Annotated in this window: 29 protein-coding genes (1 of these 29 running past the window's edge); 7 read left to right on the top strand and 22 right to left on the bottom strand. The window is 33.5% G+C overall.

Features of this window, described 5'->3' with window-relative positions; genetic code table 11:
* From ACXAFS_RS10870 to ACXAFS_RS10805, 14 genes are all read right to left on the bottom strand, one after another.
* Nucleotides 1–59: the 5' portion of a T9SS type A sorting domain-containing protein gene (locus ACXAFS_RS10870; protein ID WP_475306933.1), read on the bottom strand. Its footprint begins 1,237 nt before the window's first position; the window shows 59 of its 1,296 coding nt (coding positions 1–59); the start codon lies at nucleotides 57–59; its stop codon lies off the left edge, out of view.
* Between the two features lie 146 nt (nucleotides 60–205).
* Complete coding sequence (locus ACXAFS_RS10865) at nucleotides 206–2,197, bottom strand: T9SS type A sorting domain-containing protein (protein ID WP_475306932.1); 1,992 nt, start codon at nucleotides 2,195–2,197, stop codon at nucleotides 206–208.
* 284 nt (nucleotides 2,198–2,481) lie between these two features.
* Entirely contained in the window at nucleotides 2,482–3,372 is an 891-nt protein-coding gene (locus ACXAFS_RS10860) for a glycoside hydrolase family 17 protein (protein WP_475306931.1), read from the bottom strand.
* 20 nt (nucleotides 3,373–3,392) lie between these two features.
* The gene (locus ACXAFS_RS10855; protein ID WP_475306929.1) at nucleotides 3,393–4,826 is read right to left on the bottom strand and encodes an MFS transporter; all 1,434 of its coding nucleotides are present in this window, start codon (nucleotides 4,824–4,826) and stop codon (nucleotides 3,393–3,395) included.
* A 24-nt stretch (nucleotides 4,827–4,850) separates the two neighbouring features.
* On the bottom strand, nucleotides 4,851–6,338 hold the full coding sequence (locus ACXAFS_RS10850) for a glycoside hydrolase family 30 protein (protein ID WP_475306928.1): 1,488 nt from the start codon (nucleotides 6,336–6,338) through the stop codon (nucleotides 4,851–4,853).
* 3 nt (nucleotides 6,339–6,341) lie between these two features.
* Nucleotides 6,342–7,631, bottom strand: coding sequence for a glycosyl hydrolase family 17 protein (locus ACXAFS_RS10845; RefSeq protein ID WP_475306927.1), 1,290 nt, complete (start codon nucleotides 7,629–7,631; stop codon nucleotides 6,342–6,344).
* 12 nt (nucleotides 7,632–7,643) lie between these two features.
* Entirely contained in the window at nucleotides 7,644–11,090 is a 3,447-nt protein-coding gene (locus tag ACXAFS_RS10840; RefSeq protein WP_475306925.1) for a hypothetical protein, read from the bottom strand.
* An 86-nt stretch (nucleotides 11,091–11,176) separates the two neighbouring features.
* The gene (locus ACXAFS_RS10835) at nucleotides 11,177–12,019 is read right to left on the bottom strand and encodes a glycoside hydrolase family 16 protein (protein ID WP_475306924.1); all 843 of its coding nucleotides are present in this window, start codon (nucleotides 12,017–12,019) and stop codon (nucleotides 11,177–11,179) included.
* 12 nt (nucleotides 12,020–12,031) lie between these two features.
* Complete coding sequence (locus tag ACXAFS_RS10830) at nucleotides 12,032–13,447, bottom strand: carbohydrate-binding protein (protein WP_475306923.1); 1,416 nt, start codon at nucleotides 13,445–13,447, stop codon at nucleotides 12,032–12,034.
* Nucleotides 13,448–13,459: 12 nt separating this feature from the next.
* Nucleotides 13,460–16,648, bottom strand: a complete 3,189-nt coding sequence (locus tag ACXAFS_RS10825; protein ID WP_475306922.1) for a glycoside hydrolase family 2 TIM barrel-domain containing protein — start codon at nucleotides 16,646–16,648, stop codon at nucleotides 13,460–13,462.
* 132 nt (nucleotides 16,649–16,780) lie between these two features.
* Complete coding sequence (locus ACXAFS_RS10820; protein WP_475306920.1) at nucleotides 16,781–18,640, bottom strand: hypothetical protein; 1,860 nt, start codon at nucleotides 18,638–18,640, stop codon at nucleotides 16,781–16,783.
* 28 nt (nucleotides 18,641–18,668) lie between these two features.
* Nucleotides 18,669–20,180 (bottom strand): RagB/SusD family nutrient uptake outer membrane protein, encoded by a 1,512-nt coding sequence (locus ACXAFS_RS10815; protein WP_475306919.1) that lies wholly within the window; start codon nucleotides 20,178–20,180, stop codon nucleotides 18,669–18,671.
* A 5-nt stretch (nucleotides 20,181–20,185) separates the two neighbouring features.
* Complete coding sequence (locus tag ACXAFS_RS10810; RefSeq protein WP_475306918.1) at nucleotides 20,186–23,395, bottom strand: SusC/RagA family TonB-linked outer membrane protein; 3,210 nt, start codon at nucleotides 23,393–23,395, stop codon at nucleotides 20,186–20,188.
* A gap of 236 nt (nucleotides 23,396–23,631) precedes the next feature.
* Entirely contained in the window at nucleotides 23,632–26,451 is a 2,820-nt protein-coding gene (locus ACXAFS_RS10805) for a triple tyrosine motif-containing protein (RefSeq protein ID WP_475306917.1), read from the bottom strand.
* 348 nt (nucleotides 26,452–26,799) lie between these two features.
* Between ACXAFS_RS10805 and ACXAFS_RS10800 the strand changes: the two genes are divergently transcribed.
* Genes ACXAFS_RS10800 through ACXAFS_RS10770 form a run of 7 tightly spaced genes read left to right on the top strand, consistent with a single transcriptional unit; the run spans nucleotide 26,800 to nucleotide 36,519 of the window.
* On the top strand, nucleotides 26,800–29,082 hold the full coding sequence (locus ACXAFS_RS10800) for a beta-glucosidase (RefSeq protein ID WP_475306916.1): 2,283 nt from the start codon (nucleotides 26,800–26,802) through the stop codon (nucleotides 29,080–29,082).
* 17 nt (nucleotides 29,083–29,099) lie between these two features.
* The gene (locus tag ACXAFS_RS10795) at nucleotides 29,100–29,975 is read left to right on the top strand and encodes a carboxylesterase family protein (RefSeq protein ID WP_475306914.1); all 876 of its coding nucleotides are present in this window, start codon (nucleotides 29,100–29,102) and stop codon (nucleotides 29,973–29,975) included.
* A gap of 12 nt (nucleotides 29,976–29,987) precedes the next feature.
* Entirely contained in the window at nucleotides 29,988–30,953 is a 966-nt protein-coding gene (locus ACXAFS_RS10790) for an SMP-30/gluconolactonase/LRE family protein (RefSeq protein ID WP_475306913.1), read from the top strand.
* A gap of 28 nt (nucleotides 30,954–30,981) precedes the next feature.
* Entirely contained in the window at nucleotides 30,982–33,276 is a 2,295-nt protein-coding gene (locus ACXAFS_RS10785) for a glycoside hydrolase family 3 N-terminal domain-containing protein (RefSeq protein ID WP_475306912.1), read from the top strand.
* A gap of 1 nt (nucleotide 33,277) precedes the next feature.
* Nucleotides 33,278–33,760: a gluconokinase gene (locus ACXAFS_RS10780; RefSeq protein WP_475306911.1), complete on the top strand. Its 483-nt coding sequence runs from the start codon at nucleotides 33,278–33,280 to the stop codon at nucleotides 33,758–33,760.
* A 3-nt stretch (nucleotides 33,761–33,763) separates the two neighbouring features.
* Complete coding sequence (gndA, locus tag ACXAFS_RS10775; RefSeq protein WP_475306909.1) at nucleotides 33,764–35,170, top strand: NADP-dependent phosphogluconate dehydrogenase; 1,407 nt, start codon at nucleotides 33,764–33,766, stop codon at nucleotides 35,168–35,170.
* Nucleotides 35,170–36,519 carry a GntP family permease gene (locus ACXAFS_RS10770; RefSeq protein WP_475306908.1) on the top strand — a complete coding sequence of 450 codons (1,350 nt, stop codon included), beginning with the start codon at nucleotides 35,170–35,172 and terminating at the stop codon, nucleotides 36,517–36,519. Before gndA ends, ACXAFS_RS10770 begins: the two co-directional genes overlap by 1 nt.
* Here ACXAFS_RS10770 and ACXAFS_RS10765 read toward each other — a convergent pair.
* The 8 genes from ACXAFS_RS10765 to ACXAFS_RS10730 all read right to left on the bottom strand — a co-directional run bounded on the left by ACXAFS_RS10765 (nucleotide 36,516) and on the right by ACXAFS_RS10730 (nucleotide 57,216).
* Entirely contained in the window at nucleotides 36,516–39,809 is a 3,294-nt protein-coding gene (locus tag ACXAFS_RS10765) for a CRTAC1 family protein (RefSeq protein ID WP_475306907.1), read from the bottom strand. The two genes, ACXAFS_RS10770 and ACXAFS_RS10765, sit on opposite strands and share 4 nt — an antisense overlap.
* A gap of 108 nt (nucleotides 39,810–39,917) precedes the next feature.
* Nucleotides 39,918–41,459, bottom strand: a complete 1,542-nt coding sequence (locus tag ACXAFS_RS10760; protein ID WP_475306906.1) for a RagB/SusD family nutrient uptake outer membrane protein — start codon at nucleotides 41,457–41,459, stop codon at nucleotides 39,918–39,920.
* A gap of 12 nt (nucleotides 41,460–41,471) precedes the next feature.
* A complete protein-coding gene (locus ACXAFS_RS10755; RefSeq protein WP_475306904.1) occupies nucleotides 41,472–44,504 on the bottom strand; it encodes a SusC/RagA family TonB-linked outer membrane protein in 3,033 nt (1,010 codons plus the stop codon).
* A 351-nt stretch (nucleotides 44,505–44,855) separates the two neighbouring features.
* Nucleotides 44,856–48,989 (bottom strand): two-component regulator propeller domain-containing protein, encoded by a 4,134-nt coding sequence (locus ACXAFS_RS10750; protein WP_475306903.1) that lies wholly within the window; start codon nucleotides 48,987–48,989, stop codon nucleotides 44,856–44,858.
* A gap of 91 nt (nucleotides 48,990–49,080) precedes the next feature.
* Nucleotides 49,081–50,463 carry a sugar porter family MFS transporter gene (locus ACXAFS_RS10745; protein ID WP_475306902.1) on the bottom strand — a complete coding sequence of 461 codons (1,383 nt, stop codon included), beginning with the start codon at nucleotides 50,461–50,463 and terminating at the stop codon, nucleotides 49,081–49,083.
* A 187-nt stretch (nucleotides 50,464–50,650) separates the two neighbouring features.
* Nucleotides 50,651–52,903 carry a hypothetical protein gene (locus ACXAFS_RS10740; protein ID WP_475306900.1) on the bottom strand — a complete coding sequence of 751 codons (2,253 nt, stop codon included), beginning with the start codon at nucleotides 52,901–52,903 and terminating at the stop codon, nucleotides 50,651–50,653.
* A 403-nt stretch (nucleotides 52,904–53,306) separates the two neighbouring features.
* The gene (locus tag ACXAFS_RS10735) at nucleotides 53,307–56,705 is read right to left on the bottom strand and encodes a RagB/SusD family nutrient uptake outer membrane protein (protein WP_475306899.1); all 3,399 of its coding nucleotides are present in this window, start codon (nucleotides 56,703–56,705) and stop codon (nucleotides 53,307–53,309) included.
* A gap of 7 nt (nucleotides 56,706–56,712) precedes the next feature.
* Nucleotides 56,713–57,216, bottom strand: coding sequence for a T9SS type A sorting domain-containing protein (locus tag ACXAFS_RS10730; protein WP_475306898.1), 504 nt, complete (start codon nucleotides 57,214–57,216; stop codon nucleotides 56,713–56,715).
* Nucleotides 57,217–57,671 lie beyond the last annotated feature (455 nt).

The following is a 57,671-nucleotide window of genomic DNA, read 5'->3' as shown; positions in this document are numbered from 1 at the left end:
TGAGCCATAATAACAAATGGTAGTAACAAGGCTAAACTTAAAAAAGTATTTTTTTTCATAATTATTTAATTTTAATGTGTCACACATAACTTTAGCCTCAAAACCTCGTTTGACCAACTATAATTTAGTGAATAATCCGTGTTATAAAAAAAGCGTGCTTACTTACTAAACACGCTTTTTATTAATAATGTGTTATAAATTATTTTTATTCTTTTACTAGCTTAATAGTTTTAGAACCATTATCTCCTTCAATTTTTGCTATATAAATACCTGTTCTTAATGAAGAAGCATCTAAGACAACTTCGTTAGAATTTGGTTTTAAAGAAAGTACCTGCTTACCTAAAATATCGTAAACAACTACATAATTTATGATATCTGTACTTGTAAGATTCCAATCATTATTCGTAGGATTAGGGAATACTTTAAAATCTAAAGATTCAAAATCATTAGAACTTAGAGTTCCTGCTTTATATAAAATAACATTATCAATATATAAATCTCCCCAAGGCGAAGTACCACCAGCACCAACTATTTGCACTAAACTAATAGCGTTAGTAGGATCTGTACCTCCATTATTCATACTAGCAATTTCTACATTAATAGTTTGCCATCCGTCACTAGATCTTCCTGTTGGCTCAAGAAACATTTGCCCAAAGATATTTGCACCTCCTCCTTGTAAGTGATAGTTAAATAATTTACCTATTTCTTCTGTTCCATCATAGTAAAAATTAAGGTATAGATGTGTAAATCCTTCTGCTGCCAAATCTTGTGGTGCAAACGCTAAGTTCATCCCTCCTCCAGGATTTGGAATTGTAAGTTGTTTTACATCGTCACCTTCTATGCTCACAGTTTCCTCAGATGCTCCTGCAAAGGCAGATGGTACTAACCCTACAGCTTCACCATATGAAGAATAAATTGTTGAATAATCAGATGCCATATTAAAAGTAGGTGCTGCAGGAGGTGCAGGAATTTCTATAGGTTCTGGACATGCCTCACAAGAATTAAAACATACTGTATCTAGTATGGTGTCCGCAGAAAAAGTTAACACTCTGTTAGTAAATCCACCATCTGTTATAGTACAAGACTCTCCGCCAACGAATTCTTCTTGAGCAGTCCAACCATCTAAAGTAAATTTATACTGAATTGTACCTTCAGTTATAGGAAGTGTAATTTCCCAGATATCATTACCCATATCTGTCATTGCATTACACGAACCACACCAACCATTAAAAGAACCGTTTAGATTAACTTCTGTATAAGAACCTGAATAATCACTCATATCTACGCTAAACGTTACGTTGTAATCTGAAGGTTGAACACCACAAGCTAAACAAGAATTAAAACATACTGTATCTAAAGTAATATCTTCAGATATTGCTAGGGCTCTATTTGTAAATCCTCCATTCGTTACTGTACATGGCTCTCCTCCTGCAAAGTTTTCTTGATCTGTCCATCCATCAACGGTAAACTTATATTCAATATCACCGTTTGGTAATGGTAAAGTTACTTCCCAGATACCATTACCCATATCAGTCATTGGATTACACGAACCACACCAACCATTAAATGTTCCGTTAACATTAACCTCTGTAAAAGAGCCTGTATATTCACTCATATCTACACTAAATGTAACATTGCTTTGAGTAGATGATGGTATCTCAGAACCTTGAGTAGCAGTTACATTGTCTATGTAAGCGGTCATTACAGTAGGTGCTCCATCAATAAAAGCACCTGTAGCATCTACATTAGCATACATTACAAATTCATAGTACTCATCATTTGCCGCAGGAAATGAAAATGTTAAAGTTTCCCATCCAGAACCTGTATGCTGAACAGCCGAAGAACTATTCTCATCAGAAGTTCCATTTTGATTTATTTGTATTCTACCCAAGAAATAAACAGCTGATGTAGAATACACATCTACTGAAACATCTTTGTTTGTAGTTAAATCAAAATAATGTGTTTGAGGTCTAACAAAAATTCCTCGCCAAACATCACCGCCTGCAGTTGTTTCAATTCTACCTACTTGATTAGAAGCATTTGTTGGATCAACATCTAGTGCTGCCGTTAAACCTCCACCAAATCCTCCATAGATTTCTTCTGATGCAGCGTTTGTTCCAGCCTCAAAATCTTGAAGGTTTACCTGTGAGTAAACAATACTAGATAAAAGAAAAAGCAAAAAAGTAATTTTTTTCATAATCATCGTTTATTTTAGTTATTTATCAATTTGAAGCAATTTTTTAGATTAATAATTGCTTATTTCGTAAATCTATATATTTAAAATTGAATATTTCTAAATCTCACCTTTACAAAAATCATACAACGAAATCGATTTAGTAAACAAATACTTATACGCCTAAAGTCACCGTAAATATTGGGCTTACATATTACTCAAGTCATTCCTGTTCAATGATATTTTTATAATTGTAGTGGTAATGTTGTGTATGTTTTTACCAAGAATCAAAGTTTACAAAACAAACTTTAGTACTTGAGTTTTTCATTTTTGTCCCAAATGCCCCAAAAAGCACCAACATCTCCTTCACCTCCAACTTTCCAAGATTCATCAAAGGATGAGAAATAGAATATTTCAATTCCTTCTTCTTTAGACCATTTTTGTGTGTTAATAAAATACTTAATTGCATTTTCTTCTGATGGAAATGCACCTTGCAGGTTTGTACCTTCACTTGGCCATCCTGTTTCGGTAATGATAACTTTTTTACCGTTTCCTGCTCTTAGAGCTTTTTGGTACATATCTTTCATATACAATAGAGAGTAATCTAAATCACACCCTTCCCAAAACGGATAGCAATTTGCAAGAATAATATCACATGCCTCTGTGATAGCAGGCCTTTCTTCAAACTCGTAATAGGCATCTACATAACCTATAGGGATTTCTGTATTATTTAAAGCACTCTTAACATGGTAAATTTTGTTCAGCAATTCTTCTTCTGTTAAATCTCCTCTATACATTACCTCATTACCAACTGCTGCAATATCAACTACTCCTTCTTGACATAACTTTATTAATCCTTCTATTTCGTTTTTGTTTATCTCGGCATCATCACCAAGCCATGCGCCAACCAGAGTCTTCATTCCCATTTCTTTTGCTATTTTGGGAATAAGCTCATTACCTTCTGTACATGAAAAAGATCGTATCCACTTAGTATATGGTTTCATTATTTCTAAACGGCGACGTATTTGGCTTTCTGTTAATTGATCGCCAGGCTCTTGACCTTCTTCATAAGGACTAGAACACAAACCATGCATACCAGATTTTAGAGTTTTTCTAAACAACTTTCTTAAGTCTTCAATTGACATTCCTTCATAATCAATAGATGCCAATGCTAAAAATTTCTCTTTTCTTAAAGACATGTTCTTCTTTCTTCTAAGTTTTATAATTCGCCTCTACGCTCAACAAGCTCAGCTTTAATTTCTCTTGCTCGCTCTTCTGACAGGCTATATTTCCACATTACCCAGATTGCTAAAGCAGCAGTAATCACAGGAAGTGCAATATCTGTAATACGCATTCCCATAATTGCACTAGCGGTTTGAGTGCTTGCTTCTGAATCATATCCCAGACCTTTCAGGATAAAACCTGATGTTACTAAAGCTATACCTTGCCCAACTTTAATCATCCACCAATAGATGGCTCCAAAAGTACCTTCTTTACGAGGCATTCCATTCTCTAATTCGTCAAGGTCGCAAACATCTGCTGTCATCGACATCATTAATGTGAATAAACATCCCATACCAAAAGCCATTAAAGGGATTGGTAAGAAAATCATGTAAACATTGTCTGGATCAAATCCCCACCACTTTAAAGTATAACCAATTATCGAAATAGCTGTTGCATAAATAAAAGCATTCTTTTTGCCCCATTTATTTGCCATCCAATTAATAATCGGAATGGCAATAAATGCTGTAAATGCAGCTGTGACTGCAGGAAATAAAGTCATCCAAAGGCCAGCCTCACCAAAATCTCCATTGAACAAGTAAAAAGCAATTATAAATAATCCGAATTCAGCAACTATCTGATAACCATTAAAAACCAAGAATGTAGCAACACATAATTTAACAAATGGCTTGTTCTTAAGAACTAATTTTATTCCTTTAAAGATTTTTCCCATACTATTTATTACACTCTTGAATGTAATATCTTCTCTACCTTCCATATTACTAGAGTCTATTCCTCTACAGAAAAAAGCAGGGAGTATACCTAATAAAATTATCACTGCACCAGCAATTAAAGCTATTGTTCTTACTGCAGCAGGAGTGTCACTAAATAACTCTTTATTAGGAAGTAATAAGTAAAGAAATGGAACAAGCATCCATGCTAACTGTCCTATTGTATTAGCAAAACTCATAAGACGTGTTCTTTCTTTATAGTCTGATGTCATTTCGTAACCCAAGGCAATTAATGGAGTAGAGAAAATTGTATTTCCAAAAATTAACAGGATTGAAAAAATTAATAAATACCAAAAATTGAACATTTCTGTATTATTTTCATTAACCTGCCACAATATGGCAAAGACAATTCCTGTAAATATTGCGCCTATAAAAATATAAGGTCTACGTCTTCCATATTTAGAACTTGTGTTGTCGGAGACATAACCCATAACAGGATCTGTTATTGCATCAAACAACCTTGGTATTCCTACAATTAAACCTGCTAAAGCAGGATCCATACCAAAAGCTTCAGTTTTTAATATAAAAACAAATACGCCTAAAAGCCCTGGAATTAAATTATTAATTAAATGACCAGCACCAAAAGCTGCTTTTTGTCCTAATGGTACTTTATTTCTAGATGCTGTTTTAACTTCTGCCATAATATTATGCGTTTGTTAATTATTCTACATTACTATAGTTTGAATGGCTTGTCCATTTATACTTATGGTAGTTCTTTTTCCATTAAGCCATAGGTAAAATTTCTTAGCTTCCTTTCCTTCATTAAATACTACAAGAATTGTAGAGCCATCAGGATTTTCTACTGCTGTGGCCATAATGTCATTATCCGTTTTGTCTAAACCTAAAACCTTAGCTTCTGGCCTTATATATTTACTAAAATGCGTCATTATGTAATACAATGGAGTAAAATATACCTCATCATTTACCTCATCTACAATTACTGGAGCAATACACCAGTTTTTAAACCAATTTGGACCACCTTGCTTGTTGAGTACCATATTCCAATCTACCCAACCATCTACCCAATTGTTAAGACAACCTATGATATCTCTTGCATAGCGATTAGCTGGTGCATATTTAGGATGCAGATATTTATCTTTTTCCGAAGCCCATTTCCAGCCCCAATCAGTCGCTTCTTTTTTCCAATACCAAGCATCGTCTTTCCAAACAGGCACTTCATCATCTATACAACCTTCGGTTTCTATAAGATATTTACCTGGTGCTTTATTGTGGGCATATTGAAGATCTTCTGGAAAGACCTCATAAGTACTTTCATACCAATGAATTGCCGTTCCGTCATAATATTTTGAGGATTCCTCCGTAGCATACATTACATCTACCCATTCTTTTATACCTGCTCTATTTTGATCGTAACCTAAAATGATTTTATCACCATAGCCATCAGCCTCTAATTTTGGCCCTAAATGATGCTGAACAAAATCAGTCATTTCTTCTGGTGTAAAGTGCATACTTTCCCAATTGTTTCCGTTACCGTGAGGTTCATTTTCTACAGTAAAACCCCAAAGTTCTATACCTTGGTCTTTATAGGCTTCTATATATTTTGAAAAGAACAATGCCCAACTTGGGTAATACTCTGGCAATAACTTACCACCTACCCATTCTTTATTGTCTTTCATCCATGGTGGCGCTGTCCATGGTGAAGCAAATAATTTAAACCCATCTTTTGAAATAGCTTGAGCATCTTTAATCATTGGGATTAAATCGTCCATATCTTCCTTAACGGAAAAATCATTTAACTCTTTATCTTCTGTTGGTGTGTAAGAATAATGATCTAGCGAAAAATCACAAGAGTTCATATGTGTTCTACATAATGAATAATTAGCTCCTTCTTCACTGAAATAAGCTTTTAAAATAAGATCTCTATTTTTTTGGCTTAATTTATTGAGCAAATATGCTGACGACTCTGTAAACGCTCCTCCAAATCCCGTAATAGTTTGAAATTTTAGGTCTGGCAGAATTCTTATAACTGGCAATACATCAACTTCCTCATCTACAGCAAAAGGCTCAACTTTAGTTAATTGGTTTCCACTTGCTGAAGTTTCGAAAATCTCAACTTTTAATTCTTCGGGTTGGGTATTACAACTCATAGCTGCTATTAAAAGACAATAAACACTAATTCTTAACGCTTTCATTTGTTACCTATTTGCCATTATTTCTTCTTCAGATGGCGGCACTAAAGCATCTTTAAGAAGTGCTTTTTTATCGCCATTGTAAGTCTTAGTTATGGTATTACCATTCCTTGTTAATCTATCAAAAATTCCCTTGTCAACTAAATCCCAAATTGGGTATTTGGCTTTTCCTTCTATCGTAAATAATCCAAAATGATTTTCTGATCCATTTGGGTTGTGGGCATCCTTCCATTGCTCATTAAAAGCTTCAAAATAAAAACAAGAAATACCAGCTCTATTGGTCCATCTCCGCATTAATTTATAATACAAACCTTGTTTATATTCGTCTGTTGCTTTTGAACCATTAGGACCATAATGTCCTGTAGATGTTGTAGCCCAACCTGTCTCACCTATATGAATTGGTTTATTTACACCTAAGCTTTTCATGTAATTGGTAACACTGTCGTATTGCTTTTGAGCAAATTTTAAAGCACGCTCCATAGCCATTTCTATTTTAGTTGTATCTGGCATATTGGTATGTGCTTCTGGCACTCCCCAAAACTCTGGGTTATAGTGGGTATTGTGATAAGGATAGGTATGCATAGAGATAAAATCTACTGACTTTATCAATTCATTTAAATCCTCTACATGATACTTATCTTCACCGCCTCCCCAAGACGCAAAATCATCTGAGCTTGTTATCCAAAGATCTTTAGGTAATTTTTCTTGTTTTTTTAGCTCCTGAAGATGTTTTACCCATTTTAAGATAACTTCTGGCTGTACATAATAAGATGTTGCCCATTTTACCATAGCCTCATTGCCAACAGCTATTATTTTCACAATGTCTGGATATTGATTTGCCAGTGCCACAGCTCTTTTAATCTCACCAGCATTATTTGGACTTTCTATATTATGATTTGGCTCTTTACCTGTCCATGCATTTAGACAGTCAATCCAAGCACCAAGCATAACGTACATCTCAAAATTTTCATCTTCAATTTTTAATTCTGAAATAGCCTTTAAAACATTTGATGCATGAGGCAGTTTTGACTGAACATTATATGTTCTAAGTAATTTAACACCCATAGCAGAAAGAATTTTTAAATCTTCTTTTAATTCTGCAATTGTAGGCTGGCTGTCTCTGGTCTTTTCTCTATATCCTCCATAAGAAATAGCCAAATAATCTGGATTTCCTAATATATCTTTTGCTGTCACTTCTTTTTTAATTTGAGTTAAAGACTCTTCCTTCTTTTCATTTTTACAAGACATCATGAATATTACAGATAAAACACATACTATTATTTTTCTTTTTTTCATGATTGTTACCTTTTATTTTAAATGATCTTCTTTTACATGAACCGTTATAGACACTACATCTCCTGAACGACTGAACACTTTCTCACTCGTTTTCTTATCTAGTTCCATTTGGTCGAAGATTTGCTGTGAACCATCCTTAAATGATATAGTGGTTTTGTATTCATTTGAGATACTGTAAACCACTGGCACTTGGCAATAGGTAAATACCAACTGGTTGACATCAACTTTTAATGTAGATTCTTCACCATCTACATTGATATAATTGAATACTTGCGCTTCATTTAAAAACTCATCTTTTCTAAGCATACAAGGATTAAAAACAAGTAATCCGTCATTCATAAAAACACCTAGTTCTCCAAATCGACTAAGAATATCCTCTTTTACTTGTCCTGTCATTCCTGGTTGTTGGGCACCTTTACCTGCTGGTGTGTGTGAATAAGGATCGGTTGGAAAAGCACCATATAACTCTGGTGATTTGTGTACTCCAATACCCTCATTAATTTCGTAGTAATGCTCTAGTAGTCGACCTATCACTTCTGGTGATTCATTTTCTGCAATGGCTCTTTGACAAACTTCCATTACGGCTAATTGCAATTTTGAAACCATATGCCAATAAATAGAACCTAGGCCTTCATAACCATAAAACGTACCTGAACGACCTGTAAATGCTTTATGATTAAAAACATCTTCAAAAATTTGAAGTACTTTATGTTTTTCTGATTTAGCTAATTCTAAATGAGCTGGCTCACTAAGATTTTCTAAAGCCTGTTCTACATCATTTGCATTTTTGAAATTCCCGTTAAAATGGTAATCACCATTACTGTCTTTTTTAAGAATTTGCGTATTACCTTCAGACACTAATGTTTGTAACAGTTTAGAACTATGCACTGAACTTGAAGGAATCGTATTTCTATCCATGAAACCCTTAAGGTTTTTATAAGGATATAGTATATAACTATACTGATCTTCTCTAAACAGCTTACTCTGCTTAAGACCATCTAAAACGGTTAGATTTTCTTGAGAACTCAAATATCCAGAACTTAATACAGCTACCTGTCCTTCTAACATTTCATCTAAATAAGATATGGATACAGAAGTAGCATCCTCAACTGTCATTAAGTTGTATGCATGGTAGAGGTTATCTTCTCTTTTGTTAGCTCTTATAGAATGTTCAAGGTGTTTAATCGCAGACTTAGTAAAATCTAAAATATCATTTAGACTTACTTTTAGTTTATCACCAGAGAAAGAGTTATTATAGATATGTTCCCTGAAATTACTACCTGCTATACCTAGAAAGTCTAATAATTGTTTCCTTGTAGCATCGTCAATCTCACTATTTAAAATGGATTCGTTTTGCTTAAATGAAGATTTTACAGCATTGAAAAATTCAGAAATCTCTGAAGAAACTTCAATTTCATCTACAGAAGTATTTTGAAAAACACCTTCAAAAAACTTTAAAAATCGTCTGAGATAATAAAGTGTAACCATAGAAACACCATTGCCAACTAATGCATTATTGGCGTCGTTCCATTCTGGCCTTTGCGTATTCATCCATATACCTCCTTCTGGTATAAAGTTGGAAAGCTTAGCTAAAGTTGTTGCTAAAATCTTTTCTATAAAATTAGCTCTAACAACTTTTCCGTTAGAGTATTGTAACAAAGCTCCATCTGCACCAATCTTGTCTCTTTTTAATCGTATTTCTTTGTCAGAATCTTCATCAAACTCTATAGTATCCTTTGGATTATTTAAAACATCTTGATGCACTTTAATCCTATAAGGCACATTAGCATAGACAAAAATATCTTGAGAGAAGAAACTTTCTAATTTCCCTGGATTATAGTCTTCTATAAACTCTAGAAACTTCAATAAATATATGATTTGATGATCTCCCCAATACCCTATGTAAGACCATGGATCGTCTGGCTCAATGGTTTCCCAATCAAATCCTCCTTTTGTAACTCGGTAAGGATTATAGCCATCAAAAGTGGTAGCATTAAGGAACTTATGAATCATATTTTCAATAAACTCTGGATAAGAAGCGGCAAGCGCCTCCCAGTTTTGAAAAATATCTCTCCAGTTACCTTCATAGTCTAAGATTTTAGAACCATCTACTTCACTTCGTGTATTTATAGAAAATTTATTCCAAGGTCTACTTGGATCACCATGTCTTCTACTAAATTTTAGTGGTAAATATTCTAAAGCTAGCCTCTTAAAATCCTTATCATCATTCCAGTTTGCAAATTTTCTTAATGTCTGTAAAGAAAATGTTTCAGGCAAATCCTGTAGCAATTGTTCACAATTACGACAGACATCTTTGTTGGCATTCTTTAAATAGTTTTTAAAATCCCATTTTTCGATATTATAGCCATCATCAAAAATACCACCACGCATTATATTAAAAAGTGTATTCGAAAAATGTCTGGTATCTCTAAAATTATCTGATGTTAATTGCAAGCCATCTGATGATGCATTAAGCTTTATTAACTTTTTTGTACCTAGTTGAATATTGGCTTCAACCTTATTTAAAAGTTGGCTATCAGTTTTTATTTGTTTTGAAATGGCAACAATGTCTGAGGCATCTTGATTAACATTAGCAACAATAACCCAATCGTTAGATGCTTTTGGGTTTAGCTGCATTGCTGTATTAACAAAGTAAGCACCTTTTTCAGCCTTAACATCGGTTTCTTGTCTAACCTTACCAAATTTTCTAAATTCATCTAACTGTAAAGAAGAGAGTAAATACTTAGGATTATCAATACCTAAAGACCAAGCAATATTAGCCTTAAGCGCTTCACTTGGCTCTGCTTTATCAACTATAATAGCACTTAATGCAAATATTCCAACTCCAGACTCTTCTACTAACTCAGTTCTCTTATATGCATCTACCAAGTTACTGCTTGCATTCTGTAAAGCACTACTAACACCGTAAGGCATTACATTTTGAATTCCGTCTACAAACTCTACATCAACAGATTGCTCAGTATTATTTGTTAAAGTTGATTTTTTTACAAAACCGTAGATATTACTAGAACACCATTCGTACCTGTAAGTAAGATTTAAATCAAGATTTTCTTCTTCAAAAATTATGGCATTACCATAAATGCTTTTGTATAAGTTTCTTCGTATAGTATACTTATCTTGGAATCTGATAGAAAAAGGTTCCCATATAAATCTATCATCATTTTTAGTGACTTGAAGAATTATTTTAGGCCCAGTAATTTCAGAAGACTCTGTTATTTTATCATCTGAATAATAAGGAAATAATGCGTATTCAGAATTCTTTCTTCCAGCAGTTAAACCTCCATTACTTGATATAAACATCCAATGGTTAGAGTCGCTAACGATGCTCATAAAGAATGGACGCATCTTATCACTATTAGATATTTTAAAATAAGCCTTATCATTAATTGTAATAGGCTCTAATCTTACATCTCTATCTTGTGTAACTATATCTTTCAATGTCTTAGTAATTCGTAGTTATAAATTTTATAGATAAGGGTCAAAAAGGTCAAGATTGTAAAACTCCTGACCTTTAGTTTTTTTTATTAATTAGCTGAATAGACTCTTACGTAGTCTACATACATTGTTTGTGGGAATACTGTGTTTTCATTTGGATTACCATCAAAAGCACCACCAACGGCTAAATTTATTATGATAAAAAATGGACCATCGTTAAAAACCCAGTCACCTGTAACATCTTCAGGAGTGATTTGATTATAAAGTACATCATCAATATAATAGTTGATATAATTCGGTCCCCATTCTATACCATAAATATGAAATTCAGAGTCTACACGACTATCAGTAAATTCATATTCTTTTACAACAGCATTACCTCCAGAATATCCTAGTCCGTGAACTGCACCACTAACAATCGTTGGTTTAGAACCACCATTTTCCATAACATCAATTTCACCACAAAATGGCCAGCTAACTTCATCAATATTGGCACCTAATAGCCAAAATGCTGGCCACATCCCTTTACCGTAAGGCAATTTCATCCTAGCTTCAAAGCGTCCATACTTTTGTTCAAAAAGTCCTTGGGTTAAAAGTCTTGCAGACGTATATCCAGAACCTTCAAACTCTTCTTGAATTGCAGTTATTTTTAACATACCATCTTCTACGATGACATTTTCTGGTCTGTCTGTATAATATTGAAGTTCGTTATTTCCCCATCCGTTTTGACCAGTTCCAATATTATAATTCCATATAACCGGATTTGGTGCACCATCCACATCGAACTCGTCTTGCATGGATAATGTGTTAAAATTTGTAACATCTTGTGTTTCGTCTGGATTGCAATTGGTAATTAAAACCATTGCACCTATAAAAAGCGAGCTACATATGAAGATTGATTTTAACTTATTACTTAATATTCTATTTTTCATTTTTTAGCATTTTTAGTTTTCTGCGTAGAAATAAATATTATCTACAGAGAGGTTAGCAATATTATTATCTGTAACAAATAACATCATACCTAATGCATCTCTAGATGTAAGACCAGCAAAGCTTGATAATGGTATATCAAACTCCACCCATTCATTACTTAACAACTCTGACCCTGTTATTTGATATGATCCTAAAATGCCGTTAGGCAATGTGAAATTATTGTGTAATTCCATATTTATATAGTCTGATGCATCTACAGTTTCATTAACTCTGAATTCTATGTGTAGGTGAGTCATATCGGTAGCATCAACTGGCTCTACACCACTGCCGTCTCTACCATAAAATTCAATAGCAACAAAGTTGAGCATTGTGTAGTCTATTATGTTATTACCATTTTCATTCACAGCACCACCTAGAGTTGTTTGAAATGGCTCGTAAAATCCATTATAATTATCAACTGGTACATTAGCAAAAACATCACTAAAAATTGAAATTACGTCAATATCTACAGCTTCAACTGTTAAAGAACCTTCTGCTTCAACGCCTCCCAAGCTAGCAGTAATAACTGCTGTATTATCACCTCCTTGACCTGGGCCATCTACAGAAACAATACCCAATTCATCAACAGAAGCCACAAATGGATTTGATGTTTCAAAATCAAAATATGAAGGTGTTGCAGAAACAGTTACATCTTGTCCATTAGGAAGGTTAGCCGTATAACTTAAACCTATTAGTGGTACTGAGGTGCCAATGTTAGTTTGTGCTGTCTGGTCTTGTCCTCCCAAAATCCTTGGTCTAGGTTGACCGATAGTTCCTAAGCTTTCAAAACGAATCTCGTCTAACCAAAATGTAAAACCAAATCCATTAGTGCTTTGAGAACCTGCTGCGAAAGCAAACATACCTTTTTCTTGAACTAGTTTCGAAGGATCTGGAATTGGTATAATATACTTTTTCCAATCTGTTGACAGCTGTACATTTTCTAGTGTAACAGCATACTTATCTTCTTCAAAATCTGTCCCAAAACCAAATAGACCTACTGTTGCTGTTGTTGATCCTTTAGCCCAAAATGTTAAAGCATTATATCTCGTTAAATCTCTTCCTTCTCCTCTATCTTTAAATATTCCACCTATAAATCCACCATCTGGATCATTAGGTGCTGGCACATCAATTCTAATAGATGTTGACCCTTCAAAAGCTTCATTATCATCTGTACCAAATCCATTGGTGTTTGCACCAAATGCAGGATCAAATGATATAAAAAATTCATCCGTTAAACCTACAGGAGTGTCCGTAAAAACTTCTGCTGTAGAAGGAAATGTTGCCAATTCCACATCATCAGAAAAACCTCTTTCGCAACTAATCATTACGACAGATATCAACCCAACTAAAGGTAAGATGATGTTATATTTTAAATTTATGTTTTTCATAATCATAGAATTTTATTTACCAATATTAATATGGATGTAAGTTCTTATTTCCCACTCCGAACCATCAGGAAACCCTACTGGACTTATAGCTGGTGGTGAATTTGGATTGGTTGAATTTGGATCAGTCGCTAGAGGTGAATACCTTGGTGAATTTTGGTCTAAGGATCTCCAAGTTCCTCTAATTCCCACCTGTGTACTAGGTAAAATAAACCAATCTGGTTTTCCGAGTGTCGTTGAAACATCTAGCATTAATTGTAATGGGAATGTTAAGTTGAAATCTCTGTGGTAATCAAACGGTCCCCAATCATTTACCTTTACATGAGACATTACTTTAAAGTTCTTATAAAGCATTCTCACATCACCACCAAAACGCGTAATAGTTCTATCAGAATCACCATTACCCTGTCCATTACCATAATAGAAGTTACCTATAATTCCTAAGTCAGGATTTAGCTTAGAAACAATGCGTGTGTGTGCTTCCCATAAATCTTCAGCTGGTGCTGATTCAGCAAACGCGAAAAATGTACGATTAGCTAAGAAACCAATGTGTGCATCTTGTGTTGTTGGTAAATGTCTGTAAACAAATCCTGCACTTACAGCAAACTTAGCATCTTCTTCTCTGTCATTGTTCCACTCATACATCCATGTTCCCGGTGTAGGATCAAAGGTGAATAAAATTTCACCAGCCGTAGTTTCTCGGTTTCCACCCCTTACGGCAAAAGGATCGTCAATGACATTTCTTAATCTACCAGGTGCAAATACACCATTTGGCATTGGATCTACTAATGGCTTTTGCCACATAAAGTTAGGTGCTACCTGTACATTTCCGAAAGAATATGTGAAACCTGATAAGAAATTTGTCATATTACCACTACCAGAATCCTTAAGTCTCCAACCTGTAAAAGTTCTTGTTTGATCTGCACCGCCATTAGCTACAAGACCCATGTAAGATCCTTGGGCATACCAATTGAATCGTCCTTTTTGATACGTTACTTTGGCCTTGGCTCCCCAATTATCCTTACTGTTGATTTTGTCTACAACAACTACATCATTGTCTTCCTCATACATTTGAAAAGAACTTCCATTTAATGGATTACCACCCCAAATACCACCTAACGTTACACCAAAACTACCAAAGTCTCTTTCTATAGCTAAAGTAGCTCTCTCTGTTGGCCAAGGTGGAATTATACCAGAACGTACCTGATTAGGATTTAATACACGTCTGCCATTTTCATCAAACTCTAAATCTGTATTAAGATCTCTATGATAGATACCTGTTACGTCCCAGTTAAGGATATTTCTTGAATATTTTAACAACATTGTTGGGTTAGCGCCCCACCAAAGTTGAGGACCAAAGGCTGCTTTCAAACCTTCTAACTCACCTTTAGCATCTACTTCAACACCTAAAATCTCACCATTGTAAATATCTAGGTTTGGACCATAATTAGCTTCTGGATAAAGGTTGAAGAAATCTCCCTCGTAAGCCCAATGGTAATGACCTGTTCTGTAAAATCCTCTTAGGTCAAACTCTTTAGCCTTCCACTCAAATTCTGCTTGATATACTCGTAATCTGTTGAAGTCAGCAATCTCAACATCAAGATCATTTCCACCTTCAACTCCAACAATTGTTACAGGTCTACCTACATTCTCGTAAAAAATTTCATTTATAGGGTTTTCTGCTACATTACCTAAAATATTGAACTCTACATTAGCTCTCATATTTGCTGCAGGTTTTCCCTGTATGCCAACAAAGTATGATTGCATATGGTCAAAACCTAATTGATTAGGAAATACATTGGCATTTGGATCTTCAGTATCTGGTGTAGTAATTAAACTACCTCCTGTATTGAACGTAGTGAATTGAGCTGACAACCTACTTATACTCAATTTTTCTGAATCACCGCCTCCTAATGCAGCCTTATCTCCTCTAGCTCTAAGAACCGCGTCCATAACATTTATGTTATTGAAATAGTTATAAAGAAAATCTTGATTTACACCTTCACCATATGGATCTAATTCATGTACTTCCTTAAGTGCATAGTATGCAGCTCTTGGGTAAAGTGTATATAAACCTCTTGCATCAGTCGGTCCCTTTGCACAGATACCAAACCATTCTTCATTCATGTTATTTTGACCAGGCTCTAAATCCATGTAATAACCGCCATTTGGCCATGATGCATTGTTATCATGAACATCTAGGTTTTTGGTTTGCCCAAATTTCCACCAACCGTCACTAAACTGAAATGTGAATCCACCAATAGAATTTCCTGCTTTTCCTAAACCTGCTGCGTTTTGATAAATATCTTTCCAATTTTCTACATCAAAATAAGCTTGCATGTATTGGTCTTCTTTGTTGTCTTTAGCATTAAATGCATCTGATCCAAACTCCGCAAAAAGTATTGGCATATCTAACTCATCATTAACACGTTGAAAAGCATCACCAAATGAAACACCTCTATACATGTTAGTTCCGTAGATATCTATGTCTTTACATTCTTGTTTAACGATATCTAAATACAATAAGTCGCCATTACAAATTGCTACAGGATGTGATTGATCAATGGCTTTTACTTCTTTTGCGGCATCATTAAATGCTTTATATAGTGCTCTCGCAGCAGCTATTTTTCCGGTATCTTCAGCACCTTCTATAGGAATAGCTTCCGTCTCAGCACCAGTCCAAGATAAATGGTAATTATTTTCGTTACCTATCATATACAGAAGTAAACCTGGAGTGTCCTTATAGGTATTTGCCATATCGATGGCTTCTTGCATAAGAATTTCTCTGGTAGCCTCATCTGCATAATCAGTTTGAGGAGTCCAAGCTCCATTTATCGTTAAACCGTATGCTCCGAATGTAATATTGAGCATTGTGTAAATACCATAATTTTCATATATGTATTGTATCCATTTAGGCTTAAGACCATAAGTTCTTATAACATTGACACCCATATTTTTTAAGAGTAACATCTCTTCATCTAAGGCTGCCTTAATAATATCGTCTGATCTTCCCCAAATGCCTGTATCAGTAATGGTAGAGCCAATAGGTACATAATCCCAGTTCATCCCATTAATCATCATATTTTCTCCGTTAACAACAAGTCTGAAACCGTCAGTACTTTTTACAACAGATACTTTGTCTGATTGTGCTAGTGCAAATGATACACTAAACATAAAGAACAGTACAATTAGATTATTTTTCATATAGTAAGTTTTATGTTTTTATTTTGATTGATTAAGGTAATCAGCCTTCTACTTAAGATGTGCTTCTTAATCTGAGCTGATAGGTCAATACATGGTAAATATTGACCTATCTCAGACTTTTGAACTAAACAATTATTGTTTCACAAATTTGAAAGACCACCAGCCATCGCCAGCAACCTGAATATCAAGATTTAAAGTATTACCACCGTCTGTTAACTCGGTTAAGTATGTTATAGAGTCCGGTGCATCTGTAGGAATAGCTAACTCTGCACCATTGATTACTTTTGCAAGTCCCATGTAAGCACCTGCTCCATCAATGGTTAGTGTCCCAGCACCTTCGTCATAAGAATACGTTGCAGAAGCTGTTCCGTCATGTGGAAAAACAGGTGTACCACATGCTTCCGGATCTGTACCTTGCCATGCTTCTAACCAAGTTTCACTTCCTAAAACATTTTGAAAAGACCCATCTGAATTAAACACGTAATCATCATCAAACAGACAATCTCTTGTTGTTACATCTTCTGATGAATTAGACCACCATGACACATCATTTTGTCCAGGACCAACACCTAAGGCTCCAGCCTCTGGCGCCAATCTCCAAGTACCTACTAATGGGTTAGCAGGAGGCACATCCTTTACTAGTTTAAATGACCACCAGCCATCGCCAGCAACCTGAATATCTAATTCTAAAGTATTACCATCATCAGAAAGTTCCGCTAAATACGTAATTGAACTAGGTGCATCTGTAGGGTTTGCAAGTTCAGCTCCATTAACAACTTTTGCCAATCCCATGTAAGCACCTGCACCGTTTATTGTTAATGTACCAGCGCCAGAATCGTAATCATATGTCGCACTTGCAGTTCCGTCATGTGGGAATACAGGTGTGCCACATTGTTCTGGATCGAATCCTTGCCATGGTTCTAACCACGTTTCACTTCCTAAAACATTTTGGAATGATCCGTCAGCATTAAACACGTAGGTATCATCAAAAAGACAATCTCTTGTAGCAACATCTTCTGATGAATTAGACCACCATGATACATCGTTTTGTCCTGGTCCCACACCTAAAGCACCAGCCTCGGGAGCTAATCTCCAAGCTCCCTCTAAAGCTGAAGGAGCTGGAGGTGCATCTTTAACAAATCTAAATGACCACCAACCATCACCTGCTACTTGAATTTGTAGTGTTAATGATAAACCATCATCTGACAATATATATTGATACGTTCTTGATTCTGGGACAGTATCTCCAGAAGCTAACTCAGCATCATTAACCACTTTTGCTAATCCCATAAAAGCGCCTGTACCAGTAATTGTAAGTTCACTTCCTGTAAACTCATATGAAGCTGTAGCAGTTCCATCATGTGGAAAAACTGGTGTACCACAGGCTTCTGGATCTGTACCTTGCCATGGCTCTAACCATGTTTCAGCACCTAATACATTTTGAAAAGAATTATCTGCATTAAATACATACTCATCATCAAACAAACAGTCTCTAGTGGCAACATCTTCAACTGAATTAGACCACCATGACACATCACCTTGCCCTGGACCAACACCCAACGCTCCTGCTTCTGGAGCTAAACGCCAAGTTCCAAAAAATGGATTGTCTACAGGGTCTGGATCTGGTTCCTGAAAAATAACAGTATAATCTTCGGATATGGAAACATCATTTCTACCTGGAAGTGACGCAGTAACCGTAATAGTATATGTTGCTGTTTCCTCAGGATATTCATAAGTTACCATTGGTCCACTAGTTTCAAAAACATCAGCATCATCATTAGGGTTACCAAAATCTACAGTATAAACTATACGTCCATCTGGTGGTATTGTAGTAGCTATAACACCTATTCTGTTACCTTCTGGATTCAATTCAGCAATATTGAAATCCAAACCTTCAATTATGTTTAATTGGTCATCTTCTTCACAAGAAAATGAAACACTTAACATCAATAATGCTAAAATGTAATAAACGCCTTTTTTAAATATTTTCATTTTAATCTAATTTTTGTTCAACACTTTTTTAATATCCAGGATTTCCCCAACGCTCCTCTGCTTGAGCTAATTGCAACTCAATTAACGGTATTGGGAAAACTTCATTTTTATTTGCAGTAAAGCCTTCTATCGTTGAGGCTGCTCTGTTTGTTCTTACTAAATCAAAGAATCCATGACCTTCACCAGCCATTTCTTTTCTTCTTTCTAAATAAATAGCTTCTAATAAATCTCCTTCCGAAGATGTATAGTCATGACTGTTATCTCCATATGCTCTGGCTCTTACCATATTAAGATAGTTTTCTGCATTGCCACCACCACTTTGAGCTTCAGCTTCAGCAGCCATTAGTAACACATCTGCATATCTTATAGCACGATAATTTTGAGAGTAATTTAATGGGTCTGAACCAACACCATCATCTACTTTACGTGGCATATATTTTCTGTTGAACAAACCTGTATCGTCCCTTCCTTGCGAGTAAGAGTCTTGCGCATCCCTTAAATCGAAAAATGTAACATTTCTTCTTATATCACCATCTTCGAATAAGTCATATAACTCTACGGATGGTAAACAAAAGCCCCAACCAGCATTATAGGTTGTATCACTAAACGGTGATCTAGGACCACAGAACTGTGGGAAATAAGTGCCTTGACTACACTCAATACAACCCCAACCAGCAGCTTCTATACCAGTATATTGAATTTCGAAAACTGCTTCAGAGCTATTTTCTCCTTCTCCTTCAAAAAGCATTTCGTATGAGCTACCTATTGTTAAAGCATATTGATTACTTGATATTACTTGATTTAAAGCTGTTGCTGCATCTGAATACTTACTCTGATCAAATTTTCCATGATACAAGTATACTTTACCTAACAAAGCTTGGGCTGCACCTTTAGTTACTTCATATGGTAAATCTTGTGTAACAGGAAGATTAGGAATAGCTTCCTTTAAGTCTTCTTCGATTAAAGCATATACCATAGCAATGTCTGAAACGCGCTCCATAGAAAATTCATCTTCAGGAAAAATACGTTGGTCTGTAATTCTTAAAACTCCATTTCTGTCTTCAGTTTTTAATGGTACATTACCAAAGAATTTAGCAAGTTCAAATGTGTAATAGGCTCTAAGAAAATAAGCTTGAGCAATTATTTCATCCTTACCATCAAAATCGGTTTTATTTTTAAATTCTAAAATAAAATTAGCTCTGTTTAAACCTGCATACATTAATCCCCAAATACTACGCAATTGATTTTCATCAGCAGGAGTATGTATCATCAAATTAATATTTTGAAGTGTCGGCTGATCGTAATTAAAAGCATCACCGCCAGCTGCATAATCTGGAGACGCAACAATACCAGTAAGCACATTCCAAAATGTTGCTTGTAGCATATCGTAAGTACCTATAAGGGCACTTTCGTATTCTTCTTGATTATTGAAGAAATCCGAATCGTTGAATCCATCTGGTTCTACCTCAACAAAATCATCAGTACAACCAATTGTATAAAGAGCTATGAAGCTCAATAGTATTATTAACTTTCTTTTCATAACAATTAAAAGTTTAAATTAATTCCTAATAAATAAGACGCTGCAACCGGATAAAAACCGTTATCAATTCCACCACCAAGTGGAGCACCTGAATTGGCAGAAGGGTCAAAACCGAAATAATCTGTAAGTGTAAATAGATTATTACCAGAAAGATAAATTCTAAATTTATCAACTCCAACAGTTGAATTGAATTTTTCGCCGAATGTATATCCTATCTGTACATTTTGTAAACGTAAGAATGAAGCGTCTTCTACATAAAAATCAGAAAACTGATCAGTATTAATGTTTGCTCCTGCTACTGCTCTTGGTACTGAATTACTGGTACCCGTACCTTGCCATCTATCTAACATATAAGTTCCTCTATTGGCATATAAATCTTTACGCTCGTAATTTCTAACCATTTCATGACCAACAGATGCAAAAGCATTGGCACTAAAATCTATATTTTTGTACGTAAATCCGATATTAATTCCGAAAGTGGCATCTGGTATTGGATCACCTAAATTTGTGCGGTCTTCTGCAGTGATTTCACCATCTCCATTTGTGTCAACAAATATTAAATCTCCTGGTGCCACATCTCCAATAGTACTGTATGTGCCTGATGGTGCAGTGGCATTTAGAGCGTCAATTTCTGCTTGTGTTTGATAAATACCATCTGTTTTATAACCGTAATAATGACCTAGTGGTAAACCAGGTTGCATACGCGTTATGTCAGTAATTCCTAGTCCAACACCATACTCACCTCCAACAGGTGTGGTTCTTCCATTCAAAGAAATTACTTCATTATCTATAGTTGTTACATTAAAATTGATATTGAATTTAAAATCATCACCTATATTATCATTATATCCAATTGCAAATTCTAATCCTGTATTTCGAACCGTACCAGCATTAACTACAGAAGGACCTGTTGCTGGTGCACCAACACCAGTAACAGCTGATGCTTGTGGTGTAAGTAATAAATCTTTAGTTTGTTTTCTGTAAGCATCTGCAGAGATATTTACTTTGTTATCAAACAAGCGAAGGTCTAGACCAATGTTAGCCGTTTCTTGTTCTTCCCATTTTAAATCTGGATTTCCAGGTCTACCTGGTGCTAACCCAAATAATAAGTTATCTGAACCAACATCTATAGTGGCCTGTCCATCTAATCTTGTTATAAAGGAAAATGGAGGTATTCTGTCGTTTCCTATTATACCATAACTTGCTCTTAATTTTAGATTATTAATCCAGTTTACTTCTTGCATAAAGTTTTCCTCAGATATATTCCAACCAATTGATCCTGATGGAAAGTATCCTACGTTGTTATTATTTTCTGAGGAGAATTGAGAAGACACATCGCGTCTTAAAACTGCGGACAATAAATATTTACCTTTATAATTGTATTGAACCCTAGTAAAAATAGAACTTAAACGTGCATCATACCAATCTGCTCCATTAGCTAACTCAGCAAGATTAAAACGCTCCATATTTTCTCTATCCATACCTTGATCCCAAATGGTTTGACCAAGCTGATTATTACCAACCTGAGTAATACCACCCAGTCCATAGTAATATCCTTTTGTTCTATATAAAGACATACCTAATAGTGCCGTAAGATCGTGATCATTATTAAAGGTTTTTGAATATGTAATAAAGTTGTCCAAGGTGAAATCAGTAAAATCTGCACCGTAATCTACAACTTCATTTATGTAAGCGTTATCCGTGTAGCTATCAATTTGTTCTTGGTTAAGGTTGTTTAAAGCTAATTGAATAGTATTAAGCCCTTTACCACCACCATAATACACTTCTGGTCTAAAAATATCATCTCTAACATTAGCATGGTTACCTTGAAAGCGAGACGTTACTGTAAAATGATCCCAAAACTTATATTCTAAACCTAACACACCACTCCATCTCGCTACCCTAGTAGTATTATAAGTATCATTAATCTGAGCAATCGGATTAATAATTTCAATTTGGCTTATTTGATTTGCAAGAGAGTAATTTTGACCCTGTTGATTAAAAAAAGGATGAATAACAGTAATTTCATCACCATTTTGATCAATTTGTGTTATAGTTGGGATATTATCATTGAATACAGCCATATTTGGATTAATATTTACAGCATTATACAATACAGCTCCAATACCACCTTCTGCTAAATTTTGTTTTTCAGATAAGGTATGTAATCCGTTTGCAGTTACTTTTAAGTTTGGTAAAATATCGTGCTGAAAATTTAAGCGTGCGGTTAAACGCTCAAAATTATTTTTGCTTCCACCAACGATACCATCTTGGTTTAAGTATGAAATACCAGCAGAATACGCTGACTTTTCACCACCACCTGTTACATTTAGACTTACATTAGATATCCATGCACGTTCAAAAACTTCATCTTGCCAATCTGTACCTGAATTAGGATACACAAAAAACTCTGTAGCATCTGCTGCATCATTTACATAAATGGCAAAATCCCTAGCATTTAACAAATCCATTTTTTTGCTAGTAAACTGTTGCCCTGTATATGTATCCAACTGAAACTTTAATCCGGTATTTTTTCTACCCGATTTTGTGGTAATTAAAATTACACCATTTGCAGCTTGTACACCATAAATACCAGCAGTGGCATCCTTTAATACGTTGATACTCTCTATATCGTTAGGGTTCAACACAGATAAATCTGATATCCTATTTCCATCAACCAAAATTAATGGTGCATTATCTCCGTTAGTAGTAATACCTCTAATTCTAATGTTTAGACCACTACCTGGAGAGCCAGAGTTAGATGTTATGTTAACACCTGCTATTTGACCTTGGATAGCTTGCTCAACCCTAACAGGATTAAGTTTCTCAATAGACTTTGAGTCTAAAACACTTACGGCACCTGTTACTTCTTTTTTAGTTTGAGTACCATACCCAATAACCACTACTTCATTTAAAGATTGTGCATCTTCTTGAAGAACAATGTTTAGCGGATTAGCATTTGTAATGGTGATTTCCTGAGTTATAAAACCAAGGTATGAAACCACGATAATAGAGTTTAAGGGAACATCATTTAATATAAAATTGCCATCAAAATCAGTTGATGCTCCTTTAGTTGTGTCCTTAACTAATATATTGACACCTGGAAGTGGTTGACCTGAAGATGCTTCGGTAACTGTACCTGAAACATCTACATTCTGACCATGAATTGCCATGCATAGAAACAAAGCAAAGAATGCAAAAATTTTGATTTTCATAGTTAGTTAGATTAGTTATAGCAACTTAAAACAAAAAATTATGGAAATCGTAAAAAAAGACTATACAAAAAATATACAATTCAAAAAAACACTGCAAAATTTATGAATATGATATTAAAAAGCTGTTAAATACAGTGTTTTGAGTAGTTTTGCCTTAATTACAAAAAGTCTATTGTAGTGATGTGTGGCCTATATGTATAGGCAATGTATAGTCCTTTTTAGCTAGTTTAGGCGGATTACAAATCTAAAATATAGTCTGTAAGACTTTGTTCGTGGTCTAATCCCATTTTTTTTCGCAAACGATATCGCTTTACCTCTACACTTTTATGCGAAATATTTAATAATGGTGCTATTTCTTTCGAAGACAGGTTTAACCTTAAATAAGCACACAATCTTAAGTCATTTGGTGTGATTGAAGGATGTAGTGATTTTATTCTTTTCATAAAATCCTTATCTACATTATTAAAGGCTTCTTCAAAAAGTTTCCAGTCACTTGTGTTATTTAAATTAGAGTTTATTAGCCTAACAACACTCTTTACATCATCCAAAGACTTACTCTTAGACAACTCTTCTTTTATATTGTTTAGTAATTCATTTCGTTTTACCAAATTCATGGTTGCTGCACCAAGCTCTCTGTTTTTGTTTTCAATATCTAATTGTAGATTTTGATTTTTAAACTGAATAAGTTGTCTTTGGTTTTCTAACTGCTCTAGTTCTAATTCTCTTTGTTTCTTTTCTAGTAATTTCTGTTTTTGCTTTTTATAGTGCCTACTATTAAAATACTGTATTAAGAATAGAAATAACAACCCAAAAACAATATAAGTTGCAATAGCCATAGGTTTTAAATACCATGGTTTCTCTATAGTAAAGTTATATGAAGCGGTATTGCTAGACTCAATTCCGCCTAAATGCGCCTTAACCTCAAATTTGTAATCACCATGAGGAAGATTTTCAAAGTGAATCTCGGACTTAGCCGACCAATCACTCCAATTATCATAAATACCTTCCAATCTGTATTTATACTTAGTGTTTGAATACTTGTTATAATCCGTAACACTATATTTAAAGAGAATACTATTATTCTTATTTTCTAATTCTGCAGGTTCGTTTACTCCCAGCTGAATCGATTCGTTGTGCAATGAACTGAAAGAGATATTATCAATATTAACCTGTTTTGGGTCTAGATTGAGTTTATTTAAATTTAAAATTAAATAACCATCGTTGGCTCCGATTAAATATTCATCTTTATCAATATTGAGAATATTTTCATAACCTACCTTACTATTTCTTAGCTCATAGGATATTGGTATATTATTAACCTTTAGCTTTTCTGAGAGCGTTCCTGGCTCAACAAAAAGAATATTATTTTTATTAAACAACCATAATCTTTCATTGTTTTCTTCATACACTAGTTTACCCGAAAGATAATTATCACCTTCAATTAACTCACTCAGCTCATTGTCCTTTATAAAATTAGTTGCTTTCTCATCATAGCTATAAACACCATCTTTATTACAGTAAAGTATGCTTTCTTTATACTTTGTGATACTTGATTTTGGACCTTCTTCAACATCTAATTTTTTTAAGTCTACAACCTTATTGTAATCTGAATTCACTTTTATTTTATAGACTCCTTTATATTCGTGATTAATCAATAACTCATTTGAATTTATAAATTCAAAATATCTTGAAGACATATCAAAACCGTCAATCTTATTTCTAAAAGACCAACCCCCATTTTGTAGTTCTAGAACACTTAACCCTTCGTACCCTCCTTGTAAAACTAAATTTGGATTACCATTAATTTCACTAAATACCCAAGATCCTATCTCTCCTTTTAATAGCTCAGCTTTGTCTTTATTTATTATGAAAGTACCTTTATCATGCCCACAGAATAATGTACCCTTTATATACTTTAAACTCCAGACCTGTCCTTTGGTTTTTTCAATAAAATTAAATTTAGAATCTAAATTTATATTCTTGTAAAAAAGCCCTTGATTGGTACCCAAATATAGATTGTCATCAACTTTTATCGATGCGTATAATGTTCCTAATACACCTTGCTTATCCTTATAGACTTTATAAGGAGACTCTAGATTAACACAATTAATACCGTTATCTAAACCTAACCACAAGTTACCTTGTTTATCTTCTAAGGCAGACAACACAGTGTTATTACTTAGTCCGTCCGATTGATTTATTCTAAGGATTTTATCACCATTTGAAGACATCTGTAAAATACCCTCTGATATAGTTCCCAAAAGAAAACTCCCATCTTTAAGTCTTATACAGCTATATATACTCTTTCCCTTAAGGAAATTATCTATTTCCGAATTCCACTTCGATACTAATCCATTTGAATAACTGTAAATTCCATTTTCTTTTGTAAAAAACAACAATTCATTTTCAACTCTAGATATGTTTATAATTTCGTTATCATCAAATTCTTCCGAAGAAATAACTAAGTTTTCTTCACCATTTAAAATTTCAAAAACACCCGTTCCGTTTTTTTGAAAGTAGATAGTATCATCAATCTTGAATATTTTATTGATTCTGTTATTTGAATCTATAATCCTAAAGTTATCGGCATCAATATTATAAATATATATTCTGTCTAAAGATTGAAATAAAATATAATTGTCAATTTCTAATATATGCCAAAACTCTTCATCCTCTTTTATTTTAATATCTCTGTCACTTATCAATGATTTATACTCCAGACCACCCCTTTCGTTCTTTTTCCAAAAACCAAAATCCATATAACTGCCTGTGTAAATTCTTTCATCAATTACATTTACCGATCTTAAAATAGATTGATTAGGTGTCGGAAACAATTCCCATCTAGCACTGTTGTATCTAAGTAATCCTTTATTATTTGCAAAATAAATTACTCCTTCACTATCTTGTGATATACACCAATTTTGATCTTCTGCCTTATAGTCTTGAGGATAAAAAACTTGAATTGGAGGTAATTCTTGACAATAGCTTACAAAACCAATAAACAGGCAAATTATCCGGAAAATGTTATTAAGCTTATAATTAAAGTTAAGCAACATAATTTAGTCATTGTATTAACTTTGTTAAGGTAGTAAATTTATATGTATTTAAGTATAACAAAGGATAAAGTTAATTTTGTAGGTGACATGTATTGTTTTATTTTTTATAATTATTAAATCGTTAAGCATCATAAATCATAGAAAAACAGAAATTTAAACCAACAAAATAATTTTTATTCACTTTCCTCAGGTCTTATAAACCTTATTAATCTTATATGCAACAAATGTTTTAATGTTCGCATGATAAGTCTTATTCTAATTTTCCCTTTTAAGGTAGTTTTACTTCATGGTAATTTGTGGTCTTAAATTAGAGTCATTAAACTAACAAAAACATCAAACAATCTAAAAATGAACAAAGTCTTTAAATATACTTTTTTTATTCCTATTCTATTATTTATTATTGGATGTAATAAATCAGAAAACTTAAATTCAAACTCAAGGTCTAAAACTTTGAGCGATGCAGAAATAGAAGCAAAAATTGATTCTATTATTCCACTTCTAACGCTTAAAGAAAAAGTAGATTTATGTCATGCACAATCTAAATTTAGCACTAAAGGTGTAGATCGATTAGGTATACCTGAGATTTGGATGTCTGATGGTCCTCATGGTGTAAGAGCAGAAATAAGTTGGGACTCTTGGGATTATGCTGGCTGGACAAATGATTCCATAACAGCCTTTCCGGCATTAAGCTGTTTAGCCTCCACATTTAATCCCAACCTAGCAAATTTATATGGCAAAGCAATCGGTGAAGAAGCACGTTATAGAAAAAAAGATGTTCTTCTAGGGCCTGGTGTCAATATTTATAGAACACCAATGAATGGACGTAATTTTGAATACATGGGCGAAGATCCATTTTTAGCTTCTAAGATGGTGGTACCATATATAAAAGGAGTTCAAGAAAATGGTGTTGCAGCATGTGTAAAGCATTACGCATTAAACAACCAAGAGCATTGGAGAGATATAGTAAACGTTGAAGTTAGCGATAGAGCGCTACACGAAATCTACCTTCCAGCATTTAAAGCAGCTGTTAAAGAAGGAAACGTATGGTCTATTATGGGAGCTTATAATAAGTTTCGTGGTCAATACACCACACACCACGAATTATTAACCAAAAAAATCTTGAAAGAAGACTGGGCTTTTGATGGTGTAGTGATAAGTGATTGGAGTTCTACTCATAGTACCAAAGAAGCTGCATTTAATGGTTTAGACATAGAAATGGGAACAGGTACTGATGGTTTAGGTACCACTACCGCAAATCATTATAGTCATTATTTCCTAGCAAACCCTTTTTTAGAAGCACTAAAAAAAGGTGAAATACCTGTTAGTGTTATTGATGACAAAGTAAGACGAGTATTACGTTTAAGATTTAGAACTAACATGAGTAACAATCAAGCATTAGGAAGAGCAAACAATAAAGAACATCATGATGTAGCCAGAAAAATAGCAACAGAAGGAATTGTACTTCTTAAAAACGACAATAATATCTTTCCTTTAGAAGATAAAGCAGGAATAACTATTGCTGTTATAGGTGAAAACGCAACACGGTCTATGACAAAAGGTGGTGGTTCATCAGAATTAAAACCAAAATTTGAAATTTCGCCACTTCAAGGGTTAAGAGAACGATATAAAAATGCCAAAATAGTACATTCCATTGGCTATGCTTCTGGCCCTTCTGTTTACGATCAAGTATTACCATCGCCTTATAATGCGGATTCATTAAGAACAGAAGCTATTAAAGTGGCAAAAACTGCAGATATTGTGTTATTTGTTGGTGGTTTAACAAAAAGTCACTTACAAGATTCAGAAGGTAATCATGATAGAGAACAGTTTGACTTACCCTTCGGTCAAACAGAACTATTAAATGATATCAAGGCACTTGATAAGAAAATAGGCTTTGTACTTGTTTCTGGCAACGCTGTAGAAATGCCGTGGTTAGATTCTGTTGATGGCTTAATACAAACCTGGTATTTGGGTTCTATGGCAGGTCATGCAATTGCAGATGTTATTAGTGGAGACGTAAACCCTTCTGGCAAACTCCCTTTCTCTTTTCCAAAAAAACTAGAAGACAATGGAGCTGTTTATTTTGGTCCAGAATCTTATCCTGGTGTTAATATTGATGAAGAATATCTAAAGGACAAAGGAGCCACAACTCTAGGCTCTGAAGTCAACCCATCTGTAAGCCCTACGCAAGAATATAAAGAAGACATCTTAGTAGGATACCGTTGGCATGACACAAAAGCTATTGCACCTCAATTTGCTTTTGGATATGGTATGTCCTATACAAAATTTGAGTTTAGCGATATTAAATTAAAAAATCAAGATGACTCTTTAACAGTGAATTGTGTTGTAAAAAATACTGGAAATATAGATGGTGCTGAAGTCGTGCAGGTTTATATTGGAAAAACTGATTCAAAAGTAAAACGTGCCTTAAAAGAACTTAAAGGTTTCTCTAAAGTATTTGTTAACAAGGGGGAAAGTCAAACTGTATCAATTACAATAAATAAATCTGATTTAGCATTTTATGATGAATCAATATCTGATTGGAATCTAGAAAAAGGAGATTATGAGGTACATATAGGTAATTCATCCAACAATATTTATAAAAAATTAAGTTTTAGCATTAACCAATAACTTTTAGTAAAACACAAATGAAAAAAGTAAACACTTTTTTTATGTTAATAGCTTTAGTTAGCCTCATTGCTTCATGTAATGAGGCTTCTAATAATTATAAAAAAAGTCTTACTGATAAAAAAGTCGATTCAATACTTGCAAAGTATAGTTTCAAGGCTTCAAATGGTCTTGATATTCCGTATAGATTATTTAATCCAAAAAAAATCAACAAAGAAAAACTTCCTTTAATAATTTTTTTGCATGGACGAGGAGATCGTGGGACAGATAATGGTTCACATATTTATAGAGAAGCAGGATTTATTATTAACCAAAATTCTATTCTCAGTAAAGAAATGCAAACTAAGTATGCTTGCCATATTTTAATTCCTCAATGTTCAGATAAAACCGAAAACGAAGAATGGGCAAAATGGGTTGGAAATTCGCCCGAAACTCCTTTTAAAGGACTTGGTAAAGATGGCTCTTACACAATGAATCCTGAACCTTCGGAATCTGGTGAAGCTACATTAGAACTAATCAAAGAAGTTATATCTAACAATAACATCGACCCAATGAGAGTCTATATAATTGGAGTGTCTATGGGTGGATTTGGAGTCTGGGAGTTTGTTGCAAGACAACCAGATTTATTTGCTGCTGCAGTACCAATGGCTGGTTATTCAGACCCTTCTCAGATAGAAAAAATTAAACATATTCCGTTTTGGATTTTTCATGGGAATATTGACAAATGGAATCCTGTTGAAGGATCAAGAAATATGTATAGAAAACTATTAGAAAGTGGCGCAGATGTAAAATATACTGAGTATAATAACACAAAGCATAGTGAAGCTTTCAAAAAAGCGTTTAAAGAAGAACAGTTACTTCCTTGGCTTTTTTCTAAAATAAAACAAGAACTATAAAAATCTAAATCAATGAGAATTCTTACTCTTATGTTAACTGTATTTTTACTCGTAAGTTGTGTTTCTAAAAACAAACAAAAAGATGAGACTACCATATCCTCTGAAAACGATTTGGTCACCATAGCTTACAAAGCAGAGGCAAAATTAGGTGAAGGAGCAATTTGGAACCATGAAAAAAATCAATTGTATTGGGTAGACATAGAGGGTAAGTCATTAAATATTTTTGACCCAAAAACTAATTCAAATCGTTCTTTCCCAACAAGCTCACATATTGGTACCGTTGTTCCAAAGGGTGAAAACGAAGCCATTATAGCTCTAGCTGATGGAATATATGTAATCAATGTTGATTCTGGCAAAATAAATCTATTCCTTAATATGGAAGAGTCTTTAAAAGACTCAAGACTTAATGACGGAAAATGCGATCCATCAGGAAGGCTCTGGGTCGGCTCAATGCATTGGCAGCAAGAAAAAGGAAAAGCAAAATTATTCACAATTAATAATGATGCCTCATTTGCCACAAAAATTGACAGTGTTACAATATCTAACGGTATTGTATGGACTAAGGATACAAAAACTATGTACTACATAGATACTCCAACATCCCAAATAAAGGCTTACGATTTTGACAATGCGACTGGAAGTATTTCTAACGAGCGAGTTGCTGTAGAAATTTCGGAAGATCTAGGCTATCCCGATGGAATGGCGATTGATGAAGAAGATATGGTTTGGGTTTGTATGTGGAATGGAAATGCAGTTGTTAGATTCAATCCAAAAACAGGTGATATACTTCAAAAGGTTGAGATACCAGCCCATAATATTACATCTTGTGCTTTTGGTGGTGAAAACTTAGAAACATTATATATCACATCTGCTAAAATCGACATGACAGAAGAAGAAAAAACAAAATATCCTAATGCAGGCTCAGTATTTAAAGTAAATGTTGGTGTAAAAGGTGTTAAAAGCCAATTCTTCAAATAACAAAACTAACCTCACAGAAATATTAAATATGAATATTCTAAAATCAACCAAAAATTTTATTAAAGAAGTATCATTCTCTTTAGTACTGTGTTTCTTTTTAACCAACTGCAATGATAGAGATAACACATCACTAAAAACAACTTCTATAAATCATAATATAGAAGTAAAGATTAATGAGTTACTTTCAAAAATGACACTCGAAGAAAAAATTGGGCAAACTAATCTAAGAGGCACTTCGAGTAGAGTAGAAGGAAAATTACCTGAAGAATTAAAAGCAGCAGTAAGGAATGGTGAAATCGGTGCTTTTCTTAATGTAATGAATTTAGATTATGTAAAAGAATTACAACGTATCGCTGTAGAAGAAAGTCCCAACGGTATTCCATTAATTTTTGGTAGAGATGTCATTCATGGGTTTAAAACCATCTTCCCAATTCCTTTGGGTCTAGCAGCTACTTGGGATAAGGATGTTGTTAAAAAATCATCAGAAATTGCGGCATTTGAAGCAAGCTCTGCTGGTATACGATGGACATTTGCACCTATGCTAGATATTTCCAGAGATAGTCGTTGGGGACGAATTGCAGAGTCTCCTGGTGAAGACCCATATTTAGCAACTATTTTAGGAAAAGCTTATGTGGAAGGCTTTCAAGGAGATAGCCTAGGCAATCCAACAAGCATGGCAGCGTGTGCTAAACATTATATAGGATATGGTGCAGCGATTGGAGGAAGAGATTACAATACAGTAAACTTATCCGAGCCACTGCTTCGTAATGTATATCTGCCACCATTTCAATCGGCTGTAGATGCAGACGCAGCAACTGTAATGACTTCTTTTAATGAAATAAATGGAATTCCTGCCACAGGAAACAAGTTTTTATTAAAAGATGTTTTAAGAGACGAATTAAAATTTAATGGTTTTGTAGTTAGTGATTGGGATTCTTCTATTGAAATGATAGCCCATGGCTACGCAAGAGATGAAAAGCATGCTGCAGAATTATCTGCAACCGCAGGTTTAGATATGGAAATGACCAGTAAATCTTATGAAAACCATCTTAAGATTTTAATTGAAGAAGGCAAAGTAAGTGAAGCTCAATTAGATGATTTTGTTAGAAATATACTACGCATAAAACTAAAATTAAATCTTTTTGAAAATCCGCATATACCTCAAGACCATACTGGAAATTTATATGCCGAAGAACATTTACAAGAGGCCAAAAAAGCAGCTATAAAAAGTACAGTGCTTTTAAAAAATGAAAACATTCTACCTCTTAAGAATACAACTAAAGTTGCTATTATTGGCCCTTTAGCCAATAAACCTCACGAGCAATTAGGCACATGGTCATTTGATGGAGAACGTGAGCATACAATAACACCATTAGACGCCTTCAAAAAAGCCAATATAAGTTTTGAGTTTGCACAAGGCTTAGATTACAGTAGAGATAGAACTACTAAAGGGTTTAATGAAGCTAAAAATATTGCAAAAAACTCAGATGTCATTCTATTTTTTGGTGGAGAAGAGGCCATTCTTTCTGGGGAAGCCCATAGTCGATCTAACATAGATTTACCAGGTATGCAAGAAAAACTAATAAAGGAATTAGCAAAAACAGGAAAGCCTATAGTACTTGTAATTATGGCAGGAAGACCTATTACAATATCAAACATAATAGATGATATTGATGCTGTATTAATGGCTTGGCATCCAGGCACTATGGGTGGCGAAGCCTTACAAGAAATTATCTTTGGCATTAGCGAACCTACAGGAAGATTATCTGTGTCATGGCCAAAAAATGCTGGACAATTGCCGTACTTCTATAATCATAAAAACACAGGAAGACCAGCAGTAAAAGAAGAATATGTGCAAATGGATAGTATTCCTATTGGAGCTTGGCAAAGTTCTTTAGGTAATGACTCTCACTATCTAGATATAGGTTACACACCACATTTCCCTTTTGGCTATGGCTTATCATACACTAATTTTAAATATGAAGACATAAAGGTTTCTAAAGACACTATTAGATTTGATGAAACCCTAACTATTAAAGCGAAAATAACAAACACTGGCGAGAGAGATGGCAAGGAACTTGTGCAATTATATGTACAAGATGTTGTAGGTAGCATTACAAGACCAATACGAGAGCTAAAAGATTTTGAGCATGTTTATCTTAAAAGTGGAGAAACCAAAGAGGTCAGTTTTGAAATTTCATCAGAGAATTTGAGATTTATTAATTCTGAAATCATTAATGCTGCTGAAGAAGGGAATTTTAATGTTTGGATTGCACCCAATGCTTCTTCAGGGCTTAAGACTTCTTTTTATCTAAAAAAGTAGAATGGCAAAGGTTATTATAATCATGGGTGTTTGTGGCTCTGGTAAGACAACTATTGGTAAGCTATTGTCATCCAAAATGAATATACCTTTCTATGACGGAGATGATTTTCACCCACAAGTCAACATTAATAAGTTAAAAAATAATGTACCTCTAAAAGATAAAGACAGAAAGCCTTGGCTAGAAAACTTAGCTATTCTAATAAAAGAATGGTCTCAATCATCTGGTGCAATTTTAGCATGCTCAGCATTAAAGGAATCATATCGAAAAATGCTTTCTAAAGATACAGATCAAATAGACTGGATATATCTTTCTGGAAATTATGACACAATTAAAAACAGATTAGAGCTACGTAAAAAACATTTTATGAAATCAACTATGCTACAATCTCAACTTGAGACTTTAGAGGTTCCATCATACGGCATTCATATAAACATTGAACAAAATCAAGAAGAGATAATTTCTGAAATTTTCGAAAATTTATAACTAATGAATAAATCTGATTTTGGTTTAATTGGCTTAGGCGTCATGGGAAAAAGCATTAGCTTAAATCTTGCTAATAATGGTTTTTCTGTATCTGTTTACAATAGAACCGAAGCTAATGAAGCACATATTGTATCGAGTTTTATCAATAAACATTCTAGTTACAAAAACCTAAATGGTTTTACCGAGCTGAAAGCGTTTGTACTTTCGTTAAGTAAGCCTCGTAAAATCATGTTAATGATTAAAGCAGGTGATGCTGTTGACAGTGTCATATCACTATTAATTTCTTGTGTAGATGAAGGTGATATCATTATAGATGGAGGTAATTCATTTTACTTAGACACAGTTAACAGATTTAAGCATTTAGCACAAAAAAATATACATTATATAGGCTGTGGAATTTCTGGTGGTGAAGAAGGTGCGAGGAAAGGACCATCATTAATGCCTGGAGGTGATATGGAAGCTTATAAAAGTATCTCACATATATTAGAAAAAATAGCAGCTAAGGATAAAAACAACAACCCTTGTTGTGCTTATATAGGCAATGATGGATCTGGTCATTTTGTTAAAATGGTACATAATGGTATTGAGTATGCCGAAATGCAATTATTAGCAGAGATATATAGTATACTGTCAAAAACACATTCCAAAGAAGAAATTGTAACCATTTTGAGCCATTGGAATAACAGCACAGAAGCTAGTTACTTACTAGAAATTACTATAAACATTCTACAAAAGAAAGACAGCGAAGGGTTTGTCTTAGATAGAATTTTAGACAAGGCTTTAAGTAAAGGCACTGGATCTTGGTCTAGTAAAGCTGCATTAGAGATGGGAATACCATCTACAATGATTTCATCTGCTGTCTTCTCAAGATATATTTCTGCTTTTAAAGAACAAAGAAAAAAGCTCTCTACATCAACTATAGAAGGTCCTGTTTCAAGAAACTTATTATCAACTAAACAATTAGAAAAAGCATACAGTTTTGCAAGGATTATAAACCATCAGCAAGGGTTTCAACTTATTGCTAAGGCATCAAAAACCTATAACTGGAGTATAAACCTTTCCGAGATAGCTCGTATTTGGACTAATGGTTGCATTATTCGTTCGAAATTCATGGAATCTTCTGTGGAAATATTAAAAAATCATTCGAATTTTCTTGAAGACAAAAACATACTCAAGCTACTTTCTAAACTAGAGGATGATATTACTGATGTGTTACACTCCGGGTTATCTAATCGTATTGCACTAGATTCATTTTATGCTGCATATAATTATTGGATAGCAATGACTACAAAAAACTCTTCAGCTAACCTCATTCAGGCACAGCGTGACTATTTTGGAGCTCATACCTATCAACGTATCGATAAAGATGATTCTGAATTTTTTCATACAAACTGGAAATTAGACAACTAATGGTAGATTATTCTTTGATTTTTTCGGTTTTACTTGGTATTGGTATTCTGTTACTGTTAATCCTTCGGTTCAAAATTCAAGCTTTTATTGCTTTATTAATTGCTAGTATTTGTGTAGGAATCTTTGCTGGCATGCCACCTCTAGAAATTATCGCAACCATGAAACAAGGCATGGGTAATACTTTAGGGTTTGTTGCTGTTGTGGTTGGTTTAGGAGCAATGTTTGGTGCAATTTTAGAGCATTCTGGTGGAGCAAAAGCTTTAGCCTCTTATCTATTAGATAAGTTTGGTGAAGAAAGAGCATCTTGGGCTATGGTAATCACAGGGTTCTTTATCGCAATACCTGTTTTCTTTGATGTTGCTTTTATCATTTTAGTACCTCTTCTCTATTCTCTTCAACGTAAAACGAAAAAATCTTTGCTGCTATATGCTATCCCTTTATTAGCAGGTCTAGCTATAACTCATGCATTTATTCCACCTACTCCAGGTCCTGTTGCTGTTGCAGATATCCTAAAAGCAGATCTCGGATGGGTGATATTATTTGGATTTTTAGTAGGTATCCCTACTGCTATTGTATGTGGTCCTTTATTTGGGAAATACATAGCAAAGAAAATTTTCATAGAAGCACCAGAAATTGAAATAGACTCAACTATTAATGAAACAAAAAAACCTCCATCAGTTTATACCATATTGGCTATTATAGGTATTCCTATCATACTCATTGTTGGCAATACTATTTTAAATAGTTCATTATTTGCAACCGATAAGGTTAGTAATGACATGAAGAATTGGATTGCTATGATTGGACATCCATTTACAGCCTTGATAATTGCAAATATCATTGCATGGTATTTTTTGGGAGTAAAAAGGAATTTCACAAAAGATAAGTTAGTCTCTATTACAACTAAATCTATGGAGCCTGCCGGAATCATTATTTTACTTACTGGTGCTGGTGGTGTCTTTAAACAAGTTCTTGTTAATACTGGAACTGGTGAAATGCTAGCAAATTATTTTGCAGATAAGGGCATGAGTATTCTTTTGTTTTCTTTTATAGCAGCTGCTATAATTCGTTTACTACAAGGCTCAGCTACTGTGGCTATGATTACCTCAGCAGGAATAACAGCTCCTTTGCTATCAATAGATGTTACAGCAATTGATAAAGCTTTACTGGTAATATCTATTGCTTCTGGAGCATCGATTGCTTCACATGTAAATGATAGCGGATTTTGGTTGGTCAGTAAATATCTTGGATTAAACGAAAAAGAGACTTTTAAAAGCTGGACAATTATGACTACAATACTAGCGCTTACTGGTTTTTCTGTAATTGCTTTACTTTCTATTATTGTTTAATTAGGCTTAATTGTATTAGTTTTAATAAACTGTATATAATCATTATTCTTAGCGACAATAAAATAATCCTCACCAGCTACATTTATTTTAGACATATCCTTGGTATCACCTTTTATAAACAATCCGCTTTGAGATGACGAAACAGGTATAAAGTCACCTTTACCATTACCCCTAAAATAATAACCAAAACTTCCATCGTTTCTTGGAGTTTCAACTTCGGACACGTACAAATTACCTGCTATTACAATATCTAGATGACTGTCTTTATCAAAATCATCAACAATAACTTGATTAACACTAGAAAACTGCGCTTCTACTGGAAGTCTATGAGTTATAAATTTACCACCTGTGTTCTCTAAATAAACACTTGCAAAAGACTTTACTTGATAGTGCAATGAATTGTCTAGTTCTTCTTTTGTATAAACATCAATGAGTGTAGCTTCAGAAAAACTATTGTAGTCCTTAAACTTTTTCTTTATTCCAGGAATTTGTTGAGAAGAGCACGATCGTCCTCTCAAAGGAACCTGCTCACCCTCACTATAATAGCTTAATACAATGTCATCTTTATTGTTATTATCAAAGTCTTTTACATAAATATCAAACGTTTCATCTGCAGTAGCTTTGTACTTATAGTTTAATCCATTATTTCCAATAACATAATCTTGGTCTCCATCATCATCAAAATCACCTTCTTTTATACTCCACCACCAACCAGTAGAATCATCAGATAATCCCATTTTTATAGACACATCTTCAAAATGGGTCTTCATATTTTTAAAAACCTTGATGGGCATCCACTCTCCAACTATAATAATATCTAACCAGGTATCATTATCAAAATCTGTAACAACTGCACTCGTAGCCATCCCTAAGTCTTCAAAATCATTTATAAGAGTTTCAGTCTCATCAGAAAATATAACCTCATTTTCTGTACTTCTATTCATTAAAATATAACTACTTGCTGGGAATGGGTAATGTTCAGGAATTTGTCTTCCAAGAACCAACAAGTCTTGTTTTCCATCTTTATCAAAATCAGCATTATAAGCCCTAGATCCACTAGTACTTAAATTGGGTAATGAGGATTTTTTAAACTCTTCATTTCCATTGTTTATATATAACCTGTCATTATAAAATCTAGAGCCTTCAGAAAATTCGTAGCCACCGCTTACAACATATAGATCATTATCTCCGTCACTATCGGCATCGAAAATAAGAGCACTTACATCCTCACTCATTATATCTTGTTTAAGAAATGCTTTTGAAGCTTCCTTAAAACCATTTTTAGTTTGATAATAAATAGCACCTTGATGACCATGGGCTCCTCCTATAAAGAAATCGTCCAAACCATCTCCGTTTAGGTCACCTACAGCTAAAGCAGGACCAAAGGCAGACATTTTATGAGGCAATAAAACTTGCTTTAAAAAATCGTCATAGTCATTTTCTATATGCTTATGTTTAGGAAAAAAAGCACTATCAACAGTCTCAAATTGTGTTGGTTTTGGTTCTTCACTTATTGTAATAGCTGTAGAATTTTTATGATCTAAAACGAGATGTTGATTCGCCTTAATATTTTCAAGAATTTGAATATTTCCATCCGGCCAAACTACTTTAAGTTGATCAACGTGGTCATAATCACCTAGTCCAAAATGTAGTCTTGGAGCAACAGATGATTGAAATCCTCTAGTTTGGGTTAATTCTTGCATTTGAGTGTCTTCATCATAATTTAGATATACTCTGGTACCTAATCCATATTTGTTTTTGGAATCACTTTTAAAAGAAATAGATATATAACTATTTCTATCAGAGCTCGTATTTTGAAATATTGAAGCAGTATCATCTACATTATTTATAATTAATTCTAAATCTCCATCATTATCTAAATCTGCATAAGCTACACCATTAGAAAAGCCATCGTATTCAATTCCCCATTCCTTGTTTATTTTTTCAAAATTAAGCCGACCATTGTTTCTAAACATAAAGTTGTCTGTCTTTTCTGAAGGAATCTTTAAACTTTTTTCTAGATCAGAAAGACCAGAATCATCATTTTTGGAATACTTATTGAAAAAATCTGTGTTATTAATTTCTCGGCGAACTCCATTTGTTACAAATAAATCTTTGTACCCATCATTATTAAAATCTGCAAAAAGAGGTGCCCAACTCCAATCCGTAGAAGAAGTACCTGTGAGGCGAGATATATTTGAAAATTGAGGTACGCCATCTTGAAAAATACCAGAGTTGAGTTGTAAGCAATTATGCATGTACTGATAATGAAAGCCCATAAATACAACTTCATTAAAAACCTGAGGATTCATACTACTCATATTGGCTTTTTGCCTTCTACTACTATTAGAATCCATATCCGCTTGAAAAATATCTAAGAAACCATCATTATTTATATCTGCAATATCTACTCCCATTCCATAAAAGGAAGTGTGATTTGTAGCTTCTTTAAACACATTTTTAAACGTACCATCTCCCATATTTATGAATAGATAATCTGGAATACTATAATCACTAGATATATAAAGGTCTTGCAAACCATCATTATTAAGATCACCTGCAGTAGCGCCTAAAGAGAAACCATAACTCTTAACACCTGAAATTTCAGACACATTTGTAAACTTATCACCATCATTTCTAAAGAGTTTATCTGATATATCATCAGATACGTTTTGCATTCTATTTCTATATATGTAGTTAGGAGTATTAACATTAGATATAGGATAATTAGCAACATATAGATCTAAATCACCATCATTATCATAATCGAAAAAAGTGCCTTGGGTAGAATTTGCTGCATCATCTACACCATAAGTTTCACCCATTTCTAAGAATGTACCATTTTGCTGGTTAATATATAATTGATTACGACGTTCTTTTGATAGACCAGCCACAGAACAATAGATATCTAAATATCCATCACCATTTACATCTGCCATGGTAGAACCTGTATACCAACGTTTGTCACCACCGACTCCTGCCCTATCTGTAATATCTTCAAATTTAAGATTGCCTTTGTTTAGGTAAAGTCTATTTTTTACCTGATTTCCTGTAAAAAATATATCAATTAAACCATCGTTATCGATATCGCCTACAGAAACACCACCACCCATATAAATAGATGTATAATTAAAATAGTTCATGGTATCATTTTCAATAAGATTATTTTGAAAATCGATACCAGTTACTGAAGAGTTTAGCGCTTTAAAAACTTTAACATTAACGTCATTTGTATTTTTAGAGCAACTAGTGGCAAAAACCAAAGCCATTAAAATAAAAGTTTGTCGCATAATCAATTTTACTTGTGAATTTAAATAAATGAAAAAACAACGTAGCTCTCACTACGCTGTCTTTATCGAAACCAATCTCAAAAAATTAAATTTTATAAAGATTTATTTTTAATAACCAGGGTTTTGGTCATCCATAGTTATTTCAGTATTTTTCTCAATCTCTGTAATTGGAATTGGGAATAAATCATTTTTAGAACTATATCCTGTGCCAGATAATTCTGTTGCTGCTCTTCCCCATCTTACCAAATCCCAAAAACGTTGTCCTTCGTGAGCCAATTCTAGGAATTTTTCATTAACAATTGCATCAAACAAAGCATTACCTGCTAATGAGCTATCCACATCTGCTAATCCAGCTCTGTTTCGCACCTTGTTTAATTCCGTTCTAGCATTACCATCTTGTCCAGCCTTATTGTATGCTTCAGCTGCTAACAGCAATACCTCAGCATAACGGAATAGCCTAAAATTAGTACTATAATTTAATTCTCTTACTCCATCTGGGCTAGTATCTTCTGCCTTTGTAGCATACTTAATACGTATTGCACCTTCGTAGTCCCATATTTCACCACCTGTAGCTGCTGAAGCATCTACAAAACCGCCTGCAGCAATTAATTCTTCCTCGGACATTACTGTAGCTGCTTTTCTGGTAACATCACCAGCTGAATCGAAAGCATCAACTAACTTACTTGTAGGAAGATTAAAGCCCCATCCATTAATTAAACCTGTTCCATCTAGGCCAAAAATACCATCACCACGTGGTCCCATTAATTGTATGTGCAAGTTACTCTCATTTCTTCCACCCCATGCTATATTACCCCAATCTCTACTTGTTGTTGAGACATAACCTATTTCAAATAAAGACTCTATACCAAACTCTTTATCTATACTCCAAACATCAGCTGGATTAGGTTCTAAATCATGTTCAGGATTTGATATAACGCTTTGAAAATAAGGTAACGATTCAGAGTACTTCTCTTGGAACACAAGAACTTTACCCATTAGGGCTTCAGCACTTCCTTTTGATACCCTGAAATTATCAGCAACTCCAGATCTATCAGGTAAACCAGTAATAGCATCCGCAAGATCACTTTCTATCTGTGCGTAGATATCTGCTCTTGGAGATTTAGCCAATCCGAAATCTTCTGCTCCCTGAGGAACTGTTAATCTTAATGGTATATCACCAAACATAGTTGTTAACTCAAAATAACACCATGCTCTCATAAATTTAACTTCAGCTAAAACTCTATCCTTATTACTCAAATCTGAGTCTTGGACATTCTCAATTATTAGATTTGAAAGTGCAATTGTTCTATAAAAAATATCCCATATACTTGTAATAGATGGATTAGAGGACACCACATTTGTATAATCATCAATATCTTGTAATTGTTGTTGGTCGCCAGAATTTCCACCCGCAGCATTAGCATCATCTCCAGCTAATAATTTTACCAAAAATGCACTATGCCAGTCTCTTCCATAATTAAACTGCACTAAGTCATACACACCAATTACAGCTTGTTCTACGTTTGCTTCTTCAAGAAAAAATGTCTCTAAATCTTGAACGTTTTGCCGTTCGTTTGTAGTGAAGTCATCGTCACAGGCAATAATACCAAACAATGCTACACATAAAAATGCTAAAAATGTTCTTTTCATAATTTTTGTTTTTTAAAATTGTGCAGATAATCCAAATATAGCTCTGGCAGCTGTAGGATAAAATCCTCTGTCTACACCAATTGAGTTAAAGTTAAAGTTTCCTATTTCAGGATCTAAACCTTTGTATTTAGTAAAGGTAAAAAAGTCATCTAAAGATACATAAACTCTAAAGTTTTGTAACTTAATCTTATTTGCAAAAGATGTAGGTATTGTATAACCTAACTGTAATTGCTTAATTCTCATATAAGAACCATCCTCAACAACCAAATCTGTATCGTAAGAGTCTATGACATTTGCCGCTCCAGGAAAACTAGCATTATCACCTGGTTGCGTCCATCTGTTATCAAAGAAATGTACGGGTTTATTGGTAATTGGTCTAGATGGTTGATGATAAGTTGCCATAATATCATTACCTATAGTACCTTGAAACTGAACGTTAAGGTCAAAACCTTTATAGGCTAAATTGACATTACCACCATATAACACATCTGGATGTGGTGAACCAATGAAAGTTTTATCGAGATTATCTATATCACCATCATTATCTGTATCAACCTTAATTATTTCACCAGTTGCTGGATCAATTCCATTTGTTTCAAAACCATAGAAATACCAAGACGGTTGACCCTCTTCAAATCTTGTTACTCCATCACCATTTTGTGGTGCACCAGCACCTACAAGAGATGTTCCTTCTGGCACAAACAAAATTTCTGTCACCTCATTTTTCAGAGTAGATAAATTTGCATTTATACTATAAGTAAAACCACCATCTGTTGTATCTGTGTAACCTACTTCAAATTCAAAACCTTGATTTACAATAGTACCGGCATTAAATTCATTTGAAACAAAACCTGCAGAACCTGGAGTAATTAAACTTCCATCAGAAACAATCGCATCTCTAGTTGTCTTTTTATAATATTCTGTTGTAAATCTTAACTTATTATCTAAAGCTCTTAAATCTACACCAAAGTTAAGTTGTTCAGAAGTCTCCCAAACTAAATTTGTATTTGCAAAACCTGTTATTTGAGCTCCTGTATTCCCTAAATAATTGATTCCCAATCCGTTTAAAACTGTAGTAATAAAAGTTTGATCAGAATTTCCCCTAAGGTTTGTTCTACTTCCATTTTCTCCCCAACTTGCTCTTACTTTTAAATAATCTAAGAAAGAGTCCTCTTTCCAAAAATCTTCTTTAGATACTACCCATCCTGCAGAAAACGCAGGAAAAACGCCTGTTTTATTAGCTGTTGGAAATTTATCGGATTTATCAGCTCTAATTGATGCCTCAAATAAGTATTTGCCATCATAATCGTATGACAACCTACCAAAAGTAGACACCATATTATCAAAGAAAGGATCAACAGTATTTACTTGTTGATTGAAACCAGGAAGCTCAAAGTTAAAACCTGTAAATTCATCAACACTAACTGTACCACTTCTAGAAATTGTGGTAATTACATCTGTATCTTCTGCTGAATAACCTGCTAACAATTTGAAATTATGCTTATCAAAAGATTTCTCATAGGTTATAAAATTTTCCCACAACCATCTTCTTCTTTCAAATTTATTTTGTGAACCTGTGTAACCTGTATTAGCTGCTTCTGACGATACGAAGTACGGATTAACGGTATTCAAAATATCTGTTTTTCCACTTTCTCTACCATATCTGGTTGTTATTTCCAATCCTTTAAGGGGCTTTAATTTTAAATATGCCGTATACAGTGACTGTCTATCATCATTTAAAGTACTATTTATTGCATTTGCATATGCTACTGGATTTATAACCTCACCTGTTGAATAGCTAGGATAACCATAAGCATTTCCATTTTCATCTCTTAGTATAGGTACGTTATTAGCAATTGCATTATCGATAACCGTTTGAGGAATATCACTTTCACTAGGATAAGTGACAGGAGTTAGAGGATCTATAATTAACATATTTTGAATCACACCTCTAGTATCACTATTCTCAACAACACCAAAACGATCTGATAAAGTATAAGTTCCGTTAAAACCGACCTCTATAAAGTCTGTTATATCACTATTAACATTAACTCTAAAAGTTTTTCTTTTAAAAGAAGAGTTTTCTTTACCAACTACACCTTCTTGCTCTAAATGTCCCATAGAAGCATAAAATGATGTTTTTTCTCCTATTCCACCAGAAACATTAATATCATAACGTGTAATAGGAGCATTTTCAAATGTTTCATCAATCCAATTAGTATCATATCCATTATCCACAACAGTTCCTACACCAGCTTCATTCATATATTGCACAAATTGTGAAGCATTCATCAACTCCATATCTGTATTTACAAATTGAGTTCCTAACTGAGTACTAAAACCAACATTTATTTTTCCTTTACGACCTCTTTTGGTTGTTATTAACACAACACCATTTGCACCTTCTGTACCATAAATTGCTGCTGAAGCCGCATCTTTTAGGATTTCAATGTTTTCTATGTCTCCAGGTGCTATTGTGGCTATTGAAGCAGATTTCATTCCATCTACAATGTACAACGGCTCAGAATTACCACTTGAACCTGCACCACGAATACGTATTTGTGCACCCTGACCTGGAGAACCAGAAGATGTCGTTACTGTAACACCAGATGTTCTACCTTGTAGCACTTGTTCTACCCTTTGATTTGATGAACTCTTTATCTGTTTTGAATCTACACTAGAAATAGCACCAGTTACCAAACTTTTCTGTTTAGTTCCATAACCAACAACAACTACTTCGTCTAAAGAATTTGTGTCTTCTACCAATTCTACATTTATCACAGATCTTCCTTCAACAGGGATTTCTTGAGTTACAAATCCTAAATAACTTACTTGTAATATTGCATTAGAAGAAACATTTTCTAATGTATAATTACCATCAAAATCTGTTGATGTTCCATTTGATGTTCCTTTTACAATAATGCTTGCGCCAGGAAGAGGTGCTCCAGAACTCGTAACTTTTCCTGTAATTGTTTGTGCCTGCAAATGGACGCCAAATAATAGGCTTACTACAAGAAGAGCTTTACTTAATAAATTAATCTTCATAGATATTATTTTAATTGTTTAGTTAGTAATTAGTTTTTTTTAAAAAATGAACACAATTAAAAAGAATAGAAATCCTATGATTGCTACTATTAGAAAAAATTCATTTAGTGATTTCCATTTAAATCTTTTTAAACGCATATCACAAATGTTAAAAAAATATTAACTTTTTAGTATAACTAATAAAGCACAGGATGGAAATTTTGTTGCATTTTGTTATAATTACAACGTTATAGTTGATTTTATTCTGTGTTATGCAACATATTGTGCATTAAGAAAACATTAACACATTTTCATAAAGAAAGAAGTTTAACTAACTACCTCATTTTTGGAAAATTTGATACTGATTAAGCTTTAAGAATTTACAATTTCCACTTCTTTTGGGAGTATTCCGAAATGACTTTTAAAACATTTGGCGAAGTAAGACGGTGAAGAAAATCCTACTTTATAACATACCTCACTTATGTTATTGTTACCTGATTCAATAATTTGCTTTGCTCTAACCAATCTTATATTTCTAATAAATTCATTAGCCGTTTGATTTGTTAACGCTTTTATTTTTCTATAAAACTGACTTCTACTTAAGTTTAGTTGAGATGCTAGGGATTCAACATTTAAATTTGGATCACCTATACTTTCATTAATAAACCCTAAAACTTTTTCAATAAACTCTTTATCCATTGATGTAGTAGTTTTGTTATCCACATCACTAATAACACTAAAGTATTTATTGAAGATGAGTTGCCTACTTGTAATTAATTGCGACAACCTAAGTTTTAACAGACCGACATCAAATGGCTTTACCATATAAGCATCTGCACCATTCTCTATGCCTTCCATTCTATTTTCAATTCTGGTTTTGGCTGTTAACATAAGTAAAGGAATATGACTTGTTTTAATATCACTTTTTATATGTTTACAAAACATAAAACCATCCATTTCTGGCATAATAACATCTGTCATTATTATATCTGGCAAGAACTCTTTTGCTAGTCTAAGACCTTCTCTTCCATTCTTGGCCAATAATATTTTGTATTGCTTTTTTAATTCATTCTTTAAATAGTTTCTTAACTCTGTATTATCCTCAACAATTAAAAGAGTGTGAGATGCAACACTTATATTTTCATCATTATCTTTAATACTTCTTTCTGAATTATCTACATCAGAATTAACAAGATAGCCTTCTTCTTTTACCTGATCAGCAACACCATCAGTTAGTTTTTCATTGTCTTTAAAATACTTGTCAGTTGCCGGAAAAACAACAGTGAAAATTGTTCCTTTACCAACCTCACTATCAACACTGATATTCCCTTTGTGTAATTTAACAAAATTACGAACAACTTCTAATCCGATTCCGGTACCACCATAATAAGTTTTATTGAGATTATCTACTTGATAGAAGCGTTTAAATATCTTTTCAACTTGTTCTTTCTTAAGACCTGGGCCTGTATCAGAAATTTTAATCTCAATAGCCTCTATCTTTTCTTTATCATTAGCTAGTGGTAAGCTTACTAAGTCTTCTTTTGCTGAAAGATCTACAGTAATAGCACCACCTTCTGGAGTTACTTTAAAAGCATTTGAAAGTATATTAAAAATTATTTTCTCCAACATGCTTTCATCTGCCCATATTTCAATATCCTGAATATCTGTATCTATACTAAGATGTATATTTTTAATAAACGCTTCCTCTTTAAAATGGCTAGCTATGTTTTTTGTAAATGAAACTAAATTTAGCTTCCTAGCTTTTACTCTAACTTTATCTAACTCTAGTTTTCTAAAATCTAATAATTCATTGATTAAGCGATATAATCTTTTTGTATTTTTATGAATGGTATTATGCTTTTCTTTAATTCTTTCAGTAAGATCATTACTATCATTTTTTATGATATCTTCTAATGGACTTATAATTAGTGAAAGTGGTGTTCTAAACTCATGAGAGATATTTGTAAAAAATTGTAACTTCTTTTCGTTAAGATCTTTTTCTAGTAGACGATTATGACGCTCGTTGGCTACTAATTGTTTATCTCTTAATCTATTTTTTGTGATTCTATTAAGAAGATAGATACCCAATAAGAATAAAAGCGCATAGGATAATAACGCCCAATTTGTTTTCCACCAAGGTGGCAAGATGCTTATTTTTAACTGAAGAGGTGTTTCGTTCCAAACACCATCATTATTAGCTGCTTTTAGTTTAAAGGTATAGTTTCCTGGGTCTAAATTTGTATAAGTAGCACTTCGTTTCTTACCTACATAATTCCATGTATTTTCATAACCTTCTAAATAATAGGCGTATTCATTCTTTTCAGGTCTTGTAAAGTTTATGCTAGAATATTCAATAGTAAATACGGACTGTTTACTAGTTAGACTAAGACTATCAGTTTTAGAAATTACTTTTCGTAATGGTGATGTTTCTTGATTTACTACAACACTCTCATTGAACAACTTAAAATCTGTAAGATAAAGTGATGGTAAATTTTCATTTACTTTTATTTCAGTAGGATTGAAAAAATCTACACCCTGAAAACTTCCAAAATAAAGTAAACCCTCCTTATCTCTATACGCCGAGTTAATATTATAATCATTAGATAACAAACCATCATTACTTGTGTAATTTACAAAAGTTGAATCTTTTACATTAAACTTTGTAATACCTGTGTTGCCTGCTAACCAAATATTTTCATCTAAACTTTGTACAATACTATTAACATTTTCTTCTTCTAATCCATTTTGCTTGTTATACCAAACATACGTGTTAGAGTCTATATCATATTTACATAAGCCTGCACCTCTTGTGCCTATCCAAATAGAACCATCCTCGCTTTCTAAGAGTGATAATATATTATCAGAGCTATTATGATTATTAAATCCTTTAGGCATCTTACCTTTTTGAGGCATTATTGATAATTCACCGTTATTCCCCTTTTCTATTTTGTAAAGACCTACTTCTGTACCTAACCATATGTTATCATTTCGATCTACCAGAATTTTTCTTACTTCGATATCGGTAAGCCTATTTAACAAAAAATCACCATAATCATAATGTGTGAACTCTTCCCTTTTAGAATCAAACGAATACAATCCATTATTATAAGAACCAATCCAAATAGTATCATCAGAATCTTCATCAAGAGTTAAGATTGTGTTGGAACCTAAGTCCTTACTTGTACTTTCAATTGTATAATTAATAAATCTTTTAGAGCCTTTTTTTAAATAGTACAAACCTTTATCCCAGCTGCCTGCCCAAAGATTGCCTTTACTATCAATTAAAAGCGCTTCAATATAATTACTTGTTAAACCAGAATAAGGCTTATTGCTTGAAGGGTTTATATGAATAAACTCATTCGCTTTTTTATCTAGTATATCAATACCACCACCATCCATACCAATCCATAACTTATTATTGGGATCTTGTTCTATAGCTGCTACGGACACATGTTGTAAAGAGTTGGGATTCTGAGGTATACTTTGAATCTCATTGAATTTATCATATAATTTATCATACACAGAAACCCCTTTATTATAATAACCAAGCCATATTCTTTCGTCCTTATCTAGATATAATGACCATATTGAATTTGATAATATACTACTCGTATCATTTTTAGTAGCCTCATATCTTTTTAAAATCTCACCATCACCGCTAATGTGAAAAAGTCCGTCATTTTCTGTTCCACACAATAAAGTACCATCCTTAAGTTCTAAAAGAGACAAGAATTGATTTTTAGAAAAAATGAAACTATTAATATTAAATAACAATTCATTTGATGAAGTCTCTTTAGCGCTAACTCTCATTAGGCCCTCAGTCTCTGATCCAATCCAAATTGTATCTGAGGAATCTATAATTAAAGATTCTATAGCATTATCTATATGAATTAAGCCATTTTCTGTTATAATTGACTTTGGTCGAAGCGTATTGGTTTTGTAATCGTAATATTTTAGACCTCTATTAGTTGCAACATAAACTTCACCTGATTTTGAAATTTGAATTTCAGCTATATTTAAAGATATAGATTCTAATGATTCATTGCTGAGAATTCTTTCAATTTTAAAATCACTCAAACTCATTTTATACAAGCCAAAATCTAACGTACCAAGAAAAAGATTTCCATAAGCATCTTCTTTTAGACTACTTATTGTAATATTCTCTCTATTCTCTATATTGAATTTATCATTAGAAATTCTTTTAAAGCAATTATTATTTCGATCATAAAGATTAAGTCCATTTCCCGTACCAAACCACAATCTATTTTCACTATCTAAATAAGAGCTATGAACTAAACCACTACTCAAAGACGTACTATCATCAATAATGTACTTATAAGACTCGTAGCTAGTACCATCATACCTATACAACCCAGCTCCATTTGTCCCAAGCCATATAAAACCTAAATTATCTTGAATTATAGTATATACCCCAACTTTAGAGATACCTTCTTTGATACTAACAAAATCGTACTTCTGGTTAGACTTTTGAGACCAGGAGACCAAAAACGACAAGCTCAAAAAAACACATATTATCTTACACCTCATTTTAATATAAAATATTATCTTTTTTAAGATTATAGAAATTTCTAATGTATTAATTTTTATTCCAAAAACCTTCAATTTCTTCAAGAGACTTACCCTTTGTTTCAGGTATATACTTATAAGTTACTAATACAATTACTACAATAAATACTATAAATATCAAGTAAGGCATTGAGCCATTCCAAGGAGTGTTATTATTTGTACTACTCTCCATAACCATAGGAAATGTTTGAGAAACTAATCCGTTAGCTGCCCACTGAGCTGCAACAGCGACTGACATAGCCACACTTCTTATTCTGTTAGGGAACATCTCTGATAGTATAACCCAAACTACCGGCCCCATAGATAAAGCAAAAGAGCCTATAAAGACTAACACACCTATTAACGATATTAAGCCCACAGACTGTTGTTGAAGGCTAACGCCAAGAAGCAAAAATCCTAAAATCATACCAACAGAACCAATATAGATAAGAGGTTTTCTACCAAACTTATCTACAGTAAACATGGCAACAAATGTGAATATAAGATTTACAAAAGCCAGTAAGATTTGCTGTGCTAAAACATCTTCTTTACCAAATCCTAAGGCTTTTTCAAAAATATCAGCACCATAATATAATACAGCATTTATCCCAGTAAACTGCTGTAAAATTGAAAGGGCAGTGCCTATTACTATAATACCTAAAATTACTTTTGAAAAATAATTAATCTTTATCGTTTTACTACCTTCTATAATTGAAGATTTAATATCTTCTAATTCATTTACGGAATTATCAGCTGAATGAATTTTGTTTAAAACTATTAAGGCTTCATCTTCCTTACCCTTTAACATTAACCAACGAGGACTGTTAGGTACAAAAAACAATAAAACCAAGAATAATATACTTGGCAGTAATTCGGACCAAAACATACGTCTCCACCCAAATTGAATATTTTGAGCTTCAGATAGGCTGTTACCTATAAAGTAAGTTGCCAAAAACACTATAAAAAAACCTACTACTATCGCTAATTGGTAGTAAGTAACCATTTTACCTCTAATTCTACTAGGCGCTATTTCCGCAATGTACATTGGTGCATTCATCGAGGCAATACCAATGCCTAAACCTCCTATAATTCTAAATATTATTAATGTTGTTACTGTCTCAGGCAAAACACCTGGCAGACCAGAACCCCAGGCAGAAATAGAAAATAAAATTGCAGATATAATTAAAGACCATTTACGACCTATTCTAATACTTAAAGGACCCGCTACTATTGCACCAAAAAAACAACCCCAAAGGGCACTACTAACAACTAAACCTTTCATAGTAGCATCGAATTCAAAATACTTACTTAGGTAAAATTGTGCTCCATTAATTACTCCTGTATCGTATCCGAATAATAATCCTCCTAGTGCAGAGACTACAGTAATTAGAAGTAAAAAAGTCTTTTTTTTCATAACTGGTGAATTGTTGTTTTTGCAAATTAAAATTCACTCTAAATGTAATATCATTAATACATAGAAATACAACAAATAGAGCAATTACTACAACAAATGAAGCATGCAGACAGTTGGCTACAGAAACAATAAAATATCTACTACAACCAATGTAAGATCAGATGGAACAAAGTATAGAAACTATATTTTAGTCAATAACAACTTTTATTGATTTTTTCCATCTTTTATTTTCGAGACAAACAATAAAAACACCTTCATTTAATCTAGACAGATTAATCCGATTTTCAGAAACAGACGAATCAAGCTCATGAGAAAATACCGCTCTTGCTTGTACATCATACAAAACCATTTCTGTGTTTTCATTTAATTGACCTTTAACAACCAATTCTTTTAGATTGTTTAAGAAAAAAATGTTTAAAGATTCGGGATTATTTTGTGCAGTTGACAATACACTTTCGGTTATTCTTAAGAAAAAACGACCTGTTTCAGATAATGACGTTGTCGGCATTATAGAATAATCGTTATTTGTAAGCAAGGTTAATGTATTTGCAAATGTATCCTCAAGGTATACATTTGTAGATGTGGGCAATGTGTTATCAGCAATACTAAATATTACCTCTTGTCCCTCATCAGCATTAACTCCTAGTGGTATAATGACATCCAAGATATCACTAGAATTAAAAGCTTGTATGGTAAATGGTGCTCCTTCGTTATTATTTACTAAATGAGAATATATTGCAAATTCTGATATATCCCCTCCAAAGACAGCTGCATCATATCCTATGTCTAAACCCAAGCTGGAATTATCATGAAAATAAATTGATGTTGAACAGCTATCTGTAGAAGAACTTAGTCTGAGTTTGACATAGTTAAAATCACTTGAAGTTCTACCAATAATAAAATCATCAGAGTTTCCTTCTACTTGCATCTCTGGAGTAAACTCTAAGTTTGCGGATGATAATTTTGAAGACACAAAAAAGCCTTGACCAGGTGCAATGAGCTCTGGTCCTTCGAGTAAATTTGCAATTGTCCAATTACTCCCAGAATCATCATTATCATTTGCATCATAACCATAGATAGCTGCAGTATTTTCATCTAACAAACTTAAGTTGGAGACACCTGACATAGACCCAATATGATTTAAAAAAGCATTAACATCTATATAGGAAGCATATGGATTTCCTATAAGATTCCACTCAGGAAAATCACCTGTAAAATCGTTTTCAACAAGTACATTAACAGAATTAGCCACTATAGATCCTGTAAAAATCAAAGCTTCACCATTACCTTCAGCAATTGGTGTGTTGGTAGACACTCTATAACCTCGACCTGAATGTAAATTTTCAATTGTATTATGATTATATACAAGGTAATCATCTATGGCTCCTTTTTCGAAATGACCGAACAAATAGGTTGTATTTGGTAGTTCTACACCATTATCATATAAGATATTTGCATTATAACTATTATCATTAGTTAAGAAAGACCCCCAACTCTGACCAGATAATGGTGGAGCAATTAAATCCCGATCATTTAATTCTGAATTAGTATATCTATGGTATTTAGTTGTACCTGATACTGTAATTTCACCTTTTACAACTAAACCGGAATATGTTACAGATTCAGAATACATGTTTAAATCACCTATTACATTTAGAGTTGTACCATTTGGCACTGTTAAACTCATACCACTATTAATATTCAAACTAGAAATAGTTATATCTTCTGAAATTTGTGGAGGTGTTTCCGTATTGGGTATAGTTATATTTGAACAAGAATTTGGCACTTCATTTGGCGTCCAATTAGCTGAATTGTTCCAATCATTAGAAACTGAACCATTCCACGTTAGCTGAGAAGACTCAGCATCAAATATTATCCTAAAACGGTCATTTGCAACCGAAGCTGGCACACCAGAAGCAACAGAATAACTATAATTAGCGACACCATCTTGAGGAATTTCGGTTAAAACTTCGGTATAACTATCATATAAAAATGCTGTTGCACATTGCATAGAAATACCTTCTGCCACAATAGTATAATTAGTATTTCTATAAGTATTAACCTCTAATTGTATTTCTTCATTGTCTACCGGAGTTGCTCTGGTTTCTATACTTAGTAAAACTCCATTATTATTAGTTGAAAAGTTTTCATCTAAGTTAGTAATATCAAGTGCATCATTTATATCAACCTCATTATTACCCTCAGTATCAAAGAAAATCAATAAGCCATCAGCAGGTGACTCATTGTTGGCCAATGCTGTATCCTCATATAAAGACAAACGTAATTGTCCTTGACTTATGAATTCTGTATTAATCCTTGAGGAATTTATTTTACATTCTACACTATTCTCTCTATTTGGCTTAATATTAAAATGATCTACACTATTAAGTATAATTATAAAAACTATTATTAAATGCGAATAGATGAAACTTAACCTCATAATAAAGCAATGTTTGGTTGATTATTTTAACCATAACAACCTATTGAATGCTTTGAACAAAAAGTAGAAAATGGAGAGTAAAACTAATAAACTACCTAATTTCTGTAGGGGAGAAAACTTTAGGACAATATGTTTATTATATGCTTGGAAAATAGTAAAAAAATATTTCTTCAAATAAGCAATTACCTAAATTATCGTTTAAAAGTTCATTATCAACTATAAAAGACTATTATATAGACATTAACAGACTTGAACGTTTCATCTAAATTACAATATCTGAGATTGATATTTCATTCAGTCTGAAAGAGTTAAAAAAAGAAATCGCCTAAAAAACACTTTCAGACGATCTTTTAATAAAGTTTAAAGAAACCAATGAGCTGATTTTGAAAAACAGATATAAAATCTAGTCTAATGTAAAAGTAGCAGACGATTGAGCTCCACCTACAATTGTACCAGGAACTAAGGTTCCTGATTCACTTAAAACACTATATATTGGCCCTCCATCACCATAGGTGTCGTATACTACTATACCGTAGTCACCTGATGGCAAACAAAAATCATAAGATAATATCGCAAAATTATCCTCTGGATTAATATACGGTCCACCAGAAATAATCGGTGTTGGATCACCTGACAAATCCCAAATCTCCCATGTTGTTTCTTCAGGCCATTCATCCAATTCAATTTGAACTTGTATATTATGTATATCTAATGTTTCAACTCCTGCGGTAAATAAAGTAGTATCCGTATCAGTAAATGCACCACCACAAGCGTATACGTTCCCATAAATATCTTCTAAGCTATAATTGCCATTGATACCAATACCATTATTATTTGTATCAAAAAATAATAACTCATAATCTCCATCCTCTAAGCAAAAAGGAATAGTTACTGAAGTTTCCCCAGAATAACTGCCATTTATTCCTCCAGAGAAAATTGGAGTTGCGGTATCACTAGTACTATAAAGTTCCCAATATGTTTCTTCTGGGCTTTCATCAAAATTAATCGTTAATATAGTAGGATAAGAAGAACAGTTTTCTACAACACTAACCTCAAATGAAACGCTACAGTTTTTACCATCAATAGAAATTTCAAATTCAGCAATTCCATAAGATGAAGGTATTCCTGTTATATTAAACTCCAATACCCCTTCAAATTCGCTAAAAACACCACTATCAATTGAAGCCGTTAAGCCTTCTACTCCAGATGATTGAATGTTCATAGCCTCATAATTACCACCTGATTCAGTAATGTAAGGTATTTGGAAAGTAAAATCAGTAACAACTTCACCATAAATCAATTCATCACCATTTTGTACAACACCTTCACAATTTAAAAACTCTAATTGTGGCGGAGTATATGTAGAAATGTTCTCAAAATTAATATCAAAAGTGAGTTCATCTGAGTCATGGGCAAAGGTCTCTCCAGCATGAAAAGTATGATTTGTTCCTCTAGTAACTGTGGCATCATTACGTTTCATCGCAAGATAAGATTTACCCTCGCCCCAAAGTTCAATTCTTGTTTGTAAGTAAATAAAATCAATTAGCGCTTGACCAGACAAAGGACTAACCACACTATTAGCATCAGTCATTCTACTACTTAAAAGATTAACCATCATTGCTCTTGCAGTAGCATCATCTCCTAATCTAGCAGCACACTCCGCACTTAATAAGTGGAATTCATCAGATCTCATGAAAATTAAATCTGTTGTAATTTGTAATTGCCCCCCAACTGTTCTGCCAGAATCGAAGAACTTACCTATTGGTTGTAAATCGGCAGCACCTGTTCCGAATTGGTTCTTTCTTACATCATCAATCAGGATTTGAGCAAACAAACCATCATCTATAGATTTTGTATCACCAGCCCAAGCATAGCTATATGTAAAATAATCCATCTGACCCCACCAATTAATTAATTGCATACCATCATATACAGTTAAATCTTTACCCCATAGCCATGAGCTGGTATTAACGTCATTAAAACCAGATCCAACACCAGGGTGGGCCAACTCTGCAGCTGTCGTTAGTGGAGTACCTGTACTAACCACTATATCTGCTAAAACCTTAGCATTTAAATAATCGCCCATAGACGCATAAACATAAGCCAACAATCCCTGAGCTACTATTTTATCAATATGTAATTTATCAGGTCTTACATAATTATCTAACAAATTAATAGCATTATTTAAATCACTTGTCATTTGATTATAAATATTTCCTATTGAAGTTGGATTCACATCATACTGTCCACCTACATGCAACGGTAATAAAATTTCTGAGGGATCATATTGTTCTTGAAATAATTGCGTTAAATAAAAATAAGCATAACCTCTAAGTGCTAAAACTTGTCCTAAAAGCCATTGGTCTTCATCATCAACTGGAGTAGAGCCTGATGAAGTAAGTGACTCTATTATTGGGTTTACACTATTAATGACTCTAAAGTAATAGTCGTATGTCAACGCTGGTGGATTGTCTGAAGATGAAACTTCACTTGTGGTATCTTCCAAATTAGAAATTGAATTATACCATCCGAATGCACTCTGTGACAATGCCATATCACCGCACAACATATCCGAAAAAATATCTACTCCCTTTTGACCAAAGTCATTGTGTCTAGTACCAGGTTCATACAAAATTCTATAAATGTCATCAAGGCTCAAACTGCCATCAAGTGATGCTGTAATTACAGAACCATAGGAGGTTCCAATGCCATTAGTTGCATACGCTCTAAATGTGTAACTATTTTCAATACTTAAATCAGTTACTAGACTGTTATAAAGTCCTTGACCTGAGCCTGATATAGATATATTGTCTTCAATTGTTGGTATACCCTCTGTACTCCAGCAAACACCGCGTTCAGTAATATCTGACCCACCATCATATAAAATATTAATATTAAGGCTTACGGCACCATTTTCTAAATAATTATGTAATGTTGTCTCAAATTGTCCAGGTAAATTATACGTTCTAAATAAAACTTCTTCACCATAAGCTACACCAGCATTACTGGTGGCAAAGGCTCTTACTCTGTACAATGTGTCCGGCAAAAGATTATCCAATGAACTGCTAAAATCTCCTTCTCCAGAACCACCAACAGACTGATTTGAATCTATAGTCGGAGAAGCTCCTATTGCCCAACAGACTCCTCTAGACGTTACTGTACCAGAGTTAATTGAAACAGAACCTGAGCCAAGAGCAGTCAAGCCATCTTCATAGGTTAATTCTCCTGTTATTACTTCAGGCAGATCAGTAGACTGGTCAGGGCTTCCTGTTGTGAAAACTAATTGATTGCCGTAATTAGTGCCATTCTCATTTATAGCATAGGCTCTTACATAATAAACTGTTGATGGATTTAATGGATATAAATGGGACGTAAAATTACCTAATCCAGTTCCATCTATTGTAAAGTTATTCGCTAAAGTGGGATTCGGCATAGTGTTCCAGCAAACGCCTCGTTGAATTATAGGTGAACCTCCATCGTTTGTAATCATGCCTCCAGAGAATAAAGATGTTGGAGAATCGTCAGTAATATCAATTGTACTCAGCGCAGGTAAATCATTTATATTTGGCATCGAAAAAGTAATACTATCAATATCTTGAACTGCAATACTAAGGATATCTCCATTGTTTTGATAAACTCTTTTCAGAGAAGCACCATTATAATTTACAACGTTTACACTATCTATAGATTCTATCGGTAATTGCAGGACAGTTCCGTTAGATAAATGTGTATTCTCAATAATTTGTGAGAAGCCGAATTGAACAAACAGTAATAATATTATGTTGATAAAATATTTTTTCATGGCATCTCTATTGTTTGATTAATTGTTTAGAAGACATTAAACTGCCACTTTTTAATTGCACAAAGTACACACCAGACGGAAACTCTTCCAAAGAAATATCTTCTGTATAAAGACCATTTAAAACTCCAAGATTCTTTTGTAAAATCTCTTTGCCGTTCACATCATAGATAGTGCATTCATAAGGTAAGGATGATTGAGAGTCAAAACTTATCATAAAAACCCCATTTGTTGGATTAGGAAACATCTTAAAAGAATCTGAGCTCGTAACGAAATCCTCATTACTTAATGTTTCTTCACTGTATTGATAGTTTTTGAATTCGTCGATAGGTATCGTTATAACCTCGTCATTATTGAGATAAATTCTTACATCGCTTGATTCAAAAGCAATTTTTTGTACATCAGATAAATTATACCCAGTTGTTGTACCATCTATATTGGTAAAACTTATTGATTGTGATTTTACGGGATTAATAAAAGAAAAGAGAATTAGTGTAATTATAATTGTTTTCATTTTGGTTGATTTTTATTTATAAGATGCAGAAAATGTAAAATGGTTGCGTCAAAAAATAAGTATTCTAAGATAGTCAACTATTTCATTCTCTTCTAAAAGTTAGTAACCCACATTAAAGGGCTAAAATTGATATATGTGAGGTTAAAAGAATTTTAAACAATTGGATTTCATTTATTTTGAGAAATAAAAAAAGCCGAAACTTTCGTTTCGGCTTTTCATTTGTACACAATATTGACCTATTCTCGAACCAAAATATCAAATTACTAGAAGATTTAAACAATTCTTCTTGAAATTAAAATGCGATCATTTTAAAGTCACATATTTTATATCTATTTTTACTTTAAAGTAAACTTTTGTGTCTTTTTTTAAAGACTTAAATTGTTTTGAAAGTTCTTTGTTTATAGTAATAAGGAAGAAAGTAGATTACTATCCGTTCGGGATGCCAATGCCAGACC

It is taken from the genome of Winogradskyella sp. ABM4_392 (assembly GCF_056160445.1).
The sequence above is the reverse complement of the archived record's forward strand: the minus strand, read 5'-3'. Positions and strand labels throughout refer to the sequence as shown.

Bases quoted from the DNA above. Each gene is read 5' to 3' on its own strand.
- ACXAFS_RS10860 (WP_475306931.1), bottom strand. From the start codon at position 3,372: ATGTCTTTAAGAAAAGAGAAATTTTTAGCATTGGCATCTATTGATTAT.
- ACXAFS_RS10845 (WP_475306927.1), bottom strand. From the start codon at position 7,631: ATGAAAAAAAGAAAAATAATAGTATGTGTTTTATCTGTAATATTCATG.
- ACXAFS_RS10765 (WP_475306907.1), bottom strand. From the start codon at position 39,809: ATGCGACAAACTTTTATTTTAATGGCTTTGGTTTTTGCCACTAGTTGC.
- ACXAFS_RS10770 (WP_475306908.1), top strand. From the start codon at position 35,170: ATGGTAGATTATTCTTTGATTTTTTCGGTTTTACTTGGTATTGGTATT.
- ACXAFS_RS10730 (WP_475306898.1), bottom strand. From the start codon at position 57,216: ATGAAAACAATTATAATTACACTAATTCTCTTTTCTTTTATTAATCCC.
- ACXAFS_RS10800 (WP_475306916.1), top strand. From the start codon at position 26,800: ATGAACAAAGTCTTTAAATATACTTTTTTTATTCCTATTCTATTATTT.
- ACXAFS_RS10820 (WP_475306920.1), bottom strand. From the start codon at position 18,640: ATGAAAATATTTAAAAAAGGCGTTTATTACATTTTAGCATTATTGATG.
- ACXAFS_RS10760 (WP_475306906.1), bottom strand. From the start codon at position 41,459: ATGAAAAGAACATTTTTAGCATTTTTATGTGTAGCATTGTTTGGTATT.
- ACXAFS_RS10780 (WP_475306911.1), top strand. From the start codon at position 33,278: ATGGCAAAGGTTATTATAATCATGGGTGTTTGTGGCTCTGGTAAGACA.
- ACXAFS_RS10810 (WP_475306918.1), bottom strand. From the start codon at position 23,395: ATGAAAATCAAAATTTTTGCATTCTTTGCTTTGTTTCTATGCATGGCA.
- ACXAFS_RS10805 (WP_475306917.1), bottom strand. From the start codon at position 26,451: ATGTTGCTTAACTTTAATTATAAGCTTAATAACATTTTCCGGATAATT.
- ACXAFS_RS10790 (WP_475306913.1), top strand. From the start codon at position 29,988: ATGAGAATTCTTACTCTTATGTTAACTGTATTTTTACTCGTAAGTTGT.
- ACXAFS_RS10785 (WP_475306912.1), top strand. From the start codon at position 30,982: ATGAATATTCTAAAATCAACCAAAAATTTTATTAAAGAAGTATCATTC.
- ACXAFS_RS10855 (WP_475306929.1), bottom strand. From the start codon at position 4,826: ATGGCAGAAGTTAAAACAGCATCTAGAAATAAAGTACCATTAGGACAA.
- ACXAFS_RS10755 (WP_475306904.1), bottom strand. From the start codon at position 44,504: ATGAAGATTAATTTATTAAGTAAAGCTCTTCTTGTAGTAAGCCTATTA.
- ACXAFS_RS10745 (WP_475306902.1), bottom strand. From the start codon at position 50,463: ATGAAAAAAAAGACTTTTTTACTTCTAATTACTGTAGTCTCTGCACTA.
- ACXAFS_RS10835 (WP_475306924.1), bottom strand. From the start codon at position 12,019: ATGAAAAATAGAATATTAAGTAATAAGTTAAAATCAATCTTCATATGT.
- ACXAFS_RS10795 (WP_475306914.1), top strand. From the start codon at position 29,100: ATGAAAAAAGTAAACACTTTTTTTATGTTAATAGCTTTAGTTAGCCTC.
- ACXAFS_RS10850 (WP_475306928.1), bottom strand. From the start codon at position 6,338: ATGAAAGCGTTAAGAATTAGTGTTTATTGTCTTTTAATAGCAGCTATG.
- ACXAFS_RS10740 (WP_475306900.1), bottom strand. From the start codon at position 52,903: ATGAGGTTAAGTTTCATCTATTCGCATTTAATAATAGTTTTTATAATT.
- ACXAFS_RS10825 (WP_475306922.1), bottom strand. From the start codon at position 16,648: ATGAAAAATAATCTAATTGTACTGTTCTTTATGTTTAGTGTATCATTT.
- ACXAFS_RS10865 (WP_475306932.1), bottom strand. From the start codon at position 2,197: ATGAAAAAAATTACTTTTTTGCTTTTTCTTTTATCTAGTATTGTTTAC.
- ACXAFS_RS10815 (WP_475306919.1), bottom strand. From the start codon at position 20,180: ATGAAAAGAAAGTTAATAATACTATTGAGCTTCATAGCTCTTTATACA.
- ACXAFS_RS10830 (WP_475306923.1), bottom strand. From the start codon at position 13,447: ATGAAAAACATAAATTTAAAATATAACATCATCTTACCTTTAGTTGGG.
- ACXAFS_RS10735 (WP_475306899.1), bottom strand. From the start codon at position 56,705: ATGAAAAAATATTTTATCAACATAATATTATTACTGTTTGTTCAATTC.
- gndA (WP_475306909.1), top strand. From the start codon at position 33,764: ATGAATAAATCTGATTTTGGTTTAATTGGCTTAGGCGTCATGGGAAAA.